The organism is Streptomyces sp. NPDC031466 (assembly GCF_055581265.1).
The window spans coordinates 57672-115342 of record NZ_JBVIJT010000016.1 but is presented as its reverse complement, the minus strand read 5'-3'; the positions used below and the strand labels follow the sequence as shown (position 1 = coordinate 115342).

General features: G+C 71.7%; 44 protein-coding genes and 1 riboswitch (1 of these 45 only partly in view). Of the genes, 31 read left to right on the top strand and 13 right to left on the bottom strand.

Annotation, left to right across the window (positions count from 1 at the left end):
- The first annotated feature begins 37 nt into the window (after nucleotides 1–37).
- From abc-f to ACZ5GP_RS32400, 3 genes are read left to right on the top strand one after another with little or no spacing between them, the layout of a single operon-like run.
- The gene (gene abc-f / locus ACZ5GP_RS32410; protein ID WP_468754242.1) at nucleotides 38–1648 is read left to right on the top strand and encodes a ribosomal protection-like ABC-F family protein; all 1611 of its coding nucleotides are present in this window, start codon (nucleotides 38–40) and stop codon (nucleotides 1646–1648) included.
- A 34-nt stretch (nucleotides 1649–1682) separates the two neighbouring features.
- On the top strand, nucleotides 1683–2342 hold the full coding sequence (locus tag ACZ5GP_RS32405) for a histidine phosphatase family protein (RefSeq protein ID WP_468754241.1): 660 nt from the start codon (nucleotides 1683–1685) through the stop codon (nucleotides 2340–2342).
- A 12-nt stretch (nucleotides 2343–2354) separates the two neighbouring features.
- The gene (locus ACZ5GP_RS32400; RefSeq protein WP_468754240.1) at nucleotides 2355–3263 is read left to right on the top strand and encodes an ADP-ribosylglycohydrolase family protein; all 909 of its coding nucleotides are present in this window, start codon (nucleotides 2355–2357) and stop codon (nucleotides 3261–3263) included.
- A gap of 53 nt (nucleotides 3264–3316) precedes the next feature.
- Here ACZ5GP_RS32400 and ACZ5GP_RS32395 read toward each other — a convergent pair whose 3' ends face one another.
- The gene (locus ACZ5GP_RS32395) at nucleotides 3317–4858 is read right to left on the bottom strand and encodes an MFS transporter (protein ID WP_468754289.1); all 1542 of its coding nucleotides are present in this window, start codon (nucleotides 4856–4858) and stop codon (nucleotides 3317–3319) included.
- 450 nt (nucleotides 4859–5308) lie between these two features.
- Here ACZ5GP_RS32395 and ACZ5GP_RS32390 point away from each other — a divergent pair, with 450 nt between their 5' ends.
- From ACZ5GP_RS32390 to ACZ5GP_RS32380, 3 genes are all read left to right on the top strand, one after another.
- Nucleotides 5309–5926 carry a TetR/AcrR family transcriptional regulator gene (locus ACZ5GP_RS32390; protein WP_468754239.1) on the top strand — a complete coding sequence of 206 codons (618 nt, stop codon included), beginning with the start codon at nucleotides 5309–5311 and terminating at the stop codon, nucleotides 5924–5926.
- Between the two features lie 106 nt (nucleotides 5927–6032).
- Nucleotides 6033–6734 carry a ribonuclease HII gene (locus ACZ5GP_RS32385; RefSeq protein WP_468754238.1) on the top strand — a complete coding sequence of 234 codons (702 nt, stop codon included), beginning with the start codon at nucleotides 6033–6035 and terminating at the stop codon, nucleotides 6732–6734.
- A gap of 79 nt (nucleotides 6735–6813) precedes the next feature.
- Nucleotides 6814–7554, top strand: coding sequence for a hypothetical protein (locus ACZ5GP_RS32380; RefSeq protein WP_468754237.1), 741 nt, complete (start codon nucleotides 6814–6816; stop codon nucleotides 7552–7554).
- 180 nt (nucleotides 7555–7734) lie between these two features.
- Here ACZ5GP_RS32380 and ACZ5GP_RS32375 read toward each other — a convergent pair whose 3' ends face one another.
- Nucleotides 7735–8373: a hypothetical protein gene (locus ACZ5GP_RS32375; RefSeq protein ID WP_468754236.1), complete on the bottom strand. Its 639-nt coding sequence runs from the start codon at nucleotides 8371–8373 to the stop codon at nucleotides 7735–7737.
- Nucleotides 8374–8673: 300 nt separating this feature from the next.
- Here ACZ5GP_RS32375 and ACZ5GP_RS32370 point away from each other — a divergent pair, with 300 nt between their 5' ends.
- From ACZ5GP_RS32370 to ACZ5GP_RS32335, 8 genes are all read left to right on the top strand, one after another.
- Nucleotides 8674–10833 carry a RecQ family ATP-dependent DNA helicase gene (locus tag ACZ5GP_RS32370; protein WP_468754235.1) on the top strand — a complete coding sequence of 720 codons (2160 nt, stop codon included), beginning with the start codon at nucleotides 8674–8676 and terminating at the stop codon, nucleotides 10831–10833.
- Nucleotides 10834–11038: 205 nt separating this feature from the next.
- On the top strand, nucleotides 11039–12565 hold the full coding sequence (locus ACZ5GP_RS32365) for a DUF4192 domain-containing protein (protein WP_468754234.1): 1527 nt from the start codon (nucleotides 11039–11041) through the stop codon (nucleotides 12563–12565).
- Between the two features lie 228 nt (nucleotides 12566–12793).
- Complete coding sequence (locus tag ACZ5GP_RS32360; protein WP_468754233.1) at nucleotides 12794–14866, top strand: glycogen debranching N-terminal domain-containing protein; 2073 nt, start codon at nucleotides 12794–12796, stop codon at nucleotides 14864–14866.
- A 128-nt stretch (nucleotides 14867–14994) separates the two neighbouring features.
- The gene (locus tag ACZ5GP_RS32355) at nucleotides 14995–15756 is read left to right on the top strand and encodes an NUDIX hydrolase (protein WP_468754232.1); all 762 of its coding nucleotides are present in this window, start codon (nucleotides 14995–14997) and stop codon (nucleotides 15754–15756) included.
- Between the two features lie 180 nt (nucleotides 15757–15936).
- On the top strand, nucleotides 15937–17907 hold the full coding sequence (locus ACZ5GP_RS32350) for an ABC transporter ATP-binding protein (RefSeq protein WP_468754231.1): 1971 nt from the start codon (nucleotides 15937–15939) through the stop codon (nucleotides 17905–17907).
- A gap of 162 nt (nucleotides 17908–18069) precedes the next feature.
- Nucleotides 18070–18960, top strand: a complete 891-nt coding sequence (locus ACZ5GP_RS32345) for a FadR/GntR family transcriptional regulator (protein WP_468754230.1) — start codon at nucleotides 18070–18072, stop codon at nucleotides 18958–18960.
- A 448-nt stretch (nucleotides 18961–19408) separates the two neighbouring features.
- Entirely contained in the window at nucleotides 19409–20947 is a 1539-nt protein-coding gene (locus ACZ5GP_RS32340; RefSeq protein WP_468754229.1) for an RNA polymerase sigma factor, read from the top strand.
- A 162-nt stretch (nucleotides 20948–21109) separates the two neighbouring features.
- The gene (locus ACZ5GP_RS32335; RefSeq protein WP_468754228.1) at nucleotides 21110–21943 is read left to right on the top strand and encodes a S1 family peptidase; all 834 of its coding nucleotides are present in this window, start codon (nucleotides 21110–21112) and stop codon (nucleotides 21941–21943) included.
- Nucleotides 21944–22131: 188 nt separating this feature from the next.
- Here ACZ5GP_RS32335 and ACZ5GP_RS32330 read toward each other — a convergent pair whose 3' ends face one another.
- A complete protein-coding gene (locus ACZ5GP_RS32330) occupies nucleotides 22132–22362 on the bottom strand; it encodes a DUF7455 domain-containing protein (RefSeq protein WP_468754227.1) in 231 nt (76 codons plus the stop codon).
- Nucleotides 22363–22801: 439 nt separating this feature from the next.
- Here ACZ5GP_RS32330 and ACZ5GP_RS32325 point away from each other — a divergent pair, with 439 nt between their 5' ends.
- From ACZ5GP_RS32325 to ACZ5GP_RS32305, 5 genes are all read left to right on the top strand, one after another.
- Nucleotides 22802–24925, top strand: a complete 2124-nt coding sequence (locus ACZ5GP_RS32325) for a DNA gyrase/topoisomerase IV subunit B (protein WP_468754226.1) — start codon at nucleotides 22802–22804, stop codon at nucleotides 24923–24925.
- Nucleotides 24926–25260: 335 nt separating this feature from the next.
- Nucleotides 25261–26406 (top strand): sensor histidine kinase, encoded by a 1146-nt coding sequence (locus tag ACZ5GP_RS32320; protein WP_468754225.1) that lies wholly within the window; start codon nucleotides 25261–25263, stop codon nucleotides 26404–26406.
- On the top strand, nucleotides 26403–27149 hold the full coding sequence (locus ACZ5GP_RS32315; RefSeq protein WP_468754224.1) for a response regulator transcription factor: 747 nt from the start codon (nucleotides 26403–26405) through the stop codon (nucleotides 27147–27149). Before ACZ5GP_RS32320 ends, ACZ5GP_RS32315 begins: the two co-directional genes overlap by 4 nt.
- Nucleotides 27150–27265: 116 nt before the next feature.
- The gene (locus ACZ5GP_RS32310) at nucleotides 27266–27889 is read left to right on the top strand and encodes a DUF485 domain-containing protein (RefSeq protein WP_468754288.1); all 624 of its coding nucleotides are present in this window, start codon (nucleotides 27266–27268) and stop codon (nucleotides 27887–27889) included.
- Nucleotides 27886–29478: a solute symporter family protein gene (locus ACZ5GP_RS32305; protein ID WP_468754223.1), complete on the top strand. Its 1593-nt coding sequence runs from the start codon at nucleotides 27886–27888 to the stop codon at nucleotides 29476–29478. The genes ACZ5GP_RS32310 and ACZ5GP_RS32305 overlap by 4 nt, the downstream gene beginning before the upstream one ends.
- A gap of 32 nt (nucleotides 29479–29510) precedes the next feature.
- Here the strand turns inward: ACZ5GP_RS32305 and ACZ5GP_RS32300 are convergent, their stop codons facing one another.
- The 4 genes from ACZ5GP_RS32300 to ACZ5GP_RS32285 all read right to left on the bottom strand — a co-directional run bounded on the left by ACZ5GP_RS32300 (nucleotide 29511) and on the right by ACZ5GP_RS32285 (nucleotide 34247).
- Nucleotides 29511–30188, bottom strand: coding sequence for a response regulator (locus ACZ5GP_RS32300; protein ID WP_468754222.1), 678 nt, complete (start codon nucleotides 30186–30188; stop codon nucleotides 29511–29513).
- Nucleotides 30185–31858 carry a sensor histidine kinase gene (locus tag ACZ5GP_RS32295; RefSeq protein WP_468754221.1) on the bottom strand — a complete coding sequence of 558 codons (1674 nt, stop codon included), beginning with the start codon at nucleotides 31856–31858 and terminating at the stop codon, nucleotides 30185–30187. The genes ACZ5GP_RS32300 and ACZ5GP_RS32295 overlap by 4 nt, the downstream gene beginning before the upstream one ends.
- Before the next feature lie 150 nt (nucleotides 31859–32008).
- Nucleotides 32009–32929: a sucrase ferredoxin gene (locus ACZ5GP_RS32290; RefSeq protein WP_468754220.1), complete on the bottom strand. Its 921-nt coding sequence runs from the start codon at nucleotides 32927–32929 to the stop codon at nucleotides 32009–32011.
- Nucleotides 32930–32966: 37 nt separating this feature from the next.
- A complete protein-coding gene (locus ACZ5GP_RS32285; RefSeq protein WP_468754219.1) occupies nucleotides 32967–34247 on the bottom strand; it encodes a citrate synthase family protein in 1281 nt (426 codons plus the stop codon).
- Between the two features lie 120 nt (nucleotides 34248–34367).
- On the opposite strand from ACZ5GP_RS32285, the gene ACZ5GP_RS32280 reads away from it, so the two are divergent.
- Together ACZ5GP_RS32280 and ACZ5GP_RS32275 are read left to right on the top strand one after the other, a co-directional pair.
- Nucleotides 34368–35543, top strand: coding sequence for a citrate synthase/methylcitrate synthase (locus tag ACZ5GP_RS32280; RefSeq protein WP_468754218.1), 1176 nt, complete (start codon nucleotides 34368–34370; stop codon nucleotides 35541–35543).
- A gap of 385 nt (nucleotides 35544–35928) precedes the next feature.
- Nucleotides 35929–37134, top strand: a complete 1206-nt coding sequence (locus ACZ5GP_RS32275) for a CobW family GTP-binding protein (RefSeq protein WP_468754217.1) — start codon at nucleotides 35929–35931, stop codon at nucleotides 37132–37134.
- 46 nt (nucleotides 37135–37180) lie between these two features.
- Here the strand turns inward: ACZ5GP_RS32275 and ACZ5GP_RS32270 are convergent, their stop codons facing one another.
- The gene (locus tag ACZ5GP_RS32270; protein WP_468754216.1) at nucleotides 37181–39634 is read right to left on the bottom strand and encodes a DNA gyrase/topoisomerase IV subunit A; all 2454 of its coding nucleotides are present in this window, start codon (nucleotides 39632–39634) and stop codon (nucleotides 37181–37183) included.
- Between the two features lie 225 nt (nucleotides 39635–39859).
- Here ACZ5GP_RS32270 and ACZ5GP_RS32265 point away from each other — a divergent pair, with 225 nt between their 5' ends.
- The 4 genes from ACZ5GP_RS32265 (at nucleotide 39860) to ACZ5GP_RS32250 (ending at nucleotide 44711) form a co-directional block, all read left to right on the top strand.
- On the top strand, nucleotides 39860–41227 hold the full coding sequence (locus tag ACZ5GP_RS32265) for a M16 family metallopeptidase (protein WP_468754215.1): 1368 nt from the start codon (nucleotides 39860–39862) through the stop codon (nucleotides 41225–41227).
- On the top strand, nucleotides 41224–42609 hold the full coding sequence (locus ACZ5GP_RS32260; protein ID WP_468754214.1) for a M16 family metallopeptidase: 1386 nt from the start codon (nucleotides 41224–41226) through the stop codon (nucleotides 42607–42609). The genes ACZ5GP_RS32265 and ACZ5GP_RS32260 overlap by 4 nt, the downstream gene beginning before the upstream one ends.
- Nucleotides 42610–42857: 248 nt before the next feature.
- Nucleotides 42858–43019, top strand: a riboswitch (cyclic di-AMP (ydaO/yuaA leader).
- A gap of 12 nt (nucleotides 43020–43031) precedes the next feature.
- Complete coding sequence (locus ACZ5GP_RS32255) at nucleotides 43032–43835, top strand: M23 family metallopeptidase (RefSeq protein WP_468754213.1); 804 nt, start codon at nucleotides 43032–43034, stop codon at nucleotides 43833–43835.
- 189 nt (nucleotides 43836–44024) lie between these two features.
- Nucleotides 44025–44711, top strand: coding sequence for a GntR family transcriptional regulator (locus ACZ5GP_RS32250; protein WP_468754212.1), 687 nt, complete (start codon nucleotides 44025–44027; stop codon nucleotides 44709–44711).
- Nucleotides 44712–44923: 212 nt separating this feature from the next.
- On the opposite strand, the gene ACZ5GP_RS32245 is transcribed toward ACZ5GP_RS32250, so the two are convergent.
- Complete coding sequence (locus ACZ5GP_RS32245; RefSeq protein WP_358581480.1) at nucleotides 44924–45205, bottom strand: HPr family phosphocarrier protein; 282 nt, start codon at nucleotides 45203–45205, stop codon at nucleotides 44924–44926.
- A gap of 136 nt (nucleotides 45206–45341) precedes the next feature.
- On the opposite strand from ACZ5GP_RS32245, the gene ACZ5GP_RS32240 reads away from it, so the two are divergent.
- From ACZ5GP_RS32240 to ACZ5GP_RS32225, 4 genes are all read left to right on the top strand, one after another.
- Nucleotides 45342–48299 (top strand): bifunctional acetate--CoA ligase family protein/GNAT family N-acetyltransferase, encoded by a 2958-nt coding sequence (locus tag ACZ5GP_RS32240; RefSeq protein ID WP_468754211.1) that lies wholly within the window; start codon nucleotides 45342–45344, stop codon nucleotides 48297–48299.
- A gap of 73 nt (nucleotides 48300–48372) precedes the next feature.
- A complete protein-coding gene (locus tag ACZ5GP_RS32235; RefSeq protein WP_358581474.1) occupies nucleotides 48373–48960 on the top strand; it encodes a DUF5998 family protein in 588 nt (195 codons plus the stop codon).
- Entirely contained in the window at nucleotides 48960–50150 is a 1191-nt protein-coding gene (locus tag ACZ5GP_RS32230; RefSeq protein ID WP_468754210.1) for an alkaline phosphatase family protein, read from the top strand. The genes ACZ5GP_RS32235 and ACZ5GP_RS32230 overlap by 1 nt, the downstream gene beginning before the upstream one ends.
- Nucleotides 50151–50219: 69 nt before the next feature.
- A complete protein-coding gene (locus tag ACZ5GP_RS32225; protein WP_468754209.1) occupies nucleotides 50220–50882 on the top strand; it encodes a thymidine kinase in 663 nt (220 codons plus the stop codon).
- Nucleotides 50883–50884: 2 nt separating this feature from the next.
- Here the strand turns inward: ACZ5GP_RS32225 and ACZ5GP_RS32220 are convergent, their stop codons facing one another.
- Nucleotides 50885–51697, bottom strand: coding sequence for a VOC family protein (locus ACZ5GP_RS32220; RefSeq protein WP_468754208.1), 813 nt, complete (start codon nucleotides 51695–51697; stop codon nucleotides 50885–50887).
- A 316-nt stretch (nucleotides 51698–52013) separates the two neighbouring features.
- On the opposite strand from ACZ5GP_RS32220, the gene ACZ5GP_RS32215 reads away from it, so the two are divergent.
- Nucleotides 52014–52841 carry a sulfurtransferase gene (locus ACZ5GP_RS32215; RefSeq protein WP_468754207.1) on the top strand — a complete coding sequence of 276 codons (828 nt, stop codon included), beginning with the start codon at nucleotides 52014–52016 and terminating at the stop codon, nucleotides 52839–52841.
- A 77-nt stretch (nucleotides 52842–52918) separates the two neighbouring features.
- Here the strand turns inward: ACZ5GP_RS32215 and sepH are convergent, their stop codons facing one another.
- Nucleotides 52919–54016: a septation protein SepH gene (gene sepH, locus ACZ5GP_RS32210; RefSeq protein ID WP_468754206.1), complete on the bottom strand. Its 1098-nt coding sequence runs from the start codon at nucleotides 54014–54016 to the stop codon at nucleotides 52919–52921.
- Between the two features lie 470 nt (nucleotides 54017–54486).
- Between sepH and ACZ5GP_RS32205 the strand changes: the two genes are divergently transcribed.
- Complete coding sequence (locus ACZ5GP_RS32205; protein ID WP_468754205.1) at nucleotides 54487–55785, top strand: hypothetical protein; 1299 nt, start codon at nucleotides 54487–54489, stop codon at nucleotides 55783–55785.
- 3 nt (nucleotides 55786–55788) lie between these two features.
- Here the strand turns inward: ACZ5GP_RS32205 and ACZ5GP_RS32200 are convergent, their stop codons facing one another.
- Together ACZ5GP_RS32200 and ACZ5GP_RS32195 are read right to left on the bottom strand one after the other, a co-directional pair.
- The gene (locus ACZ5GP_RS32200) at nucleotides 55789–57120 is read right to left on the bottom strand and encodes a D-arabinono-1,4-lactone oxidase (protein ID WP_468754204.1); all 1332 of its coding nucleotides are present in this window, start codon (nucleotides 57118–57120) and stop codon (nucleotides 55789–55791) included.
- Nucleotides 57068–57671, bottom strand: the 3' end of a protein-coding gene (locus tag ACZ5GP_RS32195) for an MFS transporter (RefSeq protein ID WP_468754203.1). It continues 647 nt past the right edge of the window; the window shows 604 of its 1251 coding nt (coding positions 648–1251); its start codon lies beyond the right edge, outside the window; its stop codon occupies nucleotides 57068–57070. Before ACZ5GP_RS32195 ends, ACZ5GP_RS32200 begins: the two co-directional genes overlap by 53 nt.

The following is a 57671-nucleotide window of genomic DNA, read 5'->3' as shown; positions in this document are numbered from 1 at the left end:
CGTTTGTGTGGCGTGAATGTGAAACCCGGGGGTGCCCTTGCCTACTCAGATCTCTCTGCACGGCGTGACCAAGGCCCATGGCGAGCGGCTGTTGTTCGATGGGGTGTCCCTGGCGATCAGGCCGGGCGAGCGCATAGGCGTCGTGGGGGAGAACGGCGCGGGCAAGTCCACGCTGCTGCGCCTGATGTCCGGTGACGAACGCCCCGACGAGGGCGAGGTCGTGACGGTCGCGGAGCGCGGGGCGGCTCTGCTCGCGCAGACTCCGAGCCTGCCCGCCGATCACAGTGTCGGTGACGCGATCGACGCGGCTCTGGCGGACCTGCGGGCCATGGAGCGGCGACTGCGCGATCTGGAGGCGGAGCTGGGTTCCGCTTCGGAACGCGCCTTGGGGGAGTACGGAGACCTCCTCACCACGTTCGAATCGCGCGGCGGCTATGAGGCCGACGCGCGCGTGGACAAGGCGATGCACGGGCTGGGGCTCGGACGCATCGGCAGGGACAGGATTCTGGGCAGTCTGTCCGGCGGCGAACAGGCGCGGCTGGGACTGGCCTGCCTCCTCGCGGCCGCACCGGAGGTCATGCTCCTGGACGAGCCGACCAACCATCTGGACGAGGGCGCGCTCGACTGGCTGGAGGGCGCCCTGTCCGCGCATCGCGGGACCGTGGTCGCCGTCTCCCACGACCGCACCTTCCTGGAACGGGTCACCACGGCCATCCTCGAGGTGGACGCCGACCGCAGGACGGTCGTACGCCACGGCGGTGGATATCAGGGACTGCTCGCCGAGCGGGCAGCCGCCCGGGCGCGCTGGGAGCAGGAATACGCACAGTGGTGCGAGGAGAGAAACCGGCTCCAGGAATTCATGGCGACCACCGCGCATGCCGTCGCCGGCGGCCGTGCCATGAAGGACAACAACAAAATGGCCTACGACCGTGCGGGCGGCCGGGTTCAGGCATCGGTCGCGGGCCGGGTGCGCAGCGCGCAGGAGCGGCTCCGCAGGCTCCAGGAGCAGCCGGTGCCCAAGCCTCCCGAGCCGCTGCGGTTCGCGGCGCGCCCGATGGCAGGCGCCGCCGAAGGGGCCTTGGTGACCTTGCGGGACGTGCGCGTGGGCGACCGCCTGGCCGTGGACGAGCTCACGGTGTCCGCCGGCGAACGACTGCTGATCCACGGGGGCAACGGCGCGGGGAAGTCCACCCTGCTGCGCACCATGGCGGGCGTCCTGGAACCTGACGCGGGCACCGTCCTGCGCAAAGGACGGATCGGCTATCTCGCGCAGGAGATACCGACACGGCGCCCCGCCGAGAGCGTGCTCGAAGTGTTCGGCAAAGGCCTCGGGCTGACCGAGGAGGAGCAGAGGGATCTGCTCCTTTCCTTCGGGCTGTTCCGGGCACGCGACCTGCACGTCCCGGTGGGGGCGCTCTCCGCCGGACAGCGCCGCAGGCTGGCCCTCGCGCGGCTGCTGGCCCGGCCCGCTGATCTGCTGCTCCTCGACGAGCCGGCCAATCACCTGGCACTCGGCCTGGTCGAGGAACTGGAGACCGCGCTCGATCAGTGGACCGGGGCGCTGGTCGTCGTCTCGCACGACCGGTCACTGCGCCGGCGTTTCACGGGTCGAATACGCCGGATGGAGTCCGGACGGCTACCCGCCTGAGTCACCCGACGGCGCCCCGATCTAGGGTTTCCGCATGGCACGCCCGCGGCGCATCATCCTGGTCCGGCACGGCGAGTCGGCGGGAAACGCCGACGACACCGTGTACGAGCGCGAGCCCGATCACGCGCTCGCCCTCACCGAGGCGGGGTGGGCGCAGGCGGAGGAGAGAGGCAAACAGCTCAGGGAAGTGCTCGGGCGGGAGCGGGTGAGCGTGTACGTCTCGCCGTACCGCCGCACCCACGAGACGCTCCAGGCGTTCCGCCTCGACCCCGAGCTGGTGCGGGTGCGCGAGGAGCCCAGGCTGCGGGAGCAGGACTGGGGCAACTGGCAGGACCGGGACGACGTGCGCCTGCAGAAGGCGTACCGGGACGCGTACGGGCACTTCTTCTACCGCTTCGCGCAGGGCGAGTCCGGAGCCGATGTCTACGACAGGGTGGGAGCCTTCCTGGAGAGCCTCTACCGCAGCTTCGAGGCCCCCGACCATCCGCCGAACGTCCTGCTGGTCACGCACGGGCTCACCATGCGGCTGTTCTGCATGCGGTGGTTCCACTGGTCGGTGGCCGAGTTCGAATCTCTGTCCAACCCCGGGAACGGTGAGATGAGGATGCTGGTGCTGGGCGAAGACGGCAAGTACGCGCTGGACCGACCGTTCGAGCGCTGGCGTGAGCCAGAGCCGTACGGCATCACCGGATAGAGTGGCAGGGCGATGACCGCTGACTCCTCTCCCGACCGGCGCCTGGAGCGCGCACTGGCCAGCCTGCGCGGACTGGCGGTGGGGGACGCGCTGGGCTCCCAGTTCTTCGTTCCCGCGCACTACCCACTGCTCAAGCACCGGCAGTTGCCGGACGCGCCGTGGCAGTGGACCGACGACACCGAGATGGCCTGCTCCGTGCTGGCCGTTCTGGCCGAGCACCGCCGGATCGACCAGGACGCGCTCGCCCGGTCCTTCGCCGAGCACCACGACTTCGACCGGGGTTACGGCCCTGCCGTGAACCGACTGCTGCGGCAGGTCCGCGAGGGCGGGGACTGGCGGGAGCTGGCCTCCGCGCTCTTCAAGGGCCAGGGCTCCTGGGGCAACGGCGCCGCGATGCGCATCGCCCCGCTCGGCGCCTGGTACGCGGACGACCCGGAGCAGGCGACACACCAGGCGGAGATCTCCGCCTACCCCACGCATCAGCACCGGGAGGCCGTGGTCGGGGCCATGGCGGTGGCCGCGGCCGCGGCGCTGACGGCCTCTCCCCAGGGGCCGCCCACGCCGCAGGCGCTCCTCGACGGGGTCATCGCGCTGGTTCCGCGCAGTGCGGTCGGGGCCGGGCTGCGCAGGGCGCGGGACATGCTCGACTACGGCGACCCGGGCACGGTCGCCGCGGTCCTCGGATGCGGGCGCCGTACGACCGCCCACGACACGGTGCCGTTCGCACTGTGGTCGGCCGCGCGCGGGCTCGGCGCGTACGAGCGGGCGATCTGGGACACCGCGCAGGTCGGTGGCGACATGGACACGACCTGCGCCATCGTGGGCGGTGTGATCGCCGCGGGAGAGGCAGGCGCGCCGCCCGTGGAGTGGCTGAAGCGGACCGAGGCGCTGCCGGGCTGGGTGCCCGGCGGACAGGGGTGACTCGGGGCTTCCCGGAGCCTTCACGCTACCTCTCGACGTACCCCTCGTAACGGTCAGAGGGCTGACGCACCCGCCTTGCCGCTCAGTGCTTCCAGGTCGCTCTTGCGGACCTGGATGACGAAGAGGGAGACGAGCGCAGCCGCGACGGCCATCGCGGCGGCGGCGATGAAGGCGTTGCCGATGCCATGGCTGAGGACCGTGTCGCCCCACGGCGCGGGCAGCTTGTGGGTCTTGGCGAAACGGGCCTTCTGTTCCAGTGTGGCCTCGGCGAAGAACTTCTGGGTCTGGGTCCTGCCCTCGTCCTTGGCCGCGTTGCTGAACACGGTGGTGAGAATGGACAGGCCAAGCGCGCCACCCACCTGCTGGGTGGCGTTGAGCATGCCGGACGCGGCACCGGACTCGCTGTCGGAGACGCCGGACACGGCGGTGAGGGTGAGGGTGACGAAATTCAGGCCCATGCCGATGCCGAAGAGCAGCATCGGGGCCAGCAGGCCGCCGAGGTAGGAGCTGCCGGGGTCGAGAAGGGTGAGCCAGGCCATCCCGGTGGCCGTGAGCAGGCAGCCCACCACCATGAAGGGTTTCGGGCCGAGGCGGGGCAGCAGACTGCTGGAGAGCCCCGCGCCGACGGCGATCGCGGCGGCGACGGGCAGGAAGGCGAGGCCGGCCTCGACGGGGCTGTAGTGCAGCACGTTCTGCACGAAGAGCACGATGAAGAAGAACATGCCGAACATCGCGGCGGAGAGGCTGAGCATGATCGCGTAGGTGCCGGAGCGGTTGCGGTCCGCGAAGAGGCGCAAGGGCGTGATCGGTTGCGAGGTGCGCCGCTCGACGAGGACGAACGCGGCGAGCAGCACCAGCGCGGCGGCGAAGGAGATGAGGGTGAGGTCGTCGCGCCACCCTTCCTCCGAGGCGCGGATGAAGCCGTAGACGAGAGAGGCCATGCCGAGCGTCGAGGTGAGCGCGCCGGTCAGGTCGAACCGGCCGGGATGGCGTTCGGACTCCCTGATGTAGCGCGGCGCGAGGACGGCGATGACCAGGCCGATGGGCACGTTGACGAAGAGCACCCACCGCCAGTCCAGCCACTCGGTGAGGACACCGCCCGCGAGGAGGCCGACGGCGCCACCGCCCGCGGAGACACCGGCGAAGACGCCGAAGGCACGGTTGCGTTCGGGTCCTTCGGGGAAGGTGGTGGCGATCAGCGCGAGGGAGGTCGGTGAGGCGATGGCGCCACCGACGCCCTGCAGCGCGCGGGCCGCGAGCAGCTGCCAGGGCTCCTGTGCGAAGCCGCCGAGCAGCGAGGCGAGCGTGAAGAGGGCGATGCCCGTGATGAACATGCGGCGGCGGCCGAGCAGGTCCCCGGCGCGTCCGCCGAGCAGCAGCAGTCCGCCGAAGGTGAGGGCGTAGGCGTTGATCACCCAGGTGAGGTCGCTGGTGGAGAAGTCCAGCGCGGTCTGTATCTGGGGCAGGGCGATGTTGACGATGGTGGCATCGAGCACGACCATCAACTGGCACGCGGCGATCACGGTGAGGGCGATGCCGGGGTGTGCGGGGCGGGCGTCGCGATGGGGCTCGGGCGCGGATGAGTGCGTGTGGATCTGTTCGTGGGTCACGAGCGTTTCCCCCGGAAGTGAATTAGTGAACGCAGCCGTTCACTACGAGGGACGGTATCGAGCCCGCTCCCGCGAACGCAAGCATTGACAGGGCGAGTTGGACGCCCTGTGGGCGCCCTCACACGGCGGCTGTGTCGGGGGCTGCGGCGGTGCCGTGCCGTTGAGATGATCGCGGGCCGCCACCTCGATGCGCCGCTGCCTCAGCGTGTTACCGCCTCAAGGCCGGACCACCTCAACGGCACGGAACCGTTCCCTCCGCCCCACCCGACGGGGGCCCCGCCCGCACCGGCCGCCAAGTGATCGCCGACAGGTAATACCGGACACAGAGCCATCGAAGGGCACCCGCCGGCCTGGCATGCTGGGCGAAGGCGCGGTGCCGCGGGGCCCGCCCCCGGGGTCGGCGCGCCGACATGCTGGCTCGACGGAGAGAAGGCGATGGTTGCTTCGCGCTGGACGGCGGCTACTCCCGCCCGGACGGCTGCCCCGCGGCGCCGGGGCGCCGTCCTGGAACAAGCGATCCTCGACGCCGCCCTGGAACAGCTCGGCACGGTCGGCTGGAGCGGGCTCACGATGGAGGGCGTGGCCGCGGCCGCGCAGACGGGCAAGGCCGCCGTCTACCGCCGCTGGCCGTCCAAGGCGGACCTCGTCGCGGACGCCCTGCGCGCCGCGCTGCCGGGGCTCGACGGTGCACCGGACCTCGGAAGCGTCCGGAAGGATCTTCTGGCGCTGTGCGCGAGAATGCGGGCGGCGATGTTTTCGCGTCCCGGGTTCGCCCTCCGCGCCGTGCTTCACGAATGCGACACAGCGACGGCCGAGCATTTCCATGACGTGATCTTCCAGGGCCTCATCGAACCGAGCGTAAAGCAGATCAAGGAAGTCGTACGTAGGGGAATCGAGCGCGGAGAGGTGCGCTCGGACGGCACGGACGACTATGTGTGCGACGTCATTCCGGCCATGCTCATGTATCGCTCGAAGGTGTGCGGGAGCGAATGGCGGGACGAGGACTTCGAGGCCCTGATCGACCAGGTGATGGTGCCGTTGCTGCGCCCCTGAGAGGCGGGCGCGGCGGCCGGCCCGACGAGCCCCCCAGGGCCCCGCGGCGAGCGGGGGAGACCTGGGTGTCGCGAGCGGCCCCCGGCGGCGTAGGCTATCTGGCGCCATGCCGTACGAAGCACCCACCCACACCGTCGAGCGCTCCCTGCGCGCCACCACCGGAGCGAAGATCGTCGCCGGTGTCGACGAGGTCGGCCGCGGTGCCTGGGCGGGTCCCGTCACCGTCTGCGCGGCGGTCACCGGACTGCGCCGGCCGCCCGAAGGGCTCACCGATTCCAAGCTGATCACTCCCAAGCGGCGCACCGCGCTCGCGGCGGAGCTGGAGAGCTGGGTCACGGCGCACGCCCTCGGCCACGCCTCGCACGAGGAGATCGACCAGCTGGGGATGACAGCCGCGCTGCGGCTCGCCGCGGTGCGTGCGCTGGAGGGGCTGCCGGTCCGTCCGGACGCGGTCATTCTCGACGGCAAGCACGACTACCTCGGCACTCCCTGGCGGGTCCGTACGGTGATCAAGGGGGACCAGTCCTGTGTGGCCGTCGCCGCGGCTTCGGTGATCGCCAAAGTTCGGCGCGACAAAATGATGGCCGAACTGGGCATCGAACATGCAGACTTCGGTTTTGCGGCCAACGCCGGCTATCCGTCGCCGGTGCACAAGGCCGCGCTGGCGGAGCGGGGGCCCACCCCGTACCACCGGCTTTCGTGGGCGTATCTTGATGCGCTGCCCCAGTGGCGGCACCTCAAGAAGGCCCGCAGCTGGGCGGACGGAAACGTTCCGGAAATCGAGGGTCAGCTCGGCTTTGAGTTCTGACCTTTTTCCGGCACGTCCGGTCGCACTCCTGTGCCACCCGCCGACGCGAGTCGCATCGGCGTTTGATAGACAACACATCATGCCTCTCATTCCCGAGGAGCCTCAGATTCACGAGAGTGCCCAGGGTCCCCGCGTCACGCCGGCCAGTGGCCGCATCGCGCCGACCCCCCGCCCCGTACCAGGCCCGCGTCCCGCGGCCTCGCCGCGCCCCGGCCGCCCGGGTCCTGCCCGGCCGATGCCGCCTGCGCAGCGCACGCCGCGCGACCCGGGCGCCAAGCCCGCGCCGTCCGCCCCCGCGGCCGCTTCCGCAGTGACCGCCTCCGCGGTGGCCGCTCCTGCGGCGACTGCTTCCGGAGTGGCTGCTCCCGGAGCGACCACTTCTGGAGCGGTCGCTCCGGCAGCGCCCGCCGACCGTCCTTCCGCGGCCTCGGTCCCGCAGATCCAGCTGATCCCGGCCTCGGCCGAGGGCGCGCTGGACGCGGCCGAGGAGGCCGTCGACCTCCTCCTCGACTCCGGGCGCGCGCCCGGGGACGTCCTGGTGGTCACCACCGGCGATCCGCATCCGTGGGCCACGCACGAGCTGTCCTTCGGCGAAGCCGCCTACTGGGCGCAGCACGACGCGGGCGACGACGTCTTCTACGCCGACTCCGCCGCGCTGAGCCGTGCGGCGTCCCGGCCGGTGGTCGTCGTCGCCGTGAACGGCGGCAGCGAAGAGGCGGCGCTCGCGGCGCTGCCGACCGCTGTGAGCCGGGCAGGGACTCTGCTGATCGTGTGCGGCGACCCGCAGCGGATCAACTCGATGCTGGGCGCGGGCGTCTGACGCTCAGGCGACCCGCGTCCTCGCGTCCCGGCACCTCCGTGCGTCCCGGCATCGGACACACGGCGGGGCAGTACGTCGGCCGGTGCGGCCCGTACGGCGATCACAAGGCGCCGTACGGTGTCCACCGTGCCGTGGGGCCCGTGACGGCCCGCGCGCAGGGGGCGACGTCGGGGCCGGTGGTCAGCGTGCCGCCGCGCGCCGGAGCACATCCGAAGCGGCGCCTCCGGTACGAGGCCCCGGCAGATCGGCCCCGGCCAACGCCTCGGGCTGCGAGCCGAGGCTCGGTCTGCGCCCACCGCGCCCCTCGCCGAGCACCTGCCAACCGTCCCGCGTCAGCGTGATGTACGCGCCGCAGCGCAGACCGTGCAACGTGCAGGCGTCCCGCAGGCCCCACATCCAGGCGCCGTCCTCCTGGGTCCAACGCCCGTCCCCTTCACGGCAGTGGAGCAGCACGGCGGTCCGCACCGGGGTTCGGCGTCGCAGATCGTGCGGGATGATCCGGCGCAGCTGTGAGAGCAGCGTGTTGCGGAAGATCCAGCCGTCCGTGACACTCACGCGACGGCTGAACGAGGCGCTCGCGCACAGCCGTTCGTCCTGATCCAGCACGGCCACGACGGCTGTGGTGGGTGTGGGTCGATGTCGGGAGTGCAGCCCGCTGACGATCTCACGCGGGTTGCGCAGCAAGGGGATCCCCGCAGCGGACCACTCCGCCGGTTCGAGCATCCGGGCCAGTCGGTGGGCGGAATCGGCGGACATCTCGGTCGGCGGCGAAGGCTGCGGCGGCGAAGCCGCGTCGGACGGAGTGATTCCGAAGGTCACGGTCCTCCCTTCGGCTACGCGCCCCTACGGAGGGCGGGGGTCGGGCTGGGGGCGCACCGCGGCACAGCCCTGCCGGGCCGTGGGAACCGCGCGGGATGCGGTTCCAATTCTTCCCGTCGCGTGGACTCGCGGCAACGAGCAATTGGGGCCGTACGCCGGTATCAGGTGATGCGTCGTGTATATCCCTGCCCAGCTCGCGGCCCTTCGATGCTCCCTTCAGCCCCGCACGACCAGGACCGAGGGCCACACCGCTGCCGTCCGCGTTGGGCGATTGTCGGTGGCATCGGGTTGCATGGGGCCATGGACAACCATGCGCTCCGCACCGAAGCCGATGCCATCCTCGCCGAGCTCGTCGGCGATCCGGGGGGTTCCGCGCGCCTGCGGGAGGACCAGTGGCAGGCGGTGGCGGCCCTGGTCGAGGAGCGTCGGCGGGCTCTGGTGGTGCAGCGCACGGGCTGGGGCAAGTCGGCCGTGTACTTCGTCGCCACCGCCCTGCTGCGGCGCCGTGGCTCCGGCCCCACGGTGATCATCTCGCCGCTGCTTGCCCTCATGCGCAACCAGGTCGAGTCGGCCGCACGGGCGGGCATCCGGGCGCACACCATCAACTCGGCCAACCCCGAGGAATGGGACACCATCTACGAGGAGGTCGAGCGCGGCGAGACCGACGTGCTCCTCGTGAGCCCGGAGCGCCTCAATTCCGTGGACTTCCGTGAGCAGGTGCTGCCCAAGCTCGCGGCCACGACCGGCCTGCTCGTCGTCGACGAGGCACACTGCATCTCCGACTGGGGGCACGACTTCCGCCCCGACTACCGCCGCCTGCGGGCGATGCTCGCCGAGCTGCCCGCCGGTGTGCCGGTGCTGGCCACCACCGCGACAGCCAACGCGCGTGTCACCGCGGACGTGGCCGAGCAGTTGGGCACCGGCGCGGGCGAGGCCCTGGTGCTGCGCGGTCCGCTGGAGCGGGAGAGTCTTCGGCTGGGCGTGGTGCGGCTGCCGGACGCCGCGCACCGGCTGGGCTGGCTCGCCGAGCACCTGGACGAGCTGCAGGGGTCGGGGATCATCTACGCCCTCACCGTGGCGGCGGCCGAGGAGGCCACCGCTTTCCTGCGGCAGCGTGGCTTCCAGGTGGCCTCCTACACGGGGCGCACGGAGAACGCCGACCGCCTCCAGGCCGAGATCGACCTCCAGGAGAACCGGGTCAAGGCGCTGGTGGCGACTTCCGCGCTCGGCATGGGCTTCGACAAACCGGACCTGGGCTTCGTGGTCCACCTCGGCTCGCCGTCCTCGCCGATCGCCTACTACCAGCAGGTCGGCCGTGCGGGCCGCGGTGTCGAGCACGCCGACGTGTTGTTGCTGCCCGGCCAGGAGGACGAGGCCATCTGGCGCTACTTCGCCGATACGGCCTTTCCGCCCGAGGCTCAGGTGCGCCAGACCCTGACCACCCTCGCCGACGCGGGACGTGCGCTGTCCGTACCCGCCCTGGAGGCGGCGGTGGACCTTCGGCGCACCCGCCTGGAGACCATGCTGAAGGTGCTGGACGTGGACGGAGCGGTCAAGCGGGTCAAGGGCGGCTGGACGTCCACGGGCCGGCCATGGGCCTACGACTCGGAGCGATACGCCTGGGTGGCGCGGCAGCGCGCGGCCGAGCAACAGGCCATGCGCGACTACGTGAGCACCGGCGAGTGCCGGATGGAGTTTCTCCGCCGGCAGCTGGACGACGAGGGCGCGGCCCCGTGCGGCCGCTGCGACAACTGCGCCGGCGCGTGGGCCGATTCCTCCGTTTCGCGGGAGACATTGACCGGTGCGGCGAAGGAACTGGACCGACCCGGAGTGGAGATCGAGCCGCGCCGGATGTGGCCGACGGGCATGCCGGCTCTGGGCATCAGCCTCAAGGGACGGATCCCGGCCAAGGAACAGTGCGCCACCGGACGCGCCCTGGGGAGGCTCTCGGACATCGGATGGGGAAACCGGCTGCGCCCGCTGCTGGCGGAGAACGCGCCCGACGACCCGGTCCCCGATGACGTCCTGCGGGCGGCGGTGTCCGTGCTCGCCGACTGGGCACGCTCGCCCGGAGGCTGGGCGCCGAACGTCCCGGACGCCTCCGCCCGACCGGTGGGAGTCGTGGCCGTGCCGTCCTTGTCCCGGCCGCAGCTGGTCGATTCCCTCGCCCGAGGAATCGCGTCCGTCGGCCGCCTTCCCTTCCTCGGCACCCTCGCGTACACGGGCCCGGACGGCGCGCACACGGCTCGCCGCAGCAACTCCGCCCAGCGCCTCCGGGCGCTTTCCGGTGCCTTCGCGGTCCCCGAGGAGCTGGCCGCCGCGTTGCGGGCCGCCCCGGGCCCCGTTCTGCTCGTGGACGACTACACCGAATCCGGCTGGACCCTCGCCGTCGCCGCCCGTCTGCTGCGCCAGTCGGGCAGCGAACAGGTGCTTCCCCTGGTCCTCGCGGCAGCGGGCTGAACCGCTGCCCCGGCCCTCCCTTCGTGCTCGGTACGTACACGCGCTGTCGCCGCCCGCATCAGTGCTCACATCCTGACGGGCGCACGGGATTTTCGGGGAGGCTGTGGATAACCCTCGACCGGGCTCGGCCCGCCCTTGGCGTGCCCCTGATCAGAGTTATCCACAGGGGCAACCGGAATTCCGCGATCTGCGGGACAGTCGGCGCATGACGAATCACAGCGAAGCAATCGGCCCGATCGAGCCGGACGACGCGTCCCCTTCCGGGGACCCTGCCATCGAGACGGACGGCGGTGGCCCGACCAGTGACCCGTTCGGTGAGCCCGTCGTCACCTTGCGCACCCCCGCTGAACTGGCCGATGCCCTGCCGTACTTGCTCGGCTTCAAGCCCCAGGAAAGCGTCGTGCTCATCGCCCTGCACGGCGAGCGCGGCCGGTTCGGCGGCCGCGTGCGGCTGGGCATCCCCGAGCGCGCGGAGGACTGGCCCTCCGTCGCGGAGCAGCTGGCCCACTGCCTGGTGGGAGGCTGCGAGCGAAGGGGGGCCCGCCCCGACGGCATCGTCGCCTTCCTCTGCCAGGAGCCGGGCGCGGCCGAGACCGGGCAACAGGTGGTGGAACGCCTGCGGCCGCTCGCCCAGGTGCTGCGCACCGCATGCGGTGCCCTCGACGTCCCGGTGTTCGAAGTGGTGTGCATCTCGGGAGACCGCTTTTGGACCTACTGCTGCCCGGACGTCCGATGCTGTCCGCCCCAGGGCATTCCGCTGCTCCGGCCGGGCACCTCGGTCCTAGCGGCCGCCGCGACCTACGTGGGTCTGCGGCCGGTCGCGGCGCAGGGAGACATCAGGGCGCGGCTCATCCCCTGGGGAACCGCCGCGGCGGTCGAGCAGGAACGCGCGCTGGACGCGGCCGGCCTCACGCTCATCCCGAGGATGCTGACTCAGGAGGCCCGCGTCGTCGCAGCCGAGACGCTCGACCTGGCCCGCCGGGTCATGGGGCGACTGGCCGCCGCACCACCTGCCTCCGGGGCGCGCGAGGCGGACACCAGGGACGATGAACTGATCGCGCACGACGAAGCGGCCGCACTGATCATCGGCCTCCAGGACCGCACGACACGCGACCGGGCCGCGGAGTGGATGGAAGGCGACGAGGCACCCTCCGCCCTGCGGCTCTGGCGAGCCCTGGCCCGACGCTGCGTCGGCGCGTACGGGGAACACGCCGCGGCGCCCCTCTCCCTCGCCGGTTGGGTCGCCTGGTCCCTCGGCGACCTCACGGAAGGCCGGGAGGCCCTGGCCATGGCATTGTGCGCCGACTCCGAGTACATGTTCGCCCTGCTCCTGCTCCAGGCGTGCGGTGAGGACATGGACCCGGAGCCGATCCGTCGCTGCCTGCGCGGGAAGCGCGAGGAGCCCGATGACGAGCCCGATCCGGGCACGGTCTTCGAACCGGCGGCAGGGGCACAGGGCACGGCATCCCCGAGCAGCACGCCCGAAGCGCCGGACACCACCCGCCTGTTGGAGGCAGGCGCCTCGGGAGAGCAGCGGGGGAGGGCGCAGGAAGGTGCTTCCCGCCGTCGCCGCCGCCGGCCGCCGCACCTGCCGGGAGGCGGCAGCGACCTGCGGAGTGCCGGCGGCCCCGGCTCCCCAGGGGGCCCCGGCAACCTCCGCCCCTCCGGCGCCCCCGGTGCAGGACCCCGGAATCGGCGGGTGGTCAGGCGCGGTGCGAGGCCCGGCCGATGAGCGCGTTCCCCCGGTGGTGGGCCGGGTGGTCAGGAAGGGCGGCGCGGCTGCGCGCGGCAGTGGCGTCCATACGAAGTTGGCTCCGGGTGGTCGGCTTCCTGCCGAGGAAGCGTGACTTGCGGCGGGGCAGGTCCGTTCACCTGAGTGGCGGTACGTGCGGCAGGGTCGCGCCGCCGTTGCACCGCCTCCGACCTTCCGTAGCGCAGACAACGCCGAAGAAGCCGCCCCATGTCCCTTTCCGCTCCGTCTCCCGCGTCCGACAGAGAGGGGCCCCGACGGGCCGCGTCTACCCCCGCGTTCCGTCCCGGTGCTCCACGTCCGCCCGGCGCACCGGCTCTGGCGCTGCGCCCCACTGTCGAGCTTCCGCCCGCACACACGGCCCTGATCTGCGTGGCCCTGCCCGCCTTCGCCATCTCGACGGACCAGGGGCAGCTGACGGGCCGTGGCCTGGAGGGCTTCTACCGCTCGGGTCGCCGCGTCCTGTCGCGCTGTCAGCTACGGGTGGCGGGACGAGAGCCGGTCGCCGTGCAGGCCCGCATGCTCTCGGCGGACAGTGCCCGTTTCGTGGCGACGCTGCGCCTGTCGACCGATGCCCGTCCCGACCCGGAGATCGTCGTCGAACGGGTGCGTCACGCGGACGGCACGGAGCGGATCACCCTGCACAGCGCGTCCGAGCGCCCCCTGCGGCTGCCCGTAGAGATCTCGCTCGGCACAGACCTCGCCGAGTTGGGACTCGTCGCCTCCGGCAGAGCCGGCCCCGAACTGCCCGCCGACGTGCACGATTCCGGTATGCGATGGTCCTCCGCCACGGCCCGCTGCACGGTCACCGCAGACCCGGCGCCCGCGGACGCCCTGGCCTCGGCAGGGCTGCTGCGGTGGGAACTGGACCTGCCACCGGGTGTTTCCCGGAGCGTGGAGCTGCGGGTGAGGGTCGACAGCGCCGGGCCGTTCCGTGCGACGGGCCACGGAACGAAGCGCTCCCTCACCACGGCGAGCGCCGTCGGGGACGACCCCAGAGTCCAGCCGCTGCTCGCCCGGTCCGTCGAGGACCTACGGGCGTTGTTGTTGCGGGACCCCGACCATCCCACCGACATGTACCCGGCGGCGGGCGCTCCCTGGCGCTGCGGACTGGCTCCCGCCGAGGCACTGGCCGCCGCCCGCATGGCCCTGCCCCTCGGCACCCGAGTCGCCGCCGGTACCTTGCGCACCCTCGCCCGAAGCCAACTCGCGGGCCCCGGAGCGCGGTCCGGCATGATCCCGGGGCCGCTGAGGGACGCGGGCCCGCATCTGCCGCCCGGCTGCACCGGCATCGAAGCCACGCTGCTCTTCCCCGTGCTCCTCGCCGAGGCGCGACGCTGGGGGCTGCCCGAGCAGGAAGTGGAGGCACTGCTGCCCGCGGCGGAGAGATGCCTGCGGTGGCTGCGCGCCGCGGTCGGCGACGGCACGTTCCTGCCGGATGCCGACCCGGGCGGGCCGGCGCGCTGCGAGATCCAGGCGCACGCGCATCGGGCCGCACTGCTCGGCGCCGACCTGCTGGACGCGTACGGCATCGAGGGCGGTGCGGCTCTGCGGCAGTGGGGCCGGCGGCTGCGGTCCGCGTTCCGGGCGGAGTTCTGGGTGGAGGACCGGGCAGGTGGCCGACCTGCCATGGCCCGCTTGGGCGACGGCCGTCTCGTGCCGCACCTCGCCGGAGGAGCGGCCCACCTCCTGGACACCGGCCTGCTCGGGTCCGGGACGCTCGCCCCAGGGCTGCTCGACAAGGTGCAGACCGAACAGCTGGCCCGGCTGCTCGGCGGGCCCGCCATGGACTCCGGTTGGGGCCTGCGCAGTCTGGGGTCCAAAGAGGCCGCGTACAACCCGTTCGGGCACCGGGGTGGTGCGGTCCGGGTACAGGAGACGGTGGTCGCCGTCTCGGGTCTCGCGGCGGCCGGGTACGAGAAGGAGGCCGGCTCCCTGCTGCGGGGGATGCTCGCGGCATCCGAGTGCTTCGGTCACCGGCTGCCCGAGATGTACGCGGGGGAGCAGCGCTCCGAGGGCGGGGCTCCGCTGCCGCACCCGACGGCCTGCCGTCCGGCGGCGACCGCCGCGGCCGCCGGGGTGCATGCCCTCACAGCGCTCGTCGGGATCCGTCCCGACGCACCGGCCGGCACAGTGACGCTCGGTCCGGTCCGCAGCGTCCCCCTGGGAGAGCTGGGGCTGACCGCACTGAGCGTCGCGGGCGCCCCGTTCTCCGTACGCGTGAGCCGACTGGGCCTCGCCATGGTCGAGGAGGCGGCCGAAGGTCTCCAGTTGGGTGTCTGAATCGGCGGCTCCCCAGCTTGGGTCCGGGGCGAGGGCGGAGGCGGGGCAGGGCGACGGCGCGAAGAACCGGGCCGGAAGACGTGGGCGAAGGAGATGTTTATCGTCAGGCAGACGACTATGATCGCGGCATGCCCCCCTACGACCCGTCGGCCTTCCCGCCCTTCGCCGTCACCGTCGACCTGGTCGTGCTGACCGTGCGCCGTGACGCCCTCTGCGCGCTGGCCGTGCGGCGCGGTGAGCAGCCGTTCCAGGGGCGTTGGGCGCTCCCCGGAGGATTCGTACGTCCTGACGAGGACCTCTCGGCCGCGGCGGCGCGCGAACTCGTCGAGGAGACGGGTCTGTGCGCCCACGACCCCCGGACTCCGGCGCAGGCCAACGGAGCGCACCTGGAACAGCTCGCCACCTACGGCGACCCCGAGCGGGATCCGCGGATGCGGGTGGTGAGCGTCGCACACCTCGCGCTCGCTCCCGACCTGCCCGCCCCCCGGGCAGGCGGCGACGCGCACAGCGCACGCTGGGCACCGGTGGAGGCCCTGCTCGGCGAAGCGGCATTCGGGCGCGACGGTGAGCCGGCCGCGCCGCTCGCCTTCGATCACACGCAGATCCTCGCGGACGGCGTGGAGCGCGCCCGTTCCAAAATCGAATACTCGTCACTCGCCACGGCCTTCTGCCCACCGGAGTTCACCGTCGGAGAGCTGCGACGCGTGTACGAGGCGGTCTGGGGCGTCGTTCTCGACCCGCGCAACTTCCACCGCAAGGTGACCGGCACCCCGGGTTTCCTCGTGCCCACGGGCGGCACCACCACCCGGCAGGGCGGTCGCCCCGCCCAACTCTTCCGCGCGGGAGGGGCGACGCTCCTCAACCCGCCGATGCTGCGCCCGGAAGTCTGAGCGCCGCAGCTCGTTTACTTCCTGCGCCGTGCCTCGCCCGGAGGACACCAGCGGCCCACCTCCTGCCCGAAAAGCGGGAAATGTCGCGTTATCTTGCTGGAGTACCCACGGGGTTCGCCCGTCCCTGATCCGGCGGACGGTCCCGGCCGCCGAGCGGTCGCACATCCTGCGAGAGAAGCGATGATCCAGGCCATCGGACTGACCAGCAACCCCCGCCAGGAGCTCCCGCCCGCCGTCGACGACGTGTCCTTCGAGGCGCGCACCGGCCGTGTCACGGCGCTGCTCGGCGCCAAGGGCGCCGGCAAGACCACGGCGCTGCGGCTGATGCTCGAACTCCAACAGGGCCGGGGCGTCACGTACTTCAGAGGTCGCCCCCTGCACCGCATCGCCCATCCATCGCGTGAGGTGGGCGTCCTCCTGGGCGATGTCCCCGGGCACCCGGCCCGCTCGGTCCGCGGACATCTGCGCATGCTGTGTGCCGCTGCCGGCGTACCTGTCCAGCGCGCCGACGACGTCCTGGAGGCCGTGGGGCTCGTCAGCCTCCGGGACCAGCGCCTCGGCACCCTCTCGCGCGGCATGGACCGCCGCCTGGGGCTGGCCTGCGCCCTGCTGGCCGACCCGCACACGCTCGTCCTGGACGGGCCGACCGACGGGCTCTCGCACCGAGAGGGAGCCTGGCTGCACGAGATCCTGCGTGCGCACACGGGCCAGGGCGGGACGGTCCTGTTCACCACGGACGACCCCAAGGAGGCGGCACGGACCGCCGACCGCGTCGTCACGCTGGAGGCGGGGCGGCTCGTCGCGGACCAGGACGCCGTGGACTTCGCCCGGACCAGGCTGCGGCCCCGGGTCGCCGTCCTGAGCCCCTACGCGGCCCGTCTCGGCGCGCTCCTCGCCAAGGAGGCCCGCGCGCGGCAGTGTTCCATCGAGGTGGTCAGCGAGGGCGGCAACCGGCTTTCCGTCTACGGCAGCAACTGCGCTGACGTGGGGGAGACCGCCTACCGGCACGGCATTCTCATCCACCAACTCGCCGACGAGGTCGGTGACGCCGGGCCCGCACGGCCCTCCGGGGCCGCGGGGCGACCAGAGCCGCCGAGCCCCCGGCCCATCGCCTCCCTCGGAGGTGAGGCCACCCTCGACACGCCCCCTGAAGTCCGACCAGAAGGGCACCACCCCCCGGCGTCGAGCCCGCCGGGGGCGGACGACACGGCCCTGCCCGCGAGCGGCGAGCGGGCGCTCTCCGGCGCCACCTCGCCTGCTTCTTCCCCGGCCCCCGCCGCTGCCGCCTCGCCTGCCTCTCCTGCTTCCGCTGCCGCCTCCGCCTCACTCACCGCTCAGGGATCTGTCTCGTCCCTGCCACCGCCCATCACCGTGCGCCCGGGCCGCAGCCCCCTCCGTCCGCTGCGGTACGAGCTGCGGCGCCTCGCCGGCGTGGGGACCGGTTACCTCACGCTGGCCGCCGTCCTTGCCGCCTCGGCCCTGATCTGCGTCTTCCTGGCGCGAGCCGGGCACACGCCCCAGCCCCGCCTTCTCGCCGCCTGGCCCCAGGATCTGCCGCTGCCCCCCGCGGCCCTTGGGGCCGGACTGCTCGGTGCTCTCGCTTTCGGCGACGAATTTCGTCACCCTGCCCTCGCCGCCGACCGCGGCACCGTCCCGCGCCGACTGGGGCTCCTCGTCGCCAAACTGCTCGTCGCCGCCGCCACCGCGCTGCTGCTGGGTGCACTCACGGCCGGTACCGACGCCGCGCTGCTTCACCTTGTATACGGCGAGGAACTCGCCGGAGTTCCCGCCGACTGGGTGCCCATGGCAGCGAGTTGGGCGGCCCTGGTGACAGGGTGCGCCTGGGCGGGCGTGCTGGCCGCCGGCGTGTTCCGGTCCACGACAGCGGGGCTTGCCGCGGTGCTGGCGGTGCCGATCATCGTCGTACCTCTCGTACAAAAGGCCGTTGAGGGTCCTGCTGTGCGATCCGCGGCCGGACTGCCGGGGCGGTTGAGGAACCTCCTGCTGATGCAATGGCCGTTCGGGGCGGAGCGGTATGTGGCGGGCGGCGTCCGCGTCGTCGCACAACCTGTGGGTGGTGCCCTGACGTTGTCGCTGACCGCTCTGCTCTGCGCTTATGTGCTCACGGCGGTGCGCGGCAGGGTCCGCTGACGGCGGTCCGCCGCCTTCCGTTCCGGGGCTGTGCGCAACTCCTGGGACGACGCTCATTTCTTTCCGATAAGGCGTCAATTGCGGCGGGGTAAGCGATCACCCTTTCGTGTGCTTTTCACCAAAGACCTCAAGGGAGTTGGAGGCCACGCCGACAAATGATCCGTGAGTACCCTTGCGCACACCATGATGACCACCGCCCGCTCCGCCGACTCCGGTCTCGCCGGCCCGGGCGACCTCGACCGCTACCCCTTCGCCGAGCCCTCCGGCGGCGCCGACCGCGTGGTCGCCCCCGCATGGGACGGCGCCGACCACGACCTGGGACGCGTGAGCCGGCGCGCGTCCGGAAGCCGGGGCCGCGGGCTCCATGGCCAACTCGTCCAACAGCTGGGTCAGATGATCGTCTCCGGCGACCTGGGCGCCGACCGCCCGCTCGTCCCCGAGGAGATCGGCCAGCGCTTCGAGGTCTCCCGCACCGTCGTGCGCGAGTCGCTGCGCGTCCTGGAGGCGAAAGGTCTCGTCAGCGCCCGGCCCAACGTCGGCACGCGCGTGCGTCCCGTCAGCGACTGGAACCTGCTCGATCCGGACATCATCGAGTGGCGGGCCTTCGGGCCACAGCGAGACGATCAGCGGCGCGAGCTCGGCGAGCTGCGCTGGATGATCGAGCCGCTCGCCGCCCGCCTCGCCGCGGGGCACGGCCGCGAGGAGATGCAGCAGCGACTCGCCGACATGGTGGAGATCATGGGCCACGCGTTGACGCAGGGTGACTCGCTCACCTTCTCGCGCGCCGACGCGGAGTTCCACTCGCTGCTCATCCAGGTCGCCGGCAACCGCATGCTGGAGCACCTCTCCGGCATCGTCTCGGCCGCCCTCCAGGTCTCCGGTGGCCCGGTCGCCGGCTGTGACCGTCCCACCGAGAGCTCCCTCGTGCACCACTCGCGCGTGGTGGACGCCCTCGCGGCGGGTGACGGCGCGGGAGCCGAGGCCGCCATGCGGCAGCTGCTCACCGTCCACCCGGAGGTGGAGCGCGTCGTGCCCGCTCCCCGCGAACACTGACCGCGCCCGCGGTGCACGCGCCTCGCGGCAGCCGTCTCGTCGCTCCGGCGCCGCCGACGGCACCGCCGCCACAACCGGACGTCGCCGGATCTCCACGGGCTTCCAGTGAGCCCGGCGGGGTCCGGCGACGCGATTGTGAGGGTTGCTTCAGGGGGCAACGGGGGATCATTCGTGCATGCGTGTAGGTCGCTTCTGGCCGTATCTAGACACTTTTGAGTACTTATGGGGTGTGACTCGGGCCACGTAGATTGGGCGTAACGCTCGAAGGAACAGCGCGATGACCTAAGAGGTGATAGCCGAGGAGGGAATGCAGCGGTCGTTCGCGACGCTGTGTGACTCCCCGGCCCCCGCCCGCGCCGTCGGCCCGAATCCCCAGCCGCCGGTCGTCGGCTCCGGTCCACAGTGGACGGAGCCGGAAGCCGTTTTCCAACGTTCCGAGAGGTTGTTCGTGTCGGCCAGCACATCCCGTACGCTCCCGCCGGAGATCGCCGAATCCGTCTCTGTCATGGCGCTCATCGAGCGGGGAAAGGCTGATGGGCAGATCGCCGGCGATGACGTGCGTCGTGCCTTCGAAGCTGACCAGATTCCGGCCACTCAGTGGAAGAACGTTCTGCGCAGCCTCAACCAGATCCTCGAGGAAGAGGGTGTGACGCTGATGGTCAGTGCCGCGGAGCCCAAGCGCCCCCGCAAGAGCGTCGCAGCGAAGAGCCCGGCCAAGCGCACCGCGACCAGGACGGTCGCGGCCAAGACCACCACGGTCAAGCCCACCGCCACCGCCGCCACCGGCGCGCCGTCCGCGGACGGCACCACCGAGGACGCGCCCGCGAAGAAGGTCGCCGCCAAGAAGGCGACGGCCAAGAAGGCCGTCGCGAAGAAGACCGTCGCCAAGAAGGCGACGGCCAAGAAGGCCACCTCCAAGAAGGACGCCGACGAGCTCCTGGACGAAGAGGCCACTGACGAGGCACCCGCCGCCGGCAAGCCCGGTGAGGGCGAGCCGGCCGAGGAAGGCGCCCAGGGCTTCGTACTCTCCGACGAGGACGAGGACGACGCGCCGGCCCAGCAGGTCGCCGCGGCCGGCGCCACCGCCGACCCCGTCAAGGACTACCTGAAGCAGATCGGCAAGGTCCCCCTGCTCAACGCCGAGCAGGAGGTCGAGCTCGCCAAGCGCATCGAGGCCGGCCTGTTCGCCGAGGACAAGCTCGCCAACGCCGACAAGCTCGCGCCGAAGCTCAAGCGTGAGCTGGAGATCATCGCCGAGGACGGCCGCCGCGCCAAGAACCACCTCCTGGAGGCCAACCTCCGTCTGGTGGTCTCCCTGGCCAAGCGCTACACCGGCCGCGGCATGCTCTTCCTGGACCTCATCCAGGAGGGCAACCTCGGTCTGATCCGCGCGGTCGAGAAGTTCGACTACACCAAGGGCTACAAGTTCTCCACGTACGCCACCTGGTGGATCCGTCAGGCGATCACCCGCGCCATGGCCGACCAGGCCCGCACCATCCGTATCCCGGTGCACATGGTCGAGGTCATCAACAAGCTGGCCCGTGTCCAGCGCCAGATGCTCCAGGACCTGGGCCGCGAGCCCACCCCGGAGGAGCTGGCCAAGGAACTCGACATGACCCCGGAGAAGGTCATCGAGGTCCAGAAGTACGGCCGTGAACCGATCTCCCTCCACACCCCTCTGGGTGAGGACGGCGACAGCGAATTCGGTGACCTCATCGAGGACTCCGAAGCGGTCGTGCCGGCCGACGCGGTCAGCTTCACGCTCCTGCAGGAGCAGCTCCACTCGGTCCTGGACACGCTGTCCGAGCGTGAGGCGGGCGTGGTCTCCATGCGCTTCGGTCTCACCGACGGCCAGCCCAAGACCCTCGACGAGATCGGCAAGGTCTACGGAGTGACGCGTGAGCGCATCCGCCAGATCGAGTCGAAGACGATGTCGAAGCTCCGTCACCCGTCGCGCTCGCAGGTCCTGCGCGACTACCTCGACTAGGCCGCGACAGCCGTCAGAGCGTTACCGAAAGGCCCGAAGTCCTCAGCGCGAGGCTTCGGGCCTTTCGCGTCCGTGGGCTTTGGACCGTGTGCGCGCGGGTGCGCCGCCTGCGCCACTGGATGACGCTGGGTGGGCGTTCGCAGCCCAGAGTGAGGAGATCGCATGCGCCGTTCCTTCGCCCGATCGTGGAGAGGGCCGCTGGCTCTGGCGGCCGCTGCCGTCGCCCTGCCGCTGGCCGTCCCGCCCCCCGCGAGAGCCGACAGCGTCATCATCGGGGGCAGTCCGGTGCAGGTGTCCGAGAGCCCGTGGGTGGTGGCCCTCTCCAGCCGTGACCGGTTCGGGGGTACCCGCTCGGGCCAGTTCTGTGGCGCCGTGGTGACGGGTCCCTCAACGGTCCTGACGGCCGCCCACTGCATGAGCAAGGACGTACTCGGTACGCCGCTCCACGGCATCTCGGACCTGAAGGTCATCGCCGGCCGGGGAGACCTGCGGACATCGGAGGGCACGGAGACCCCGGTCCGTGAGGTCCGCGTCAACCCGGAGTACGACGCATACACCAACTCCGGTGACTTCGCGGTGCTGACCCTCTCCGAGCCGCTCCCGGAGAAGTACGTGATCCCCGTGGCGGGGCAGGGCGACTCCGCGTACGAAGCGGGGACGGAGGCGACTGTGTACGGCTGGGGGGACACCACGGGCGCGGGTCAGTACGCCTATACGCTCCATGCGGCCGCAGTGCGGGTGCTGCCCGACACCGTGTGCAAGCAGGCGTACCCGGGCAGCGCTGACGGCAAATACGAGGCCGCGACCATGCTGTGCGCCGGGGAGCTGGACGGTCGGCGTGACGCCTGCCAGGGGGACAGCGGTGGGCCGCTGGTCGCCAAGGGGCGGCTCATCGGGCTGGTGTCGTGGGGGAGCGGTTGCGGGCGCGCCGGGAGCCCCGGCGTCTACACGCGGATCTCGGACGCGGTCAAAGTGATCGGGGCCGGCCGCACCTGAGGCGTGGAGCCCCTGGGATCACGCCGGAGGCGGTGGGCTGCCCCCCAGGCCCGTCCCGGGCCGAGGGGGGCCCTTGTGGCCCCGTACGGGGCCACAGACGAGAGCGGGCGGCCACCCCTGCTGGTTGACAGGGGTGGCCGCCCGTACGCCGGCCTGTTCGCCGGAGCTGCTCGTCGTGGTGCGAGGTGTCAGCGTTCCTCTTCGGGGTCGCTCTCCGGAGTGGCGGTCAGACGCTCCGTCTCGTCCTGTATCTCAGCGGCGATCTTCTTGAGTTCCGGCTCGAACTTGCGGCCATGGTGGGCGCAGAAGAGCAGTTCGCCGCCGCTCAGCAGGACGACGCGCAGGTAAGCCTGGGCGCCGCAGCGGTCGCAGCGATCAGCGGCCGTCAGGGGGCTCGCGGGGGTCAGAACAGTAGTCACGTCGCCTCTTCTCTAGCTCGACGAGCTGTCGTACCAGGGTCAACATCCAACCAGGCCGAAAACGTTCCCGCTCGCGGCTTTTCCTCGAAATTTATTTTGAGGAGGCTGTCCGTTGCCGGTTGGCGGCGAATGTGCCGTATTGCGTCTCTTACGTGTCTTACGGTTTCGCGCTGTCTGTCAGGTCGGTGTCCTCCGGCTGGCTTGCCGGTTGTTCAAGAGGACGTGCCCGGAGCCTAAATGGTTCATGCCTCGAAGGGAACGTGACGTGCGCTTCACTCCATTGAGGGATCGAACATGCATGCGAGCGTCAGCTAGTCTGCGCGGGGACGCGGGTGGCGTGACAACGGCTCTACCAGGCCTCGGTACCCTCAGACGGGCAACCGAAGCCGCGTCCTTACCCCAAAGGACCCCCCTTGAAATTCAGCGAGGAGCGAACCGCGTGACCGCCGAGACGTCCGTGCCGTCCACAGCATTGCTGACCGGAGCAGACCGGGACGGTTCCAACTACACCGCGCGGCACCTGCTCGTCCTGGAGGGGCTCGAGGCCGTCCGCAAGCGTCCTGGCATGTACATCGGGTCCACGGACAGCCGCGGCCTGATGCACTGCCTCTGGGAGATCATCGACAACTCCGTCGACGAAGCCCTGGGCGGCTACTGCGACCACATCGAGGTCATCCTCCACGACGACGCCTCCGTGGAGGTCCGGGACAACGGCCGCGGCATCCCGGTGGATGTCGAGCCCAAGACCGGCCTCTCGGGCATCGAGGTCGTCATGACCAAGCTGCACGCCGGCGGCAAGTTCGGCGGCGGCTCCTATGCCGCCTCCGGCGGCCTGCACGGCGTGGGCGCCTCCGTGGTCAACGCGCTCTCCGCCCGCCTCGACGTCGAGGTGGACCGCGCCGGGTACACCCACGCGCTCAGCTTCCGGCGGGGCGTCCCCGGCTCCTTCACCAAGTCCGGGCCCGAGGCGCCCTTCGAGCCGTCGTCGAAGCTCAAGAAGTCCAAGAAGACGCCCAAGGCGGGCACCGGCACGCGCGTGCGCTACTGGGCCGACCGGCAGATCTTCCTCAAGGACGCCAAGCTGTCGCTGGAGAACCTCCACCAGCGCGCCCGCCAGACGGCCTTCCTGGTTCCGGGCCTCACGATCGTCGTACGGGACGAGTTCGGCCTCGGCGAGGGCGGTTCGAAGGGTGAGGAGTCCTTCCGCTTCGACGGCGGCATCAGCGAGTTCTGTGAGTACCTCGCCCAGGACAAGGCGGTCTGCGACGTCCTGCGCTTCTCCGGACAGGGCACCTTCAAGGAGACCGTGCCGGTCCTGGACGACCACGGCCAGATGACCCCCACCGAGGTCACCCGTGAGCTCGCCGTGGACGTGGCCCTGCGCTGGGGCACCGGGTACGACACGACCGTCAGGTCCTTCGTCAACATCATCGCCACCCCCAAGGGCGGCACCCACGTGACGGGCTTCGAGCGCTCCCTCACCAAGACGATGAACGAGGCCATGCGCAGCCAGAAGGTGCTGCGGGTCGCCGAGGACGACATCGTCAAGGACGACGCCCTGGAGGGCCTCACGGCGGTCGTCACGGTCCGTCTGGCGGAGCCGCAGTTCGAAGGCCAGACGAAGGAGGTCCTCGGCACCTCCGCGGCCAACCGCATCGTCGCCAATGTCATCGCCAAGGAACTCAAGGCCTTCCTGGCGTCCACCAAGCGGGACGCCAAGGCCCAGGCCCGTGCCGTGATGGAGAAGGCCGTCGCCGCGGCCCGCACCCGCATCGCGGCGCGCCAGCACAAGGACGCCCAGCGTCGGAAGACCGCCCTGGAGTCCTCGTCGCTGCCCGCGAAGCTCGCGGACTGCCGCAGCGACGACGTGGAGCGCAGTGAGCTCTTCATCGTCGAGGGCGACTCCGCGCTCGGCACCGCCAAGCTCGCCCGGAACTCCGAGTTCCAGGCGCTGCTGCCGATCCGCGGCAAGATTCTCAACGTTCAGAAGGCGTCCGTGACGGACATGCTGAAGAACGCCGAGTGCGGCGCGATCATCCAGGTCATAGGAGCCGGGTCCGGCCGGACCTTCGACATTGACGCGGCGCGCTACGGAAAGATCATCCTGCTCGTCGACGCCGATGTGGACGGCGCGCACATCCGGATCCTGCTGCTGACGCTGTTCCAGCGCTACATGCGGCCCATGGTCGAGGCCGGACGTGTCTTCGCCGCGGTGCCGCCCCTGCACCGCATCGAGCTCAGCCAGCCCAAGAAGGGCCAGGACAAGTACGTCTACACGTACTCGGACCGCGAGCTGCGGGAGACCCTGCTGGAGCTGCAGCGCAAGAACGTGCGCTACAAGGACTCGATCCAGCGGTACAAGGGTCTCGGCGAGATGGACGCCGACCAGCTGGCGGAGACGACGATGGACCCGCGGTACCGCACGCTGCGCCGGATCAACATCTCCGACCTCGAATCCTCCGAGCAGGTCTTCGATCTGCTGATGGGCAACGACGTCGCGCCGCGCAAGGAGTTCATCACCAGCTCCGCGGCGACGCTGGACCGGTCGCGTATCGACGCCTGACGGCCGCCCGCGGTGCGGGCTGCGGTGCGGGGTCGTGTCGGCTCGGCCGGGTCGCGGGAGCTGTGCGCTCCGCCCATGCGCCACGGAGCCGTGTGCTCCACCCACGGGTGGAGCACACGGCTCCACCCGTGCTCCACCTCTGATCCACCCCTGCTCCGATCTCTCGGCCAGGCGATTTCCGTAGCGTCGAAGGCATCGATCCTGCTCACGTTCCTCGGATCGGCCCTTCCTTCCCCTCGTACGGAGGCAGCCATGTCAGCTCTCGCCGACGCAGCTCCACGCCCGGCGTACGGTATTGCGGACGCGGCGTACGAGCCGATGGGGAAGGACCCCGGGTGAGCTGGGACCGGTGGACGAGATGGCCTTCCCGAGAGGCGTTGACCTGGGCGGGCATGAGCCTTGCCAGGCTGTGGTTCGCCCGGATCGTGCGCGTGGTGGTCCTCGGCATCCTGATGTGGGACGCCTTCCATGAGAACCGCGGTTGGCACCTGGCGGCCGGTTTGGCCGTGGTGGTGGCGGTTTCCTGCGCGGGGTGGGCGTTCTTCCGCGTCTCGTTCGACCACCGCGTGTGGCCTTCCCTGGGGCTGATGGCGCTGCTCATAGGCGCCGCGCTTGCCGCCGATCTTGGAGGCTGGCGCGTGCCGGCCCTGGTGCTGTGGTGTGGCACGGCCGTCTCCGCGATGGAGCGGCTGCCACTCGTCGCGGGCACACCGTGCGTCCTGGCGGCGATGACCGGGTACGCTGTGTACACCGACGACGGCTGGCTCGTCACGGGGCTCACCATCATCGGGCTCGTGCTCGCCGGGTACACCCTGCGGCTGGACGCCGAGGCGCGGGGCAACAACCACCGGCTGCTCGTTCAGGAGCGGGCCGCGCGGGCCGCGGAGGCGGAGTCGGCCGCGCTCGCCGAACGGGGCAGCATCGCCCGCGAGATCCATGACGTGCTCGCCCACAGTCTCTCCGCGCAACTCGTGCATCTGGAGGCGGCCCGACTGCTGATCGAAGGCGATGCGACCAAGCAGCAGATCCTGGACCGGGTCGTGGCGGCGCGCTCCATGGCCAGGGAAGGACTCGCCGAGACCAGACAGGCGCTGTCCGCGCTCCGCGGGGAGATGACCCCGGTCGAGGATTTCCTGCGCGAACTGGTCACGGCCGACCGCGCCTCGGTCGCTGTCACCGGAGAGCCACGCCCCCTGCCCGCCGAGGCGTCGCAGGCGGTCCGCAGAGTGGCGCAGGAAGCTCTGACGAACGTCCGCAAGCATGCGCCCGGGGCGAAGATCCAGGTGTGCCTGGAGTACGGGAAGCGCGAAGTGCGGCTGGACGTGCGGGATTCGGGCGGGCGGTCGCCGGGGGAACTCGCCGCTTCCGGCGCCGGGTACGGTCTGCTCGGGATGCGTGAGCGGGCTGAGCTGCTGGGCGGATCCCTGGAGGCAGGGCCGGGCGAGGAGGGCTTCGTGGTGACGCTGAAGGTGCCGACATGACGTGGAACGAAGGCGCCGCGAGAACCACCGGCGCCCGGGGCGAAGGGTCGGAAGTGGCGCGAGCGGCGGAAGGCAGACCACCCGCGCGGGTGATTGTGGTCGACGATCAGACGGTCGTGCGCGAGGGAATCGTGATGCTGCTCGGGCTGTTGCCCGGCATCGAGGTCATCGGCTCCGCGGGCGATGGTGAGGAGGCCGTACGCCTGGTCGGTGAGCTCGCCCCGGACGTCGTGCTCATGGACCTGCGCATGCCTCGCTGCGACGGGGCGGAGGCCACCCGACGTATCCGCGCCCAGTACCCCGAGACTCAGGTGGTCGTGCTCACCACCTATGCCGACGACGCCTCGCTGTTCCCGGCGCTCAAGGCGGGTGCCCGCGGGTATCTCACCAAGGACGCCGGCGGGGAGGAGATCGTGCGGGCGGTCGAGAACGTCCTCTCGGGTGACGCCGGGCTCTCCCCGCGGATCCAACGGCGGCTCCTGGAGTGGCTGTCGGATCCGGAACCCGTGGGCGCCGGGGAGCCGCCCGACGACCTGACCACGCGGGAGACGGAGGTGCTCGTCCTGATCGCCGAGGGCATGTCGAACCACGAGATCGCCCGCACCCTGCACGTCTCCACGGCGACGGTGAAGACACACATCAACAACCTCTTCGCGAAGGCCGGCCTCAAGGACCGTGCCCAGGCCGTCCGCTACGCCTATGACCACGGGCTCGTCAGGCCACCGGGGCGTGCCCGTACCTGACGAAGCTTCACCTGATGGGGTGAAGAGCACCGGGAGAAGTGTCTCGGAACCACACGATCCGCCCATCCTTGGGCACGCGGCCGAACAGAGCTGCGGACAAGGAGAGTTCGGTGGAGATGCGCGACGGGCCCGATGTCGAGCAGGGCCGGATCGTCCCGGACCGGCGCAGGGCCGGGGATCCGAGGGACCCCTGGCACGACTCGCTCGCCTCCGGGTGGAGCGAGCTGGACGGTACGGGCGCGTCGGCAGCCGTGGTGGCGCCGAGGAGCGCCGCCAGGCAGCGGAGTGCGAGCGAGAGCGCTGCCGACATCTACCTGGAGGTCCAACGCGGCGACGCCTTCCAGGAGGTGCGCAGCCGATATCGGAGGTTCGTCTTCCCGACGGTCGCCGTCTTCTTCACCTGGTACGTGGCGTACGTCGTGATCGCGACGGCGGCGCCCGGGCTGATGGCGCACCCCGTCGTGGGGGCGGTGAACGTGGGGCTGCTGGCCGGTCTCGGGCAGTTTGGTACGACGTTCCTGCTGACCTGGGCGTACGCCCGGCACGCACGGTTGCGCAGAGACCGTGCGGCGCTCGATCTGCGGTGGTCCGTCTTCGAGCAGAAGCGGGAGCAGAGCAGGGAGCGGGAGAAGGGCGGAGACCGGGAGCAGGACAGGGAGGACAGGGCGCGGGAGCAGGGCCGTGAGCTGGGGCGGCGGAGGGAGTGCGGTGTGGTGCCCGAGCAGGGAGGCGAGCGATGACCGGTGATCACCAGACACTCGCCCTGCTGCTGTTCGGTGCTTTCGTGGCCGTCACGCTGGGGATCACGACGTGGGCGAGCCGTGACAGGCACGGTACGGCCGAGGAGTTCTATGTGGGCGGGCGGCTCTTCTCCCCGATGGAGAACGGTTTCGCCATCGCCGGTGACTACATGTCGGCCGCCTCCTTCCTCGGCATCGCGGGGCTGATCGCGCTCTTCGGGTACGACGGGCTGCTCTACTCGGTCGGCTTCCTGGTCGCATGGCTCGTCGTGCTGTTCCTGGTGGCCGAACTGGTGCGCAACTGCGGCCGGTTCACGCTCGCGGACGTCGTCGCCTCACGGATGAGGGAGCGGCCGGTGCGGATCGCGGCGGGAACTTCCTCGGTGACCGTCTCCGTTCTCTACCTGGTGGCGCAGATGGTGGGGGCGGGCTCGCTGGTCGCGCTCCTGCTCGGCGGGACGAGCGGCGCGGCGCAGACCTGGACGGTGGTCGGCGTCGGCGCGCTCATGGTGGTCTACGTGTCGTTGGGAGGGATGCGGGCCACCACCTGGATCCAGATCGTGAAGGCGGTCCTGCTGATGGGCGGCACGGTCGCGCTGACCGTGCTCGTCCTGGTGCGCTTCCACGGCGACTTCGGCCAACTCCTGAGCGCCGCGGCCGAGCGCAGCGGACACGGTGAGCGGTTCCTGGCGCCCGGACTGAAGTACGGCGGTGACTGGACCGCGCGGCTCGACTTCATCAGCCTCGGGCTCGCGCTCGTGCTCGGCACCGCGGGGCTGCCGCACATCCTGTCGCGTTTCTACACCGTGCCGACCGCACGGGCCGCACGTCGGTCGGTCGTCTGGTCCATTGGCCTCATCGGCAGCTTCTACCTGATGACGATCGTGCTCGGCTTCGGGGCGGCCGCGATCGTGGGCCCGGAGGCGGTGCGCGGTTCGAACGCCGCGGGAAACACGGCGGTTCCGCTGCTCGCGCTCGACCTGGGCGGCGGCGAGGGCTCCACGGGCGGAACGGTCCTGTTCGCGATCGTCGCCGCCGTCGCCTTCGCCACGATCCTGGCCGTGGTCGCCGGGGTCACCCTCGCGTCCTCCGCGTCGGTCGCTCACGACCTGTACGCCTCCTTGCGGCGGCCCAGCGCCGAACCGTGCAGTGAGGTGACCGTCGCGCGCGTCGCCGCGGCGGGGATCGGCGTGGTCGCGATCGGGCTCGGGTTGCTGGCCCGCGACCTCAACGTCGCGTTCCTGGTCGGCCTCGCCTTCGCGGTCGCCGCGTCCGCCAACTTGCCCGTGCTGCTCTACTCGCTGTTCTGGCGGAACTTCACCACGCGCGGGGCGGTGTGGTCGGTGTACGGGGGGCTGCTGCCCGCGCTGGCGCTGGTGGTGCTCTCGCCGGTGGTCTCCGGAGGACCACATTCCCTCTTCCCGGGGGTGGACTTCCAGTACTTCCCGTTGGAGAACCCAGGGCTCGTCTCCATCCCGCTGGGCTTCCTCGCGGGCTGGTTCGGCACGGTGACCTCGCGTGAGCCCGCGGACGAGGCCAAGCACGCGGAGACGGAGGTGCGGTCACTGACCGGCGCGGGAGCGGCGTAACGAGACCCTTCGGGGCTGCCCTCACGGCCCTCCTAGGCGCCGGCCGACCACTCGTAACGGTGTTCCGGGCGGCCCGTGTCGCCGTACTTGAGGCTGAGCCTGACCCGGCCCGTGCGCTCCAGGAGTTTCAGATAGCGCTGCGCCGTTTGACGGCTCAGCCGGGTCCGGTCGGCCAACTCCTGCGCGGAGAGCGGGCCTTCCGCCGCCATCAGCGCCCGGCGCACCAGCTCCGCGGTGGTGGGGGAGTGGCCCTTGGGCAGCTCCGTCGCCGGGGTCGCGGAGAGCGCGCCGAAGATCCGGTCGACCTCGGCCTGCTCGGCCTCACCCCCGCCGTCCCAGGTGCGGCGCAGCGTCGCATACGCGTCCAGCTTGGCCCGAAGCCCCGCGTAGGAGAACGGCTTGACCAAGTACTGGAGCGCTCCGTGCCGCATCGCTGCCTGCACGGTGGCGACATCGCGGGCGGCGGTCACCATGATCACGTCGGTCTGATGCCCGCGCTCACGCAACGTACGTACGACCGACAGCCCCGTCCCGTCGGGCAGATAGTGGTCCAGCAGCACCAGATCGACGGGGACGGCTTCGACGAGCCGCAGCGCCTCGGTGGCGCCGTGGGCCTTGGCCACCACCCGGAAGCCGGGGATCTTCGCCACGTAAGCGGCGTTGACGTCCGCGACCCGGACATCGTCGTCCACGACGAGGACATCGATCACCGTGTCGTCTCCGTGCCCTCGAACAATGTTGATTCCTCCGTGGCTGCAAGAGCGGGTTCCGTGAGTGCTTCGGGCAGGACCACGGTGAACTCCGCGCCTCCCTCAGGGGCTTCATCGACCCGGGCGCTGCCGCCCTGCCGTTCGGCGAGTCTGCGCACCAGGGCGAGGCCGATTCCCCGTTTGCCGTGCGCCGGCGGCTCCTTGGTGGTCCAGCCCTCCGTGAAGATCGTCTCTCGCAGCTCGGCGGGCACTCCGGGGCCGGTGTCGCGCACCCGGAGGACGAGGGAGCGTCCTTCGGCGCGGGCGGCGACCTCCACGCGCGCGTGGCGGCTGCCCGCGCCCGAGGCTGCGTCGAGCGCGTTGTCCACGAGGTTCCCGACGATCGTGACGAGCCCGCCCGGGTCGATGAGCCGGTCGGGCAGTGCCGTGTCCCGGGGCACTGAGAGCGCGACCCCTCGTTCGGTGGCCACGGTCGCCTTGCCGACCAGCAGGGCCGCGAGCAGCGGATCGCCGATCTTCTCCGTGATCTGCTCGGCGGTCACGCGGTGGGCGCCGGCCACCTCGCCGACGAACTCGGCGGCCTCCTCGTACATCTCCAGTTCCAGCAGGCCGAGGAGGGTGTGCATGCGGTTGGCGTGTTCGTGGTCCTGGGCGCGCAGGGCGTCGATGAGGCCGCGGGTGGAGTCGAGTTCGCGGCCGAGCTGCTCCAGTTCCGTGCGGTCCCGCAAGGTGGCGACGGCTCCGCCGTCGTCGGTGGGCATGCGGTTGGCGATCAGAACGCGCTGGCCGCGCACGGTCAGCAGGTCGGTGCCGGTGACCCGTCCGGCGAGTACGTCCGTCGTACGCCCTGGGCCGAGTGCGTCGTCGAGCGGCCGGCCGAGGGCCTCGGCGCCGAGGCCCAGGAGGCGTTCCGCTTCGTCGTTTAGCAGCCGGATCCTGCCGCTCCGGTCCAGGGCGACGACCCCTTCGCGGATGCCGTGCAGCATCGCCTCGCGCTCCGCGAGCAGCGCGGAGATGTCGGAGAAGGCCAGGTCACGGGTCTGACGCTGCACCCTGCGCGAGATCACATACGCGGCGAGCGCGCCGACGGCGAGTGCCCCGCCCGCGTAGGCGAGCAGTCCGGGAATGGAGTGGATCAGACGGGCCCGCACGCTGTCGTACTCGATGCCGACGGACACCGCGCCGACGATGACGCCCTCCGCGTCGCGCAGCGGCACCTTCCCGCGGGCCGAGCGGCCCAGGGTGCCGTTGTCGATCTCCATGACGTCGTGGCCGGCGAGGGCGTCGCTCGGGTCGGTGGAGACGACCTCGCCGATCTGGGTCCGGTCGGGGTGGGACCAGCGCACCCCGTCCTTGTTCATGATCACGACGTACTCGGCGCCGCTGGCCCGGCGGATCCGGTCGGCCTCGCGTTGGACGGGCCCCGCGGCCGTGGGCCGCGAGGATTCCAGGTCCTGGGCGAGCCGCGGATGGGCGGCCGTCGTCTGGGCGATGGCCAGAGCGCGACGCATCGCCTGGTCGTCCAGCTGGTCGCTGAGAGGGGCGAGAAAGAGCCCAGTGGCCAGTACGGCGACCCCGGCGGCGATCGCCAGCTGCATCAGCAGTACCTGCGAGAACACGCGTCGCGGCAGACCGAGACGGAGGCGTCGCGCGGACGGGGTGGGGCTCATGCGTACGAACGGTACGGCCGGTGGCGGGTTACTCCGAAGCCACTGTGGCAGGGATCTCGTCAGCCACCGTGGTCCGGATCAGGCCAGTGTCTGGGCGACGGATCTCTGCGGGGCGGATCGCGACAGTCGCCGCGGGGTGAGTCCCCTGAGTCACGCCGGTGTGGGTTCCGTAAGGGGATGGACCGCCACCACGTCCATCCGTGCCGGGGTCTTGAGAGCCGCGCCGCAACTCTCCGGGCGGGGCGGTCGTGAGGGGCCCTGGGCCACGGTGACCTGCCACCGGCGTCCATCCATGTGCGCCACGGTCACTTCCCAGCGCGGGGCGGTGCCGTCGGTCCCGGCGACGGTCAGGGCCCCGGCGGCGTCCTCGCCCGTCGAGGTGCGTACGGCCAGTTCGGCGGCTTGTCCGGGCCGCTCCCAGGCGGAATTGCCCCGACAGCCCTCGGTGACCACACGGTCCGCGCGGACCGCTTCGAGGATCTCCTTGACGGCGGGTGCCCCGATCCGGCCGTACGCATAGCCGTGTGGCAGCACCAGCAGCGTGGGGGAGAAGCGGTGGCCACCCAGATGAGTGATCTCCCACACCCCCTCCTCACCGGTGGCGGCCAGCTCGGCGGCGAGGGGTCGGCCGAGCAGGGCACAGCAGCGGTCGCGCTTGCCGTTGGTGCAGACGAGGGCAAGAGGCGCGCCCGCGTACGCGGTGCCGAAGCCGCCGTGGTCCCCCGCGCCGAGAGCCGCGAAATCGAGGTCGAGCAGTTCCCTGGGATCCTCCGTCACCCGGGAGCGCAACCAGGTGCGGCCCGGGACGGTGTGCGCCACGTACACCTGCTGCCGCGTCGGCGTGTGGCAGTCCGCGTGGCGCCCGGGGCGGCGGATCAGGGCGATACGCACACCGGTGCCTTCGGCGGCCTTCTCCAGCGCGCGGCCGACCTCGGGGTCGAGGCGGCTGGACGTCAGCGCCTTGGCGCCCCAGGGCCCCGGCTGTTCCACCAGGAGCCACGTCCTGGCGGTGGCCGCGGTTCCCGCGAGGGGCTCGTCCAGTTCCCGCGAGGCGGTCGCGCACATACTCACGCAGGCGAGCCTAACCTGCGTCCTCCGCCGCAGTGGATCACGCCTCTTCGGAGAGGTCCGCCGACGAAGTAGAAGGCATCGGCTGGGGCGGGCGCACGCCGACGTACTGGCCGCTGGGCCGCATCCGCAGCGGCCGCTCGCCGTACTCCTCCAGGGCATGCGCGATCCAGCCCGCCGTACGGGCCACCGCGAAGATCGTCTCGCCTGCCTCCGCCGGCATCCCGGACGAGGCGGTCAGGACGGCCAGGGCGAGGTCGACATTGGCCCGCAGGTCCGTGTGGCGGGCAGTGGTGGCCACCACGTCGCGGGCCGCGGCGAGGGCGGGACCCGCCTTGGGCATCACCTCCAGGAGGCCGAACAGCGCCTGCGCGCGCGGGTCCTCGCCGGGGTAGAGACGGTGGCCGAGGCCCGGCACGCGGCGGCCCGCACGCAGTTCGTCGGCCACCACGGGCGTCGCACTGCCCCGGTCGAGCACGTCGAGGAGCATGCGGTGGGCGAGACCGCTGGCCGCGCCGTGCAACGGGCCCTCCAGGACGCCCAGCCCCGCCGACACCGCCGCGTAGGGGTGGGCTCGCGCCGAGGCGGCGACCCGCACGGCGAGCGTCGACGCGGCGAGGTCGTGGTCGACCAGCAGCGCGAGGGCCGTGTCCAGGGCGTGCAGGGCGGCCTCGTCGGGCCCGACGCCGCTCAGCCGGCCCCACAGCCGCCGGGCCAGCGGCCCTTCGTCCCGGTGGGTGGGCAGGATCGGCGGGAGCGCGGCGACGAGCGTGGGGATCAGCGTGCGCGCGGTACCGATGACCGCGCCTTCGGAGAGGTCGAAGCGGAGCGGGTCGGCGGCTCCGGCCGCGATGGCCGCCACGCGCAACCGATCCGCCGGTCCGCTGTGCTCGGGCAGCGCGCCGACCGCGCGACGGGCCGCCGAGACGGTGTCGGCGGGGGCGGTGAAGCGGACGCCGGGGTGCAGGACGCCGGTCCACAGCCACTCGGCGACTTCCTCGTAGGAGTGCGTCAGCGCGAGCTCGGCGGCGTCCACCCCTCGGAAGTAGTAGCGGTCGCTGTCGATGAGCGTGATGCGGGTGCGTACGGAGAGTTCGTCGCCCGTGGTCGAGGCGGCAGGGGCCCGTCTGTTCCTGCGGGCCAGCGCCTCGACCTCCCCGGCGTCGAACGTGCTGCCCCGTGAGCCCGGCCCGCGCCGGCTGCTGAGCTGGCCGCGACTCACGTACGCGTACACGGTCTCAGGCTTCACGCCGAGCAACTCGGCGGCTTCTCTGGTGCTCAGCCGCCGTCGGCCGTCCTGCGCGGTTCCTTGATCCGTCATGGGCGACACCGTATCCGTATCCCGACATCTGGATGTGTGCATTGATCTGATCAATATTGACAATGTCTCAGTCAAGCATGGACAGTCGAATCAAGTCCAGGGAGGAAGTCGAGGAACAACATGCCGATCAATGGCTCAGCCGCCACCCCCACCGCACCGGTCGAGGTCCCACGAGGACTCGCGGGTGTCGTCGTCACTGAGACGGAACTCGGGGACGTGAGGGGATACGAAGGCTTTTACCACTACCGCCAGTACTCGGCCGTCGAGCTCGCACAGAGCCGCAGCTTCGAGGACGTATGGCACCTGATGTTCCACGGGGAGCTGCCGGACGCCGGACAGGCCGCCGCCTTCGCCGCGCGGACCGCCTCGCTGCGCCATCTGCCCGAGGAGGTCCGCGCGGCACTGCCCGCCATCGCCCGCGCCAGTGCGCTGTCGGGGCCGCTCTCCGGGCTGCGCACCGCCCTCTCGCTCTTCGGGGCGTCCAAGGGCTTCCGCCCGGTGTACGACATCGGCGAGGACCGTCGCCGTGCCGACGCCCTGGCCGCGTCCGCCGTCGTGCCGACCCTGCTCACCGCGCTGTACCGGCTCGGCCAGGGCCTCGATCCCGTGGAGCCGCGGGACGACCTGTCGTACGCCGCCAATTACCTCTACATGCTCACCGGTTCGGAACCGGACGCCGACCGGGCGCGGGCCATCGAGCAGTACTTGATCTCAACCATTGACCATGGGTTCAACGCCTCGACGTTCACTGCGCGGGTCATCACGTCCACCGGCGCCGATGTGGCGGCCTGCCTGGTGGGGGCGGTCGGGGCGCTGTCGGGGCCGTTGCACGGAGGGGCACCGAGCCGGGCCCTGGACACCCTCGACGCGATCGGGACCCGTGACCGCATCGACGGATGGATCCGCGAGCGGGTCCTCGCGGGGGACCGCATCATGGGCTTCGGGCACCCCGTCTACCGCACCGAGGACCCCCGCTCCCGCATGCTGCGGGACATCGCACGGCAATTCGGCGGCGACATGGTGGAGTTCGCGATCGAGGTCGAGCGGCACGTCGAGGCGATCCTGGCGGAGCTGAAGCCGGGGCGCGAGTTGCACACGAACGTGGAGTTCTACGCCGGGGTCGTCATGGAGCTGTGCGGGTTGCCGCGCGAGATGTTCACCCCGACGTTCGCCTCGGCGCGAGTGGTGGGCTGGAGCGCCAACATCCTGGAGCAGGCGCGGGATTCAAAGATCATTCGGCCCGCGGCCCGCTATGTGGGCCCGCCCGCACCACAGCCGGTGCCGACGGCCGGCTGACGACGAGCGAACCGTAAGAGCTGCAAGCGACGCAAGCCCCGCAAGGACCTCTGAGGGCCCCCGGGAACGGGACAGCGGACCGGCGAGCGGTGGGCGGTGCGCTTGCCGTCTCCCCGGGCGCCGAGCGGCTCTGATCGGCGGGGAGGCGGAGAAGCGGCGCACAGAAGGGGGTATGGGCCGTGCGTCACGGCGCCATGCCTGACGTGTGCCCCGCGAGCGCCGCTGACAGTCGTTCACTTCGCGGCATGTCCCGGCAGGCCTATCCTGGGGCGATCGTCACTTTCCACACGGGGTCCGGCGAGGCTCGCATTCCGACGGGGGGGATCCGCCGAGGTCCGGTTTCCGCCCATCGGGTCGACCCGCCGCGATCCGTACGCACGCCGGTATGAGGGGCCCACGGTTGAACACGCAGCAGATCCCGGTCATCGTTCTCGCCGGATTCCTCGGTTCCGGCAAGACCACCCTGCTCAACCATCTGCTGCACCGCAGCGGTGGCAGCCGGATCGGGGCGATCGTCAATGACTTCGGTTCGATCGAGATCGACGCGATGGCGGTCGCGGGGCAGCTCGGCGACTCGACCGTCTCGCTCGGCAACGGCTGTCTGTGCTGTGCCGTGGACGCGAGCGAGCTGGACGAGTACCTGGAGCGGCTCGCCCGGCCCTCCGCCGGGATCGACGTCATCGTCATCGAGGCGAGCGGGCTCGCCGAGCCGCAGGAGCTGGTGAAGATGCTGCTCGCCAGCGAGAACCCCCGCATCGTGTACGGGGGGCTGGTCGAGGTCGTCGACGCCGCCGAGTTCGACGCCAACAGGCAGCGGCATCCCGAACTGGACCGGCACCTGGGCATCGCCGATCTCGTCGTGGTCAACAAGGCCGACCGGGTGCCCTCGGCGGAGCAGGAGCGCGTCCTGGGCGTCGTGCGCGACCTCGCCGGGCGGGCGGCCGTCGTCGCCGCCTCCTTCGGGCGGGTCGACGTGGAGCTGTTCTTCGACCGGGCGCCCGTGGGGGAGCGGGTCGGCCAACTCTCCTTCGACGATCTGCGGGACGACTTCGACGATCTGCCGGACGACGCCGCCGACCCCGAAGGCCACGCGGACTCCGGGGACGCCTGCGGGCAGCACCACGACCACCTGCACTCCGCCTACGAGAGCCTCGCCTTCACCTCCGAGGTGCCCCTGGGGCCGCGTCCCCTGATGGCCCTGCTCGACAGCAGGCCCGAAGGGCTCTACCGCATCAAGGGGTACGTCGATTTCGGCGCCGCCGACCCACGCAACCGCTACGAGGTGCACGCCGTCGGACGGTTCCTGCGCTTCTATCCGCAGCCGTGGGCTCCGGGCGAGCCGCGCCTGACCCAGCTGGTGCTCATCGGGTCGGGCATCGACGTACCGGCCCTGGAGAAGGAGCTGGGGGCCTGTCGTGCGTACGCCCCGCAGGCCGACGAGCAGGGCATGTGGGGCGTACTGCGCTACGTACAGGAACCGGACGCCGACCACCCGCATGCCGCGGACCCGGACACCGAGAGGCCCGCAGCCGAAGACCCGCGTGCCGCCGACCCGGACGCCGAGGATCTCGACGCCGGGCCCATGGACTGAACCCGCGGACCGGGTCCGTTGACTCGGCCCACGGACCGAGCCGCGGCTACACCGGCCCCGCGACCGCCGCCACCGGCTTCGCGAGCGAGACGCCCGAGCCGTCACGGCGCGGGTCCATCTCGGGCAGCTCGGCCGGCATGCCGTTGCGCTGGGCCGCGTGCGGTGGCGTCGGGCCCGCCCACGCGAAGCTCAGACAGTCCTCGCCCTTCAGGAAACGCTGGACGCGCACGCCGCCCGTGGCGCGGCCCTTGCGCGGGTACTGGTCGAACGGCGTCAGCTTGGCCGTCGTCTGCACCGAGTCGTCGAGGGTGCCGCGCGAGCCCGCCACCGTGAAGACGACCGCTTCCGCCGCCGGGTCCACCGCGGTGAAGGAGATGACCTTCGCGCCCGCCGCGAGCTTGATGCCCGTCATGCCCCCCGCGGGACGGCCCTGCGGACGCACCTGGGAGGCCTGGTAGCGCAGCAGCTGGGCGTCGTCCGTGATGAAGACCAGGTCCTCCTCGCCGGTGCGCAGCTCGGCCGCGCCGACGATCCGGTCACCGTCCTTGAGGGTGATGACCTCCAGCTCCTCCTTGTTGGACGGATAGTCGGGCACCACGCGCTTGACCACGCCCTGCGCGGTGCCGAGCGCGAGCCCCGGCGACGACTCGTCGAGCGTCATCAGGCAGATCAGCTTCTCGTCCCCGCTCAGGGGCAGCAGCTCCGAGACGGGCGCCCCACCGGAGAGATTGGGCGCGCCCATCGTCTCCGGCAGCTGCGGCAGGTCCACCACGGACAGGCGCAGCAGCCTTCCGTGGGACGTGACGGCACCCACCTCGCCGCGCGCCGTGGCCGGCACCGCCGAGACGATCGCGTCGTGCTTGACGCGCTTGGTCTCACCGTCCGAGAACGGCTCGCCGTTGGCCGTGCGGGCCAGCAGGCCCGTCGAGGACAGGAGCACGCGGCACGGGTCGTCCGCCACCTGGAGCGAGACCGTCGCGGCCGGGGAGCCCGCCGACTCCAGGAGGACCGTCCGCCGGTCGGTGCCGAACTTCTTGGCGACGGCGGCCAGTTCCGAGGAGACCAGCTTGCGCAGCTCGGCGTCCGACTCCAGGATGCCGGTCAGCTCGTCGATCTCGCCGTTGAGCTTGTCGCGCTCGGACTCCAGCTCGATGCGGTCGTACTTGGTCAGCCGGCGCAGCGGCGTGTCCAGGATGTACTGCGTCTGGATGTCGCTCAGGGAGAAGTGCTCGATCAGCCGCTCCTTGGCCTGCGCGGAGTTGTCGCTGGAGCGGATGAGGCGGATGACCTCGTCGATGTCGAGGAGGGCGACCAAAAGGCCCTCGACCAGGTGCAGGCGGTCGCGCTTCTTGCCGCGGCGGAACTCGCTGCGGCGGCGCACCACGTCGAACCGGTGGTCGAGATAGACCTCGAGGAGTTCCTTGAGGCCGAGGGTGAGCGGCTGGCCGTCCACCAGCGCGACGTTGTTGATGCCGAAGGACTCCTCCATCGGCGTCAGCTTGTACAGCTGCTCGAGGACGGCCTCCGGGACGAAGCCGTTCTTGATCTCGATGACCAGGCGGAGGCCGTGCGAGCGGTCGGTGAGGTCCTTGACGTCGGCGATGCCCTGGAGCTTCTTGGCGCCGACCAGGTCCTTGATCTTGGAGATGACCTTCTCGGGGCCCACGGAGAAGGGTAGTTCGGTGACGACGAGGCCCTTGCGGCGCGCCGTCACGTTCTCCACGGCGACCGTGGCGCGGATCTTGAAGGAGCCGCGGCCCGAGGCGTAGGCGTCCTTGATGCCCGTCAGGCCGACGATCTTGCCGCCCGTGGGCAGGTCGGGACCCGGCACGAACTTCATCAGCGTCTCGAGGTCGGCCCCCGGGTGCTTGATCAGGTGCCGGGCCGCGGCGATGACCTCGCCGAGGTTGTGCGGCGGCATGTTCGTCGCCATGCCGACCGCGATGCCCGACGCGCCGTTGACCAGGAGGTTCGGATAGGCCGCCGGGAGGGCGGTGGGCTCCATTTCCTGGCCGTCGTAGTTCGGCTCGAAGTCGACGGTGTTCTCGTCGATCGACTCCGTCATCAGGGAGGTGGCGTCGGCCATCTTGCACTCGGTGTACCGCATGGCGGCCGGCGGGTCGTCGTTGCCGAGCGAGCCGAAGTTGCCGTGGCCGTCCACCAGCGGGAGGCGCATGGAGAAGGGCTGGGCCATGCGCACCAGCGCGTCATAGATCGACGCGTCGCCGTGCGGGTGCAACTTACCCATGACCTCGCCGACCACGCGGGCGCACTTCACATAGCCGCGGTCGGGGCGCAGACCCATCTCGTTCATCTGGTAGACGATCCTGCGGTGCACCGGCTTCATGCCGTCGCGGGCGTCCGGCAGGGCCCGGGAGTAGATGACCGAATACGCGTACTCGAGGAAGGAGCCCTGCATCTCGTCGACGACGTCGATGTCGAGGATCCTCTCCTCGAACGAGTCGTCGGGCGGCGGGGTCTTCGTGCTGCGGCGGGCCATCGCTGCTGCGGCTCCTTCACCAACAAGTGCGGGTTCTGACGCCGACCATTGTGGACCGTCCCACTGACAACGCCGACCACGACCCGTGCGGCGGCGACGTCACGGCCGGGACTACGCCCTGAGCGGACCGGGAACTTCGTCAGGTGTCAGCACGCTTGCATACAGTGGCAGGACTGGCAGCAACGGTTCTGATCCAGCGAAGATCCAGCGATCGAAGGGACGTACATGCCCATGGGTCACACGGCCACAGCCGAGGCCGGCTCCGGCGGCCTGACAGCGACCGAGCACCGGCTGGCCAACGGCCTGCGCGTGGTGCTCTCCGAGGACCACCTGACCCCGGTCGCCGCCGTCTGCCTCTGGTACGACGTCGGCTCCCGCCACGAGGTCAAGGGGCGTACCGGCCTGGCTCACCTCTTCGAGCACCTGATGTTCCAGGGCTCGGAGCAGGTGCCGGGGAACGGACACTTCGAGCTGGTCCAGGGAGCGGGCGGCTCGCTCAACGGCACGACGAGCTTCGAGCGCACCAACTACTTCGAGACGATGCCCGCCCACCAGCTGGAGCTGGCCCTGTGGCTCGAGGCCGACCGGATGGGCTCGCTGCTCTCCGCGCTCGACGAGGAGTCCATGGAGAACCAGCGCGACGTCGTCAAGAACGAGCGCCGGCAGCGCTACGACAACGTCCCGTACGGCACGGCCTTCGAGAAGCTGACCGCCCTCTCCTACCCGGAGGGCCACCCCTACCACCACACGCCGATCGGCTCCATGGCCGACCTCGACGCGGCCACGCTGGAGGACGCGCGCGCGTTCTTCCGTACGTACTACGCGCCCAACAACGCGGTCCTCTCGGTCGTCGGCGACATCGACCCCGAGCAGACCCTCGCCTGGATCGAGAAGTACTTCGGGTCGATCCCCTCGCACGACGGCAAGCAGCCGCCGCGCGACGGCTCCCTGCCCGAGCGCATCGGGCAGGAGCTGCGCGAGGTCGTCGAGGAGGACGTCCCGGCCCGCGCCCTGATGGCCGCCTACCGCCTGCCGGAGGACGGCACGCGCGCGTGCGACGCCGCCGACCTGGCGCTGACCGTCCTCGGCAGCGGCGAGTCCTCCCGGCTCTACAACCGGCTCGTGCGCCGTGACCGCACCGCCGTCGCCGCGGGCTTCGGGCTGCTGCGCCTGGCCGGCGCCCCCTCGCTCGGCTGGCTGGACGTGAAGACCTCCGGCGATGTCGAGGTCCCGGTCATCGAGGCCGCCGTCGACGAGGAGCTGGCCCGCTTCGCCGCGGAGGGCCCCACCCCGGAGGAGATGGAGCGCGCCCAGGCACAGCTGGAGCGCGAGTGGCTCGACCGGCTCGGCACGGTCGCCGGCCGCGCGGACGAACTGTGCCGGTACGCGGTCCTGTTCGGCGACCCGCAGCTCGCCCTCACCGCCGTCCAGCGCGTCCTCGACGTCACCGCCGAGGAGGTCCAGGAGGTCGCCAAGGCCCGCCTGCGCCCCGACAACCGCGCGGTGCTCGTCTACGAACCCGTGGCCACCGCGGACGGGACAGCCGAGGACGCCGTGGAAGAGGACGCCGAAGAAGAGGAGGCGGCGAAGTGAGCGAGGCCGCGACGATGCAGTTCCACCCGCAGCCCCAGGCCGGCACGGCCAAGCCGTGGGCCTTTCCCGCCCCCGAGCGAGGCGCCCTGCCCAACGGCCTCACGGTGCTGCGCTGCGACCGCCCGGGCCAGCAGGTCGTCGCCGTGGAGGTGCACCTGGAGGCGCCCCTGGACGCCGAGCCCGAGGGTCTCGACGGCGTCGCCACGATCATGGCGAGGGCCTTCAACGAAGGCACCGACAAGCACTCCGCCGAGGAGTTCGCCGCCGAGCTCGACCGCTGCGGTGCCACGATGGACGCGCACGCCGACCACCCCGGCGTCCGGGTCTCCCTCGAAGTCCCGGTCTCCCGCCTCCCGAAGGCGCTCGGCCTGCTCTCCGACGCCCTGCGCGCCCCCGCCTTCGCGGACAGCGAGATCGAGCGCCTCGTGCGCAACCGCCTGGACGAGATCCCGCACGAGGCCGCCAACCCGGCGCGCCGCGCCGCCAAGGAACTCTCCCGGCAGCTCTTCCCGGCCGGCACGCGCATGTCCCGGCCCCGCCAGGGGACCGAGGAGACGGTCACCGCCATCGACTCGGCGGCCGTACGCGCCTTCTACGAGAAGCACGTCCGCCCCGCGACGGCCACCCTGGTGATCGTCGGTGACCTCACGGGCACCGACCTGGACGCCGTCCTCGCGGACACCGTCGGCACCTGGACGGGCGGCACGGCCGAGCCCCGCCCGAGCCTGCCGATCACCGCCGACGACACGGGCCGCGTCGTCATCGTGGACCGCCCCGGAGCCGTCCAGACGCAGCTCCTGATCGGCCGCATCGGCCCGGACCGGCACGACCGGATCTGGCCGGCCCAGGTCCTCGGCACGTACTGCCTCGGCGGCACCCTCACCTCCCGGCTGGACCGCGTCCTGCGCGAGGAGAAGGGCTACACCTACGGAGTGCGGGCGTTCAGCCAGGTCCTGCGGTCCGCTCCGGACGGCTCGGGCGCCGCGATGCTCGCCATCAGCGGATCGGTCGACACCGCCTCCACCGGCCCCGCGCTGGACGACCTGTGGAAGGTCCTGCGCACGCTCGCCGCGGAGGGCCTGACGGACGCGGAGCGCGACGTGGCGGTGCAGAACCTCGTGGGCGTGGCCCCGCTCAAGTACGAGATGGCCGCCTCCGTCGCCGCGACGCTCGCCGACCAGGTCGAGCAGAACCTGCCGGACGACTTCCAGGCACAGCTGTACCGGCAGTTGGCCGCCACCGGCACCGTGGAGGCCACCGCGGCCGTCGTGAGCGCCTTCCCGGAGGACCACCTGGTGACCATCCTCGTCGGTGACGCCGCGCAGATCGAGGAGCCCGTCAGGGCGCTCGGCATCGGCGAGGTGAGCGTGGTCAGCGGCTGAACCAGAGGCTGCGGCCGACCAGAGGCCGCGCTCGATCCAGAGGCGGCGGCTGAGCGAGAGTCAGCGCGTTTCGAGGCCCCGGTGACCGGTTCGGTCGCCGGGGCCTCATATGTCCGAGTTTGTATGGCGGTTGCCCGTCTGCCGTGTGGCGTGCGCAACAAAAGTGTCGATCCGTTTGTCGATTGAAAGAGGGGGCGCTTAGCTTCGATCCGGCTGTCCGTCACACACCACGTCGCATCCGCGGCACCGGACAGTCATCGCCGAGTCCCCGTACGGTGCGAGCCAGGGGAGCCGGGGACCCACAGTCCCTTGGGGTGAATCGGGCACCTTGCCGTCAGGTGAGGGGCTCGTAGGAGACCTTCCTGCTCCGAACCCGTCAGCTAACCCGGTAGGCGAGAAGGAAGGAAAGGATCAGCCGCTTCATGGCGTTCACCCGTGCCACCGGGAAGCACCGTCGTCCCAGCCGCCTCACCCGCACGACCGCGAACGTCGCGGGCGTCGCCGCGCTGACCACCACCGGGGTCATCGGAGGCATGGCCGCTCCGGCGCTCGCCGCCGTCGACGAAGGGGCCGTGGAGCACACCGGCCTCACCCAGGCGATCTCCGTGGGCGGCTCGCTCGCCGAGACCATCGACGCCCAGGCCGCCGCGCAGCGCCAGGCGGCCGAGGACGCCGCCGCCGCCAAGCTGGCCGAAGCGGCCGCCAAGAAGAAGGCCGCCGAGGACAAGCGCAAGGCCGAGGCCGAGGCCAAGGTGAAGGCCAAGAAGGAGCGCGAGGCCAAGGAGCGCGCCGCCCGCGCGGCCGAGCGCAAGCGCCTGAACGCCTACGTCTCCCCGATCTCCGGCTCGTACGTCTCCACGGGCTACCAGACCGGCGGCGCCATGTGGTCCTCCGGCAGCCACACCGGCGTCGACTTCCACGCCGCTTCCGGCACCCCGGTCCACGCGGTCGGCGCGGGCACCGTCGTCGAGGCCGGCTGGGGCGGCGCGTACGGCAACAACGTCGTCATCAAGATGAACGACGGCACGTACACCCAGTACGGCCACATGTCCTCGCTCGGCGTCACCGTCGGTCAGACGGTCACCCCGGGCCAGCAGATAGGCCTCTCGGGCTCCACCGGCAACTCCAGTGGCCCGCACCTCCACTTCGAGGCCCGCACCGGCCCCGAGTACGGCTCGGACATCGACCCCGTGGCGTACCTGCGCTCGCACGGCGTCAACGTCTGACCTCTCAGCACACCGAAGACCCCGGCTCTCCCGAGCCGGGGTCTTCGCGGTTTTCCGGCCCTTCCGCGCTTGGCCAAAAGATATCCATGGATTGCGGCCCGCCGTCGGTAATTCCGGCACTCTGCAATAGAGTTGCCGAACGAGCGTCGGTCGACCGCGTTTCGCGGGGATTAAGGCGGAGGTCCGGTCATGCGTATTCCCGCGCATTCGGTGTGCACGGCCATCCGGGACGACATCGTCTCCGGTGTCCACGAAAGGGGCGGCCGGCTCACCGAGGAGCTTCTGGCCCGCCGCTACGGCGTCTCGCGCGTTCCGGTGCGCGAGGCCCTGCGCACCCTGGAGGCCGAGGGGTTCGTCGTCACGCGCCGACACGCGGGCGCCTGCGTCGCCGAGCCCACGGAGCAGGAGGCGGCCGACCTCCTGGAGCTGCGCATGCTGCTCGAACCGCTCGCGGCCGCCCGCGCGGCCCGGCGCCGCACCGACGCGCACCTCAAGGTCCTGCGCGGCCTCGTCCGGCTCGGCCAGGAGCGCGCGCGGCGGGGGCAGGGGGAGGATCTGCGGTCACTGGGCGGCTGGTTCCACGAGACGCTCGCCCAGGCCTCCGTCAGTCCCGGCCTCATCGCGCTGCTCGCCCAGCTCCGGCACAAGATCGCCTGGATGTACGTCGTGGAGCCGTCAGCGGCGCCGTTCGACGCGTGGGCGCAGCGCGCGGCGATCGTCGACGCGGTGGGCCGCGGGGACGGGGAGCGGGCCAGGGCGCTCACCTGCGACCAGATGGAGCGGACCGCGGGCGCGCACCGATTGCGCCATACAGCGAGCGCGGGCCGTGTGAGGGATCCGCAACATCCCGTCAACACGGTGAGCCTTAGGAATTAACGCGCGTGCCGTATACAAGTCACAGGGCGGCGTTATTCGAGAGAATTCATTCTGCGTGAATTTCGGAACGCGCCGGAGCGCGCGGTAACGCGCCGGATCGCACCGACTCGCGCCGGATTTCCTCTGAGTTGCCCTGGATAAAGCGAAGAGCCCACCCCGTGTTCCGGAGTGGACCCTTCAAAAGTGCTGCGCGATCGAACGCGCTGGGTGGCTCAGACCGTCTCCGGAAGCTCCTCGAGGCCCTCCGCGACCAGCTTCGCCAGACGGTCCAGGGCGGCGTCCGCACCCTCGGCGTCGGAGGCGAGGACGATCTCCTCGCCGCCCTGGGCGCCGAGGCCGAGCACCGCGAGCATCGAGCCGGCGTTGACCGGGTTGCCGTCGGCCTTGGCGATCGTCACGGGGACGCCGGCGGCCGTGGCCGCGCGGACGAAGATGGAGGCGGGTCGGGCGTGAAGGCCCTCGGCCCAGCCGACGTTGACGCGGCGCTCAGCCATGTGTTGCTGCCCTTCCAGGTGTCTCACACTTGTCTAGACCATTGTCGCATGCCGTGGCGGGTGCTCCGTCGGCCGAACGCCGGTCCTCCTCGACCGTACCCGGACCGCATGCCCCCGCGACCCGTACGCTGGCCCCATGCAGACCCCGTCGGATCAGCAGGATCGGCATCGGCAGGACCGGCACGACTACCCGTCGCACTGGGAAGCCGACGTGGTGCTGCGCGACGGGGGCACCGCGCGGATCAGGCCCATCACGGTCGAGGACGCGGACCGCCTGGTCAGCTTCTACGAACAGGTGTCCGACGAGTCGAAGTACTACCGCTTCTTCGCGCCCTACCCCCGGCTGTCCGCCAAGGACGTGCGCCGCTTCACCCACCACGACCAGGTGGACCGGGTGGGACTCGCGGCCACGGTGGGCGGCGAATTCATCGCGACGGTGCGCTACGACCGCATCGACGAGCGTGGCATGGCCGCCAGCGCGCCGGCCGACGAGGCCGAGGTCGCCTTCCTCGTGCAGGACGCCCACCAGGGCCGTGGCGTGGCCTCCACGCTCCTCGAACACATCGCGGCGGTCGCGCGGGAGCGGGGCATCCGCCGGTTCGCCGCCGAGGTGCTGCCCGCCAACACCAAGATGATCAAAGTCTTCACGGACGCCGGCTACCGGCAAAAGCGCAGCTTCGAGGACGGTGTCGTCCGCCTGGAGTTCGACCTGGAGCCGACCGACCGCTCCCTGGCCGTGCAGCGCGCCCGCGAACAGCGCGCCGAGGGACGCTCGGTGCAGCGGCTGCTGACGCCGGGCTCGGTCGCGGTGATCGGCGTGGGCCGCACCCCGGGCGGCGTCGGCCGCAGCGTGCTGCGCAACCTCCAGGAGGGCGGGTTCACCGGGCGCCTGTACGCGGTGAACAGCGCCTTCGACGAGGGTGCGGAGATCGACGGCGTCCCCGCGCACCGCTCCGTGACGGCCATCGAGGAGTCCGTGGACCTCGCGGTGATCGCCGTGCCCGCCGAGAAGGTGGCCCACGTCGTCGCCGACTGCGGCGAGCACGGCGTACGCGGCCTGGTGGTGCTCTCCGCCGGGTACGGCGAGAGCGGCCCCGAAGGGCGTGCGCGCCAGCGGGAACTGGTGCGCCAGGCGCGCTCGTACGGCATGCGCATCATCGGCCCCAACGCCTTCGGCGTGATCAACACCTCGCCCCGCACGCGGCTCAACGCTTCGCTCGCCCCCGAGCCTCCCGCGCGCGGGCGCATCGGTCTGTTCACCCAGTCCGGCGCCATCGGCATCGCGCTGCTGTCCGGGCTGCACCGGCGGGGCGCGGGCCTGTCCACGTTCGTCGGCTCCGGCAACCGCGCCGACGTGTCCGGCAATGACCTCCTCCAGTACTGGTACGAGGACCCCGACACCGACGTCGCGCTGATGTACCTGGAGACCATCGGCAACCCGCGCAAGTTCACCCGCCTCGCGCGCCGGGCCGCGACCGCGAAGCCGCTCGTCGTCGTCCAGGGCGCCCGGCACAGCGGGATCGCGCCCACCGGGCACGCGGTACAGGCCACGCGCCTCCCGCACGCCACCGTGTCCGCCCTACTGCGCCAGGCGGGCGTCATCCGTGTGGACACCGTCACCGAGATGGTCGACGCGGGGCTGCTGCTCGCCCAGCAGCCGCTGCCGGCCGGTCCCCGGGTCGGCATCCTCGGCAACTCCGAGTCGCTGGGGCTCCTCACGTACGACGCGTGCGTCGCCGACGGGCTGCGACCCCTGCCGCCGCGCGACCTCACGACCGGTGCCGCGCCGGCCGACTTCCGCACCGCGCTCGCCGAGGCGCTGTCGGACGAGGGCTGCGACGCGGTCATCGTCAACGCGATCCCCTGGGTGCGCGAGGACGGGGCGGCCGCCGACCCGGAGACGCTGGCCACGGAACTGCGCGCGGCGGCCGCGGGGTGCCCCGCGAAGCCGGTCGCCGTCGTCCACGTGGAGCTGGGCGGCCTCGCCGAAGCGCTGTCCGCCGCCACCAGCACCGGGCCCGACGCCCCGCCGAAACCGCCGGCGGACGCCACGAACGCCCCGCGACGCCCGCCCACGGCGGCAGCCGGACCGGAGGCCCCCGCGGCCACCACGCAGACCGCAGGAGCCACGACGCAGGCTCCCGCAGCCACCGCGCAGGCCCCAGGAGTCACCGCGCAGGCCCCCGCGTCCATGGTGGAGGCCACCGCCCCCGCCGCCGACCAGTACCGCATCCCGGCCTACCCCGCCGCCGAGCGAGCCGTCCGCGCCCTCGCCGAAGCCGTCAAGTACGCGCAGTGGCGCCGCGAGGCCGCCGAACCCGGCAAGGTGCACGAGTACGACGACATCGACGAGAGCGGCGCCGCCGACCGCATCGCGGCGCTGCTGGCCAAGGACGACGACCCCCGCGGCGCCACCCTCGCCCAGGCCGACGCCCACGAACTGCTCAGGCACTACGGCATCCGCGTACGGCGCGCGCTGCCCGCCCCCGACCCGGACGCGGCCGCGCACGCCGCGCGCACCCTCGGCTACCCCGTGGCCCTGAAGACCACGGCCCCGCACCTGCGCCACCGCGCAGACCTCGGCGGAGTGCGGCTCGACCTCACCGACGAGGACCAATTGCGCCGGTCCTACCAGGAGTTGACCGACGCCTTCGGCAAGCCCGCCGAGCTGCGTCCCGTGGTCCAGGGGATGGCGCCGCGCGGAGTCGACACCGTCGTACGCGCCGTCATCGACCCGGCCGCCGGGGCCGTGCTCTCCTTCGGGCTCGCGGGAGCCGCCTCCGAGCTGCTCGGCGACACCGCCCACCGCCTCATCCCGGTCACCGACCGGGAGGCGGCCTCCCTGATCAGATCCATTCGGACCGCCCCCCTCCTCTTCGGCTGGCGCGGCTCGGCCCCGGTGGACACCCCGGCCCTCGAAGAGCTGCTCCAGCGGGTCTCCCGGCTCGTCGACGACCACCCCGAGGTGGTCGGCGTCACGCTGGAGCCCGTGGTCGTCGCCCAGCGCGGCCTGTCCGTCCTCGGCGCCTCCGTCAGGCTCGCGCCGCCGCCCGCCCGCGACGATCTCGGCCCGCGTACGCTCCCCGGGTACTGAAGGGCGTACGCCCCGGGCACGAGCGCGCCATGGGGGCACCGTGCGCCCCCCGCCGGGCCGTAGGATGGACGGCATGGCAAAGACCGGTACGACGACCCAGGGGCTGCGCGCGGCGATCGAGCGCAGCGGCTACTACCCGGCCCTCGTGGCCGAGGCGGTGGAGGCCGCGATCGGCGGCGAGGCCATCGGGTCGTACCTGGTCCACCAGGAGACGACCTTCGACGCCAACGAAGTGCGCCGACACGTGACCGTCCTCGTCCTGACCGGGACGCGCTTCATCGTCAGCCACACCGACGAGCAGGCGGCGGACAGCACGTCCCCCGCGCCCTACGCGACGACCTCCACGGAGTCGGTCAAGATCGGCCGGATCTCCTCGGTCGTGCTCAGCCGCGTCGTCGCCAACCCGGAGAAGTACGTTCCGGGCACGCCGCCCCGCGAGGTCGTCCTGACCATCGGCTGGGGCGCGGTCTCCCGCATCGACCTGGAGCCCGCGGCCTGCGGCGACCCCAACTGCGAGGCGGACCACGGCTACACGGGCAGCTCGACCGCCGACGACCTGAGCCTGCGCGTCAGCGAGGCCGGCGACGGCCCCGACGCCGTGCGCCAGACCCTCGCCTTCGCCCAGGCACTGTCCGAGGCGACCGCGGACACCGCCCGCTGATGTCCCTGCCCGCCTGGGACGACGTGGAACCGATCGCCCTCGACACGGCCCCCGTGCCCGCCTACGGCTCGGGTTCGCTCGCCGACCTGCTGCCCACGCTCGTCGCCCACCAGGGCGTGCCCGGCTACGAGAACCCGGCCATCGCCGAACTCGCCCCCGCCGACCGCAACTGCGTCTTTCTGATCGACGGTCTCGGCTGGGAGCAGCTCAAGGCGCACCCGGACGAGGCGCCCTTCCTGCACTCGCTGCTCCCCAGCTCGCGCGGCGGCACCGGAGCGCCCATCACCGCGGGCTTCCCCGCCACCACGGCGACCTCGCTGGCCTCCGTCGGCACGGGCCTGCCGCCCGGCTCGCACGGCCTGCCCGGCTACACCGTGCGCAACCCCGCCACCGGCGAGCTGATGAACCAGCTCCGCTGGAACCCCTGGACCGATCCCCACGCGTGGCAGCCCTACCCGACGGTCTTCCAGCAGGCCCACGACGCGGGCGTGCACACCGCCCAGGTCTCGTCCCCGACCTTCGAGAACACCCCGCTCACCAAGATCGCCCTGAGCGGCGGCACCTTCCGGGGCAAGCTCTCCGGAGAGGACCGCATGGACCTCGCCGCCCGGCAACTGGCCGCGGGGGACCGGTCCCTGGTCTACACGTACTACGCGGAAGTGGACGGTAAGGGCCACCGCTTCGGCGTCGACTCCGATGCCTGGCGCGGCCAGCTCATGTACGTCGACCGGCTCGCCGAGCGGCTCGCCGAACGGCTGCCGCCGCGCAGCGCCCTGTACGTCACCGCCGACCACGGCATGCTCGACATCCCCTTCGACGACGCCTCCCGCATCGACTTCGACGAGGACTGGGAGCTGCGCGCCGGCGTCGCCCACCTCGGCGGCGAGGGCCGCGCCCGCCACGTCTACGCGGTGCCGGGCGCCGTGAACGACGTCGTGACGGTCTGGCGCGAGGTGCTCGGCGAGCAGTTCTGGGTCGCCTCCCGCGACGAGGCGATCGCCGCCGGATGGTTCGGTCCACACATTGATCAACGTGTGTACGAGCGTCTGGGCGACGTCATCGCCGCCGCGCGGGACGACGTCGCGATCATCGCCTCGGAACGCGAGCCCAACGAGTCCGCGCTCGTCGGCATGCACGGCTCCATGACCCCCGTGGAGCAGCTCGTCCCCCTCCTCGAAGTACGCTCGTAGACATACGCCCTTGAGGCGCCCCCGCCGGCGCGCCGACTCCGCACGCCCCCGAAAGGTCCGCAACCCCCCATGCCCGAGCTGGTGTTCTTCTCCGGAACGATGGACTGCGGAAAGAGCACGTTGGCTCTGCAGATCGAGCACAACCGCTCGGCCCGCGGACTCCAGGGGATGATCTTCACGCGGGACGACCGCGCGGGCGCGGGGAAGCTCTCCTCACGCCTCGGCCTGGTCACCGACGCCATCGAGGCAGCGGACGACTTCGACTTCTACGCCCATCTCGTCGACCACCTCTCCCAGGGCGGCCGGGCCGACTACGTGATCGCGGACGAGGCGCAGTTCCTGGCGCCCGAGCAGATCGACCAGCTCGCGCGGGTCGTCGACGACCTCGGCCTGGACGTCTTCGCCTTCGGCATCACCACCGACTTCCGCTCCAAGCTCTTCCCCGGCTCCCAGCGCCTGGTCGAGCTCTCCGACCGTGTCGAGGTGCTCCAGGTGGAGGCCCTCTGCTGGTGCGGCGCCCGCGCCACCCACAACGCGCGCACCGTGGGCGGCGTGATGGTCGTCGAGGGCGCCCAGGTCGTCATCGGCGACGTCGACCAGTCGTCGGACGTGGGGTACGAGGTGCTGTGCCGCCGTCACCACCGGCGCCGTACGACGGCGGCCACCGCACGGGCGGGCGCCCTTTCGCCGGACGTCCTGCCGGTGGACACGGCGGCGACCGCCCGCGCCTGACCTCAGGCCCCGGCGGGTGAACGCACGACGCTGAAGACCGCGCCCTCCGGGTCGGCGACCGTCGCCACCCGGCCCCGGGAGCTGTCCCGGGGTGGATCGACGGTCCGGCCGCCGAGCTCGGCCACCCGGGTCACCGCCTCGTCCACGTCGGCGACCTCGAAGTACGTCATCCAGTGCGGGCCCCGGTCGCGCGGCAGCGCGTCGCCCACACCGTGCACGGACGCGACCGGACGGCCGTCGACATGCAGGGTCAGGTAGTCCAAGTCGGCGGAGGCGGCGGCCTCTTCGGTGTAGCCGAACACGGCTCGGTAGAACGTCACGACGCTCGCGGTCTCCCGGGTCACCAGCTCGTTCCAGGCCGGTGCGCCCGGCTCCCCGACCACCGCGCTGCCCAGGTGCCGCGCCGCCTGCCAGAGCCCGAACACGGCGCCCGTGGGGTCCGAGGCGACGGCCATCCGGCCCGCCTGGCCCGCGGTGATCGGCCCCACGCCGACCGTGCCGCCGCAGTGCCGCACCGTCTCGGCGGTGGCGTCCGCGTCGTCCGTCGCCAGATAGGGCGTCCAGGCGATGGGCAGATGCCGGTCCGGCGGCAGCTGGCCGATGCCGGCGACCTCCCGGCCGTCCAGCAGCGCCCGGACATAGGGGCCGAGCTGCTGGGGTCCCGGCTTGAACTCCCAGCCGAAAAGCGCTCCGTAGAACTCCTGGGTCGCTGCCAGGCCATGCGCCATCAGGCTCACCCAGCAGGGTGTGCCGGGGGCGCTCCGACCGGCTCCCGCGCCGTCGCGCCGCCCTGCGGACGCCTGTGCCTCGGTCATCGTCACCCTCTCCTCGGCCCTCGTGGTGGCCGCTCTCTTCTGATTTCCCGAACGCGCGTACCTTCGCCGCGCGCGTGCGCGCCCCTGCCGATGCTCGCACCACCTGCCGTACCGCGCGCCCCGGCCGTGCCGCCCGGCTTCTCGCGGAGGATGCCCGTTTTGCGGTGTCTCACCCCTTGTCGCGGGAGGGCCGTGCGGTGTCCGTCCGCCGCACGAAGCGTGCGGGGTCCCATACGCCCCGTGTTCGGGCGTCGTCCGGCGGAGCAGGGTAGCCGGACCCGGCCCGTACGGCCACCCCATGCGCGAGGATGGGCCCATGAACGCCATCATCTCCGCATCCGAACTCGCGAGCGACCTGGCAGGCGAGAATCCGCCGGTCCTCCTCGACGTCCGCTGGCAGCACCAGGGCTCGCAGCCCGCCGCGTACGAAGAAGGGCACATCCCGTCCGCCGTCTTCGTCGATCTGGACGCCGACCTGGCAGGACCCGCGGGATCCGGTGGCCGCCACCCGCTCCCCGACCTGGACCACTTCGGGGCCGTGATGCGGGCGGCCGGCGTCTCCCCGGACCGGGACGTCGTGGTGTACGACGGTGGCCAGAACTGGGCGGCCGCGCGCCTGTGGTGGATGCTGCGCTGGACGGGACACACCTCCGTGCGCGTCCTCGACGGCGGCCTGGCCCTGTGGACCGGCTCCCTGGAGCGCGGCGCCGGGCAGAGCCCGCGGCCCGGATCCTTCGAGCCGGCTCCGAACAGCACGGACTTCCTCGACGCCGACTCGGCCGCCGCCCTGGCCCGCTCGGGACTCCTCCTGGACGCCCGAGCGGCCGAGCGCTACCGCGGTGAGGTCGAACCGATCGACAAGGTGGCCGGGCACATCCCCGGCGCGGTGTCGGCGCCGACCACGGAGAACGTCGCCGCGGACGGCCGCTTCAAGCCCGCCGCCGAGCTGGCCGCCCGTTTCGAGGCGCTCGGCGCCTCGCAGGCCGGGGAGGTCGGCGTCTACTGCGGCTCGGGTGTCTCGGGCGCCCACGAGGTGCTGGCCCTGGCCGTGGCCGGAATCCCCGCCGCGCTGTACGTCGGCTCGTGGTCGCAGTGGTCGGCCGACGGCGCGCGCCCGGTCGCCATGGGACCCGACCCGCAGTAGGGGGCGGGCATACGAGGGAGGGGCCCCGCATCAGATGGCGCGGGGCCCCTCCCTCGTACCCGGGCGTGCTCGGGGTGCTACTCCTGCTTCTTGCGGCGCGTACCGAAGACGATCTCGTCCCAGCTGGGCACCGCGGCGCGGCGCCCCGGGCGTACCCCGTCGGCCTCGGCCTGACGGTCCGTGGAGCCGACGAGGCGGTCGCGGTGGCTGGCCACCGAGCGCGGCATGAGCACGTCCGCGTAGGCCGAACCGGCACCGGCCGATGCCGCCGGGGCCTCCTCGGCGTCGGTCTCCTGCTCGCCCTCCTCCGAGGCGGGCGGCGCCAGTTCCGCGGTGACCACGGGGCGCTCCGGGACGACCATGTCGCCGCGGAAGCTGGGTACGGCCTCCAGGAGGCTGGTCAGCGAGTCGCGCTCCTGCTCGGCGGCGACCACGGTGCCCGCGTCCTCGCCGTCCTCCGTGGGGTCGCCGGGAGCGGGCGGGATGCTCTGCCGTTCCAGCTGGCGGTCCAGGGCGCGGTCGAGCGGGCGCTCCAGCGGGCGGTCCCGGGGGAGCCGGGCGATGCGCGGCACGAACGGGAAGCTGGGCTCGGGCGCGGCGATGTCGTCGCTCTCGCCGATCAGCGAGCGCGCCTCGTCGTCCACGGCCTGGACGAGCCGCCGGGGCGGGTCGTACGTCCAGCTCGCGGAGTGCGGTTCGGTCGCCACGCGGTAGACGAGCAGGACCTCCCAGGTGCCGTCGTCGCGGCGCCAGGAGTCCCACTGGACGGAGTCCTTGTCGGCGCCGCGCAGCAACAGCCGTTCCTGGACGGCGTCGCCGAGCTGGGGGCCGGTGTTCTCGCCGGGGCGGCGGACAGCAGTCTTCCTGGCGCGCTCCGCCATGAAGGCGCGCTCGGCGAGCACGGGGCCCTCGAAGCGCCGCACGCGATCGACGGGGATGCCGGCGAACTGGGCCACTTCTTCCGCGGTCGCACCGGCACGTATCCGTGCCTGGATGTCGCGGGGGCGGAGGTGGCTCTCCACCTCGATCTCGATCTGGCCGAGTCGGGGCCGGTCGCCGCGGACGGCCGCACGCAGCCGTTCATCGATCGGAAGCGTGTACTCCGTGCTGTCCGCAGCTTTCAGCACCAGCCGTGTGCCGTCGTTGCTGACGGCCACGACACGCAGTTCGGGCATGGGGACCTCCCGGGTGGTGCCTGCCGACGTCACGTGCGTCGCTGCTTCCGCTAGTCGAGTGTGGCCTGCCCGGGTGCAGCCTGCCACAACCTTGCCGAGTTGCCCGGCGTGTCGGGCAGGGGCCCTGGATCGCCGTTGTGACACGGTCGCCTGTTCGCAACTCTAAGTGACGACGTTCGTCACCCTGTGCAGCGAGCCCCCCACCCGGCGGCCCTGGAAGGCCCCGGGCACCCTGGCGGGAGACCGGACCCAGGGCTCGCAACAGTACTCCATTCGGGCCATGCGGGTGGACCGCCGCGCCGCCGAACTTCTCCCCGAGGAAGGGAGTTGGTGGCCATTTCCGGCCCGGTGACCGGCGCATGGGTGGCGCACTTCACGGAAACAGCAGAAACGGAACTAATCGCTTCGGCCATACGTCCCCCTCTCGTGTGGTGAGCCGAAAAGGTGAGAAAGGCAGGCAAGGGTCGAAGATGCGAGTAAAGCCGGATTCCGGCCAGGAGTCGAAGGACCAGGAGGAGCCGGAGGAGAAGCGGCGCCTCGATCTCAGCGTGCCGCAGGTGGCGGGGAGCGCCATCGCCGCGGTCGTGGCGGCGAAGCTCGCCTCGAACCTCGGCGTCTACGGGACGATCCTCGGCGCCGGTGTCGTGAGCGGCATAGCGACCTGTGGTGGCACGATCTTCCAGCACTTCTTCAAGCGTACGGGTGAACAGATACGCGTGGTGGCGGTTCAGGCCAAGCCCAAGGCGCAACAGGTGCCCGTACCCAGGGGGCACCAGGTGCCCGCGACCACATCGCCGGCGGTGCCCGAGACGTTCAGAACCGCCTCTTATCCGGGAGCCGTGTCCGCCACCGGGCCCGTGACCACCACTTGGGGCAGGCCGCAGGACACCGGCGCCGCTCCCCGCACCGGGCCGGCCGCGACGACGGCGCTGCCCGGCGCGGCGGACGCCGATCCCACGACCGTCATGCCCGGCGCGGCGGACGCGGACCCGACCGCCTTCGTGTCCGGAGCCGCGGACGCGGACCCGACGACCGTCCTGCCGTCGGTGGCCTGCGACCTCGACGCCGACAGGACACAACTGCTCGGCCCGGCCGACGCCACGCAGTTGCTGCCGGGCGAGGACGCCACCGGGCTCGTCCCCCGCGAGGACGCCACGCGCGTGCTCCACGTCGGTGCCCCGGCGTCGCCCCCGGGTGTGCCGATCGAACCGCCGCTCCCGTCGGACGAGTTCACCGAGGGCACCACGCACCGCGCGCAGATCCGCAGCTGGAAGCGGCCGTTGATCGCGGGGGCCGTCGTGTTCGGGGTCGCCATGGCGGGGATCACCACGTACGAGCTGGTCTCCGGCGAGGACTTCAGCGGCGGCACGGGCACCACGATCAGCAACCTCACGGGGAACGACTCCTCCCGGAAGGAGCAGCCGTCCACGCCCCCCACCGGTCCGTCAAGCGTGCCCTCGGACAACGGCACTTCGGGGACGGGCGACCCCGATTCCCCCGAGGGCGACGGCGGCGCGACGCAGGATCCGGGCGGGGCCGGCGGCCGGACGCCCGGTCAGGGCGAGGGCACCGGCCCGGCGGCCGACCCCGACAAGAGCACCGGCACGGATACGGACAAGGACGACGGCACCGACTCCGGAGACGACGGTTCCAAGACGGACCCGACGCCGACGCCGCCCCCGGCCCCCACGCCGTCGAGCGGCACCGGGACCGGCAGCGGCACGGGCGCCGGTGGCGACGCGCAGCAGGGCGAGACCACCAGCCCGTAGAGGTCAGTCGCCGAGGACCCGCCGCAGATAGGCGTTGCCGAACAGACGGTCCGGGTCGAGGCGGTCGCGCAGGGCGGTGAACTCGCCGAAGCGGGGGTAGGCCTCGGCGAAGTACTCCGCGTCACGCGTGTGCAGCTTGCCCCAGTGCGGCCGCCCCTCGTGCGCGGTGAAGATCCGCTCCGCCGCCGCGAAGTACGCCTGATACGGCGTGCCCTTGTACATGTGGACGGCGATGTACGCGCTCTCCCGGCCCGAGGCCGTGGAGAGCGCGATGTCGTCCGCGGGCGCCGTGCGGACCTCCACGGGGAAGCTGATCCGCAGCCGCGAGCGGTCCACCATGGCCTTCAGCTCACGCAGGGTCTCCACGAGGGCCTCGCGCGGAACGGCGTACTCCATCTCCATGAAGCGCACCCGGCGCGGGCTGGTGAAGACCTTGTAGGGAATGTCCGTGTACGTACGGGCGGACAGGGCCTTGCTGGAGACCTTGGCGATGCCGGGGATGGTCGCGGGGAAGGCTCGGCCGAGGGAGTTGACCACCTGGAAGAGGCCGTTGGAGAGCAACTCGTCCTCCACGAAGGCGCTGACCCGGCCGGGCGGGGCCACGGGGCCCGGACTGCGGTTGTTCCGCTTGGTGTTGCAGTTGCCGGTGTGCGGGAACCAGTAGAACTCGAAGTGCTCGTTCTCCGTGACGAGCGCGTCGAAGTCGCTCGTGACCTCGTCGAAGGTCATCGGCTCCTCGCGGGCCGTCAGGAAGAAGACCGGCTCGACGGCGAAGGTAATCGCGGTGATGACACCGAGCGCGCCCAGCCCGATGCGGGCGGCGGCGAAGACCTCGGGGTTCTCCTCGGCGGAGCAGGTCAGCACCGTGCCGTCCGCGGTGACCAGTTCGAGCCCCTTGATCTGCGCGGCGATCGAGGCCGAGTCACGGCCCGTGCCGTGCGTGCCGGTGCTGACGGCTCCGGAGACGGTCTGCTCCATGATGTCGCCCATGTTGGTGAGCGACAGCCCCTCGCGGGCGAGCGCCGTGTTCAGGCGCTTCAGGGGGGTGCCGGCCTCCACGGTCACGGTGCCCGCCGCCCGGTCGACGGCGCGGATGCCGGTGAGGAGACCGGGGCGTATGAGCAGGCCGTCGGTCGCGGCGGCCGCCGTGAAGGAGTGCCCCGTGCCGACCGGCTTCGCCGTCAGGCCGTCGGCCCTGGCCGCGCGCAGGGCCTCGGCGAGTTCGTCCACCGTGGCGGGCGTGACCTCCCTGGCCGGCCGCGTGGTGACGTTGCCCGCCCAGTTACGCCACGTCGCTGTGCTCTTCCCGCTGCCCGTGCCCGTTGCCGTGCCCATGGGTCCCTCCCCGTTGCGGAACCGGCCGCTTCAGCCGGCGGTAGCCCAGGAACCCGACCACGGCCGCGGCGGCTCCGGAGATGCCCGGAACCGTGTACCCGGCGTCCGGACCCGCGGCGTCGATCACCCAGCCGGCCGCGGACGAGCCGAGCGCGACACCGACCGCGAGCCCGGTGCTCACCCAGGTCATGCCCTCGGTCAGTTTCGCGCGTGGTACGTGCTGCTCGACGAGGCCCATCGTCACGATCATCGTCGGCGCGATGGACAGGCCCGCGAGGAACAGCGCCACGGCCAGAAACAGCAGGTTCCCGACCAGTTGAAGCGGGATCATACTCACGGCCATCGCACAGACACCCAGCAGCCACCTGCGGGCCGGCGCCCCCTTGAAGTGCAGCAGTCCGAAGACCGCTCCGGCGAGGCAGGAGCCGAGCGCGTAGAGCGCGAGCACCAGGCTCGCCGCGGACTTGTGACCGTGGTCCTCGGCGTACGCCACGGTGACCACGTCGATCGACCCGAAGATCGCGCCGGTCGCGACGAAGGTCGCGACGAGG

Excerpts from the sequence above, each read along its gene's own strand:
- ACZ5GP_RS32205 (WP_468754205.1), top strand. The coding sequence starts at position 54,487 with ATGCGAGTAAAGCCGGATTCCGGCCAGGAGTCGAAGGACCAGGAGGAG.
- ACZ5GP_RS32265 (WP_468754215.1), top strand. The coding sequence starts at position 39,860 with ATGCCCATGGGTCACACGGCCACAGCCGAGGCCGGCTCCGGCGGCCTG.
- ACZ5GP_RS32255 (WP_468754213.1), top strand. The coding sequence starts at position 43,032 with ATGGCGTTCACCCGTGCCACCGGGAAGCACCGTCGTCCCAGCCGCCTC.
- ACZ5GP_RS32220 (WP_468754208.1), bottom strand. The coding sequence starts at position 51,697 with ATGACCGAGGCACAGGCGTCCGCAGGGCGGCGCGACGGCGCGGGAGCC.
- ACZ5GP_RS32250 (WP_468754212.1), top strand. The coding sequence starts at position 44,025 with ATGCGTATTCCCGCGCATTCGGTGTGCACGGCCATCCGGGACGACATC.
- ACZ5GP_RS32240 (WP_468754211.1), top strand. The coding sequence starts at position 45,342 with ATGCAGACCCCGTCGGATCAGCAGGATCGGCATCGGCAGGACCGGCAC.
- ACZ5GP_RS32370 (WP_468754235.1), top strand. The coding sequence starts at position 8,674 with ATGGACAACCATGCGCTCCGCACCGAAGCCGATGCCATCCTCGCCGAG.
- ACZ5GP_RS32350 (WP_468754231.1), top strand. The coding sequence starts at position 15,937 with ATGATCCAGGCCATCGGACTGACCAGCAACCCCCGCCAGGAGCTCCCG.
- ACZ5GP_RS32305 (WP_468754223.1), top strand. The coding sequence starts at position 27,886 with ATGACCGGTGATCACCAGACACTCGCCCTGCTGCTGTTCGGTGCTTTC.
- ACZ5GP_RS32355 (WP_468754232.1), top strand. The coding sequence starts at position 14,995 with ATGCCCCCCTACGACCCGTCGGCCTTCCCGCCCTTCGCCGTCACCGTC.
- ACZ5GP_RS32360 (WP_468754233.1), top strand. The coding sequence starts at position 12,794 with ATGTCCCTTTCCGCTCCGTCTCCCGCGTCCGACAGAGAGGGGCCCCGA.
- ACZ5GP_RS32270 (WP_468754216.1), bottom strand. The coding sequence starts at position 39,634 with ATGGCCCGCCGCAGCACGAAGACCCCGCCGCCCGACGACTCGTTCGAG.
- ACZ5GP_RS32405 (WP_468754241.1), top strand. The coding sequence starts at position 1,683 with ATGGCACGCCCGCGGCGCATCATCCTGGTCCGGCACGGCGAGTCGGCG.
- ACZ5GP_RS32280 (WP_468754218.1), top strand. The coding sequence starts at position 34,368 with ATGCCGATCAATGGCTCAGCCGCCACCCCCACCGCACCGGTCGAGGTC.
- ACZ5GP_RS32225 (WP_468754209.1), top strand. The coding sequence starts at position 50,220 with ATGCCCGAGCTGGTGTTCTTCTCCGGAACGATGGACTGCGGAAAGAGC.
- ACZ5GP_RS32380 (WP_468754237.1), top strand. The coding sequence starts at position 6,814 with ATGCCTCTCATTCCCGAGGAGCCTCAGATTCACGAGAGTGCCCAGGGT.
- ACZ5GP_RS32315 (WP_468754224.1), top strand. The coding sequence starts at position 26,403 with ATGACGTGGAACGAAGGCGCCGCGAGAACCACCGGCGCCCGGGGCGAA.
- ACZ5GP_RS32245 (WP_358581480.1), bottom strand. The coding sequence starts at position 45,205 with ATGGCTGAGCGCCGCGTCAACGTCGGCTGGGCCGAGGGCCTTCACGCC.
- sepH (WP_468754206.1), bottom strand. The coding sequence starts at position 54,016 with ATGCCCGAACTGCGTGTCGTGGCCGTCAGCAACGACGGCACACGGCTG.
- ACZ5GP_RS32230 (WP_468754210.1), top strand. The coding sequence starts at position 48,960 with ATGTCCCTGCCCGCCTGGGACGACGTGGAACCGATCGCCCTCGACACG.
- ACZ5GP_RS32335 (WP_468754228.1), top strand. The coding sequence starts at position 21,110 with ATGCGCCGTTCCTTCGCCCGATCGTGGAGAGGGCCGCTGGCTCTGGCG.
- ACZ5GP_RS32365 (WP_468754234.1), top strand. The coding sequence starts at position 11,039 with ATGACGAATCACAGCGAAGCAATCGGCCCGATCGAGCCGGACGACGCG.
- ACZ5GP_RS32275 (WP_468754217.1), top strand. The coding sequence starts at position 35,929 with ATGAGGGGCCCACGGTTGAACACGCAGCAGATCCCGGTCATCGTTCTC.
- ACZ5GP_RS32400 (WP_468754240.1), top strand. The coding sequence starts at position 2,355 with ATGACCGCTGACTCCTCTCCCGACCGGCGCCTGGAGCGCGCACTGGCC.
- ACZ5GP_RS32200 (WP_468754204.1), bottom strand. The coding sequence starts at position 57,120 with ATGGGCACGGCAACGGGCACGGGCAGCGGGAAGAGCACAGCGACGTGG.
- ACZ5GP_RS32310 (WP_468754288.1), top strand. The coding sequence starts at position 27,266 with ATGCGCGACGGGCCCGATGTCGAGCAGGGCCGGATCGTCCCGGACCGG.
- ACZ5GP_RS32215 (WP_468754207.1), top strand. The coding sequence starts at position 52,014 with ATGAACGCCATCATCTCCGCATCCGAACTCGCGAGCGACCTGGCAGGC.
- ACZ5GP_RS32385 (WP_468754238.1), top strand. The coding sequence starts at position 6,033 with ATGCCGTACGAAGCACCCACCCACACCGTCGAGCGCTCCCTGCGCGCC.
- ACZ5GP_RS32390 (WP_468754239.1), top strand. The coding sequence starts at position 5,309 with ATGGTTGCTTCGCGCTGGACGGCGGCTACTCCCGCCCGGACGGCTGCC.
- ACZ5GP_RS32295 (WP_468754221.1), bottom strand. The coding sequence starts at position 31,858 with ATGAGCCCCACCCCGTCCGCGCGACGCCTCCGTCTCGGTCTGCCGCGA.
- ACZ5GP_RS32285 (WP_468754219.1), bottom strand. The coding sequence starts at position 34,247 with ATGACGGATCAAGGAACCGCGCAGGACGGCCGACGGCGGCTGAGCACC.
- ACZ5GP_RS32235 (WP_358581474.1), top strand. The coding sequence starts at position 48,373 with ATGGCAAAGACCGGTACGACGACCCAGGGGCTGCGCGCGGCGATCGAG.